The following is a 56,516-nucleotide window of genomic DNA, read 5'->3' on the forward strand; positions in this document are numbered from 1 at the left end:
CCGTCATTTTCCACCGCCAGGATGCACAAGAGATGGCACGTAAAGCCTTTGAAACCTTTGAAGCTGTTTCCGCCGTTGTTCCCAAGGAGGGCGGCGGTTACCTCGCCGCCATTGCCACCAAGGCCATCGGCGGCTCAGGTGCGCCACGTTTCAACAAGGTGCTTGAAGACCAGAGCTTCAAGACCGCGACCGAAGCCGATGATGCCGCTGCCGTGCTGCTCACCCATCTTCAGGGTGTCAGTGAGGATGGCGGGCTGGTTTGGTAAAACCGCGTCACACTTGTTGGATGACCTACACCTGTGGCGAGGGGATTTATCCCCGCTGGGCTGCGCAGCAGCCCCCAATGTCTTCCTGACACTGAGTTGACTGGACTGTTTTAGGGCCGCTTCGCGCCCCAGCGGGGATAAATCCCCTCGCCACAGAGTGTGATGGGCAAGCTTCTATTTGGGGCGATGCATCTTGAACAACGCCTCAGGCCCCAGCTGGAAATAATCCGCCGGCCCACCCCCGCGCAAGATCGGCTCGGCGGCGGCGGTGTTGTACACCCCGTCTTTCAACAGCCACTGGGCGATATGCACGGCGACCACTTCGCCGAGGATCAACCAGCTTGGCACCAGCCCTTTGTCCGCCCGCTGCAATTGAATGATCTGCGTGACCTTGCATTCGAAGGACACCGGGCTTTCGGCGACGCGCGGCACCTGGATCACCCGTGACGGGGCGGCCGTGAGGCCCGCCAGTTCGAACTCATTGACCTCTGGGCCGACCATCGCGCAGCTCTGGTTCATCTGCTCGGCGAGCGGGCGGGTGGCCAGGTTCCAGGCAAATTCACCGGTCTGTTCGATGTTGTTCAGGCTGTCTTTGCGCCCGACACTGGAGAACCCAATGATCGGTGGAATGTAATTGAAGGCGTTGAAGAAACTGTAGGGCGCCAGGTTCAGGCGGCCTTCGCCATCCTGGGACGAAATCCAGCCGATGGGGCGCGGGCCGACGATGGCGTTGAATGGATCGTGTGGCAGGCCGTGACCGTTGGCGGGTTCGTAGTAATGGATGTCATCGGGCATTGGGTGCAGATCCTGGGGTGGATTTTGAAGAGTTCGACGATAGTGCAGGGGGCAGCTGTTTTTGTCAGCACCGAGAACCTTGTGGGAGTGGGCTTGCTCGCGAAGGCGCCGGAACATTCAATATTGCTGCAAGCTGGGCCATCGCTTTCGCAAAACCTGCGTCCGCTGTTCTTCTGCAAATCCCAAAAACAACTAAGCCCGGCCGAAGCCGGGCTGTGGGAGGGGCTCCGTGGCAATTAGCTGATGGCGGCAGCGTTAGTGCGATCGAAACCATCTTCTGCGACGGTGGCGCCGTTAGTGCGCTCGAAGCCATCTTCAGCAACGGTGGCGCCGTTAGTGCGGTCGAAGCCATCTTCAGCAACGGTGGCGCCGTTAGTGCGGTCGAAGCCATCTTCAGCAACGGTGGCGCCGTTAGTGCGGTCGAAGCCATCTTCAGCAACGGTAGCGCCGTTAGTGCGGTCGAAGCCGTCTTCAGCGACGGTGGCGCCGTTAGTGCGGTCGAAGCCATCTTCAGCAACGGTGGCGCCGTTAGTGCGGTCGAAACCATCTTCAGCGACGGTAGCGCCGTTAGTGCGGTCGAAGCCGTCTTCAGCGACGGTGGCGCCGTTAGTGCGGTCGAAGCCGTCAGCAGCAAGGGTGGCAGCGCCAGTGCGGTCGTAGCCATCAGCGGCGATGGCCGAGCTGGTGCGGTCGAAACCATCGGCAGCAAAAGTATTGGCGGCCAGTACGGAAAGGGTCAGGGCGATGATCAGTTTGGTTTTCATGGTTGTGCTCCAGAATATTTGGCGTTAGGCGCCTTGGGTGTGGAGTTCATATTACGCTCGCTAATTAGATTAAAAAGCGCAAATAAATGCTAAAAACAATCGATTAAATCGATTTGTTGGGGATTGCCGCAGAACGGTCAATGAGGCCCATTACCGGCGTATCGAACGGCGTTCTGTTGAGGATGAGGATGGAGGTCAGGCATTAACCAGAGATTAATGTCGGATAAATCTTTAGACATGGAACAAAAAAAAAGGGGCGACCCCGTCAGGTTCGCCCCTTTTTTGATCCAGTCCTGAAACAGGTGTAAACCTTAGCCAGGACTAGACATGCGACTCGGAGATCAGTCGGTCACGATCCGCGAATGCTTGCGGGTGTCTTTCATGGTGATGTACACCAGCAGCGACACGGCGATGCAGGCCGTCACGTACCAGTAGTAGCCGGTTTCCATACCGATGCTCTTGAACCACAAGGCGATGTATTCGGCGGTGCCGCCGAAGATCGACACGGTCAGTGCGTAGGGCAGGCCGACGCCCAGGGCGCGGATTTCGGTGGGGAACAGCTCGGCCTTCACCACGGCGTTGATCGAGGTGTAGCCGCTGACGATGATCAGCGCGGCCATGATCAGGAAGAATGCGCCCCACCAGGTCTGGATGGTGTGCAGGGTGGTGAGGATCGGCACAGTGAACAGGGTGCCGAGGATGCCGAAGGCGATCAGGATCGGCCGGCGACCGATCTTGTCCGACAGCCCGCCGATCACCGGTTGCAGGCACATGAACAGGAACAGTGTGGCGGCGGAAATGGTGGTGGAGTCGGAGATGCTCATGCCGACGGTGTTCACCAGGTATTTCTGCATGTAGGTGGTGTAGGTGTAGAACGCCAGGGTACCGCCCATGGTCAGGCCGACCACGGTCATCAGTTCCTTGGGGTGGCGCAGCAAGGTGCGCATCGCGCTTTCCTTGGACTTCTCTTTCTTGGTGAACGACTCGGTTTCTTCCATGCCGCGCCGCAGGTATAGCGCCACGACCGCACACAGTGCGCCGATGGCGAACGGGATGCGCCAGCCCCAGGCGTACAGCTGTTCGGTGGTGAGGAACTGTTGCAGCACGATTAATACGCCCAAGGCGATGAGCTGGCCGGAAATCAGGGTCACGTACTGGAAGCTGGAGAAGAAGCCGCGACGTTCCTTGGTCGCCATCTCGCTCAGGTAGGTTGCCGAGGTGCCGTACTCGCCACCCACCGACAGGCCTTGGAGCAGGCGGGCGAACACCAGCAGGATCGGCGCGCCGACGCCGATGGTTTCGTAGCTTGGGCTCAAGGCGATGATCAGCGAGCCGAAGCACATCAGGTACACCGAGGCCATCAACGCACGTTTGCGCCCGGCGCGGTCAGCGTACAGGCCCATCAACCAGCCGCCGATCGGGCGCATCAGGAAGCCCACGGCGAAGATCGCGGCGGTGTTGAGCAATTGGGCGGTGGTGTCGCCCTTGGGGAAGAAGACTTTGGCGAAGTACAACGAGAACGCGGCGTAGACGTACCAGTCATACCACTCGACCATGTTGCCGACCGAGCCGCTGAAGATCGATTTGATCCGACTGGCGGTGGTTCTTTCACGGGCGGGCACGGCAGCCGACCCAATGGGCAGGGCGTTGGAGTTGTCCATTGAAGGATCCTTCATTTAATTGTTTTTGTGGAGCGCGCGGGAACGCAGCCTGACAGGGCTATAGCAGGAGCTGTGCCAGGCGCTGGAGGGCCGGTCTAGAGGGGTTTGCGGTGTTGGGTGAGCGGAAATCCGCTTGTTTTTGATGGGTGGTGAGCGGAAATCCGCTTATCCGAGGGGGAGATGTTCTGTCTGGGCTGGCCTCATCGCGAGCAAGCTCAGCTCCCACATTTTGACCTGCATACACATGATCCTGTGGGAGCACACATATGACCTGTGGGAGCCGAGCTTGCTCGCGATGAGGCCGGGGCAGACACAGAAAATTCAGTGAATCTACAAAAACATCTCCCGGCTCAACCCATGCCGCTGCATCTTTTCATTGAAGGTGCGGCGTGGCAGTTGCAGTTCTTCGAGCACGGCTTTCACATCACCTTTGTGTCGCGCCAGGGCGGCGCGCAGGCATTGGGCTTCGAAGGCTTCCTGCTGGGCCGCGAGGGACTGGCCCGGCTCCGTCTCCAGGGTAGGCAGTTGATCCAGCCCCAACACCTGGCGCTCGGCGACGTTGGCCAGTTCCCGCACATTGCCCGGCCAGTCGTGGCTGAGCAGATGGCTCAACTGCGGGCCGCTCAGGGGCACGGTGGGGCGGCCCAGGCGTTCGGCGGCGTTGTGGGTGAAGTGTTCGAACAGCAGGGGAATGTCCTCGCGCCGTTCTCGCAGCGGCGGCAGGCGCAGCTCGGCGATGTTCAAGCGATAGGCCAGGTCTTCGCGAAAACGCCCGGCCCGGGCTTCGTCCAACAGGTCGGGCTTGGTGGCGGCGATGATGCGCAGGTCCACGGCGATGCTCTGGTTGGAGCCCAGGCGTTCGAGCTTCTGTTCCTGCAACACCCGCAGCAATTTGACCTGCTGGGCCAGGGGCATGCTTTCGATTTCATCGAGAAACAGCGTGCCGCCGTCGGCGTATTCGAGCTTGCCGATGCGCTTGCCCTGGGCGCCGGTGAAGGCGCCGCTTTCATGGCCGAACAACTCCGCCTCGAACAGCGCTTCGGGAATGGCTGCGCAGTTCAACGCGACGAAGGGCTTGCTCGCCCTCGGGCCGAAATCGTGCAGGCAGCGAGCGACCAATTCCTTGCCGCTACCGGTTTCGCCGCGGATCAATACGTTGACCGGCAGTGCCGCCAGGTCCAGCACTTGGCGCCGCAGGTTTTGCAGCGCACGGGAAACCCCTAGCAGCGTGCCATCCAGACGGGCGCGGGCGTCGGCCTGTTCATGCAGGCGGCGGTTTTCCAGGACCAGGGTGCGCTTGTCCAGGGCCCGGCGCAGGCTGCCCAGCAGGGCTTCGGGGCTGAAGGGTTTTTCCAGGAAGTCGTAGGCACCGTCACGCATGGCCTCCACGGCCATGGGCACGTCACCGTGGCCGGTCAACAGAATCACCGGCAGGTCCGGGTCGCGGCGGCGGACTTCGGCCAGTAGCTCCAGGCCGCTGAGGCCGGGCATGCGCACGTCGCTGAGGATCACCCCGGGGAAATGCTCCGGCAACCGCGCCAGGCATTCGTCGGCGCGACTGAACAGCTGCACCTGGAACCCCGACAGGCTCAACCATTGTTCGACGGCACTGCGGATGCTGCCTTCGTCATCCACGACCATGACTGAATCAAGCATGCAGTTGCGCCTCCTGATCGATGGGCAAGGTCACGCAGAATACCGCGCCGTTCTCGTGGTTGTCCGCGCTCAGGCGCCCGCCGGACTCATGGATGATTGCAAACGAAACCGCCAGCCCCAGGCCCAGGCCATCGCCCACGGGCTTGGTGGTGAAGAACGGATCGAACACCTGGCCCAAGTGTTCCTCGGCGATGCCGGTGCCGCTGTCGCTGACGGTCAGGCGCCACAATTGATCATCGGCCTCCAGGCGCACTTCCAGGCGCTTGAGAGGTTGGCCGGCCATGGCGTCGAGCGCGTTGCGCAGCAGGTTGATCAACACTTGTTCGAGGCGGATCGCATCGCCGCGCACCCACGCTGGACGGGTCAAGTGCAACACGGTACTGACCTGCTCGTCCCGCAGGCGCGTGTCCAGCAGTTGCAGCGCCTGGTCCACCACCGCCGCCAGGTCCAGGCGTTCGCGCAGGCCGCTGGGGCTTTTGCGGGCGAACGTCTTCAAGTGGCCGGTGAGGGCGGCCATGCGGGTCAGCATGTCGTCCACCGGCTTGAGGGCCTTGTAGGCGTCATCGACCCGACCGTGATCCAGCAGCAAGCGCAGGGTTGCCAATTGCATGCGCTGGGCGGTCAAGGGCTGGTTGATTTCATGGGCCAGGGCCGCCGACATCTGCCCCAGCGCCGCCAGCTTGGCCGATTGCACCAGCCCGTCCTGGGCGGTGCGCAGGTCCCGGGTCCGCTCCTCCACCAGCCGTTCCAGCTCTTCGCGGCTGCGCTGGCGCAACTTTGCCAGGCGCCAGCGCTGGTTGAGAAACAGCAACAGGAACACCAGCGCCAGCCACAACCCGGCGGCGGCGAGCCCGGCGTTGCGCAGGTCCTCGACGGCGATCTGCGGACGGCGCAGCAAGTGCAGGGTCCAGCCTTCGGCGCTCAACGGCAAGGATTCCCACAGGTAATCCGCCGAGCCATCGGGGGCCTCCACCCGGGCCAGGTGGCTGTTGTCGTCGAAGCGTCGCAGCGGTTCATGGGCCAGGGCTTGCAACGGTTGTTTATCGTATTGGCGGGTGGCCTTGAGCTCGGCGCGGTCGCTGTCGGTCAGCGGCTGCAAGTGGCGATAACGCCAGCCCGGGCGATTGGCGATGAAGATGATGCCCCGGGCATCGCTGACCAGCAGGGTGTCGCTGCCCTGGCGCCATTCGCGCTCCAGCTCCGGAAACTCCAGCTTGACCACCATCGCGCCGAGGAACTCGCCGTTGTCGCCGGTCACGGCGCTGGAGAGGAAGTACCCCGGGATGCCGCTGGTCACGCCCACCGCATAAAACCGTCCGGTGCCCTGGGTGCGGGTCTGGATGAAGTAGGGGCGAAAGCCATAGTTGTGCCCGACATAGCTGCTGGGCAGGCGCCAGTTACTGGCCGCGACGGCCAGGCCGCTGTGGTCGAGCAGTTCCAGGGTGGATGACTGGGCGGCGCCATTGATCTGTTCGAGCTTGCGATTCAACGCAGCCTGCTGCGCCGCGCTGACCGGTCCCTTGAGGGCCGAGCGCAACTCCGGATCCAGCGCCAGCACGGCGGGCAGGGCGCGGTAGCGTTCGATCAGGGTGTGCAACGAATTGGCGTACAGCGCCAACTGCTGGCTGGCGCGGCTGGCATCTTCCTTCAAAGCCTCGCGTTCGGCGTGGCGCACGGCGAGGGTGGCGGCAACCGCCGCGCCGGCGAGGATCAGCAAGGTGTACAACGACAGGCGCAAGGTACGGGTGGTCGGCAGCATGCTGGCGTAAACCAGTGGAAAGTCGGGCGGGCACGATAGCATGGTGGTTGCTCTGTGGGAGCTGAGCTTGCTCGCGATGACGGTGAGTCATCCAGAGATGATATTGGCTGACAGGCCGCTATCGCGAGCAAGCTCGGCTCCCACAGTAGATGGGTGCCGTGCACAAGATTTGTGTCCGATGATAGCCACAGTGGGAGCGAGCCTGCTCGCGATGACGGTGAGTCATCCAGAGATGATGTTGGCTGACAGGCCGCTATCGCGAGCAAGCTCGGCTCCCACAGTAGATGGGTGCCGTGCACAAGATTTGTGTCCGATGATAGCCACAGTGGGAGCGAGCCTGCTCGCGATGGCAGTGAGTCATCCAGAGATGATATTGGCTGACAGGCCGCTATCGCGAGCAAGCTCGGCTCCCACAGTAGATGGGTGCCGTGCACAAGATTTGTGTCCGATGATAGCCACAGTGGGAGCGAGCCTGCTCGCGATGACGGTGGGTCATCCAGAGATGATGTTGGCTGACAGGCCGCTATCGCGAGCAAGCTCGGCTCCCACAGTAGATAGGTGCCATGCACAAGATTTGTGTCCGATGATAGCCACAGTGGGAGCGAGCCTGCTCGCGATGGCAGTGAGTCATCCAGAGATGATATTGGCTGACAGGCCGCTATCGCGAGCAAGCTCGGCTCCCACAGTAGATGGGTGCCGTGCACAAGATTTGTGTCCGATGATAGCCACAGTGGGAGCGAGCCTGCTCGCGATGGCAGTGAGTCATCCAGAGATGATGTTGGCTGACAGGCCGCTATCGCGAGCAAGCTCGGCTCCCACAGTAGATGGGTGCCGTGCACAAGATTTGTGTCCGATGATAGCCACAGTGGGAGCTGAGCTTGCTCGCGATGACGGTGGGTCATCCAGAGATGATGTTGGCTGACATGCCGCTATCGCGAGCAAGCTCGGCTCCCACAGGATTACTACAGGTACCTGTAGTGAGCATCACTGACATGGACACAAAAAAGGCCGGTGGGCTTGTCGCTCACCGGCCTTGTTCATGGCACTGAAGTGTTACTGCACTTCGACCGCCAGGCTGTCGCTGATCTTCTTCTGCCAGATGGCAGGGCCGGTGATGTGCACCGACTCGCCTTGGCTATCGACCGCAACGGTCACCGGCATGTCCTTGACCTCGAACTCGTAGATCGCTTCCATGCCCAGTTCGGCGAACGCCAGGACCTTGGATTTGCGGATCGCCTGGGCCACCAGGTAAGCGGCACCGCCGACGGCCATCAGGTAGACGGCCTTGTTGTCCTTGATCGCTTCGATAGCGGTCGGGCCGCGCTCGGATTTGCCGATCATGCCCAACAAGCCTGTCTGCTCGAGGATCTGGCGGGTGAACTTGTCCATCCGCGTGGCGGTGGTCGGGCCGGCTGGGCCGACGACTTCATCGCCTACCGGGTCGACCGGGCCGACGTAATAGATGAAGCGACCCTTGAGGTCCACCGGCAAGGTTTCACCCTTGTTCAGCATCTCGACCATGCGCTTGTGCGCCGCGTCGCGGCCGGTGAGCATCTTGCCGTTGAGCAGCACGGTTTCGCCCGGCTTCCAGCTTTGCACGTCTTCTGGCGTCAGGGTGTCGAGGTTGACGCGACGAGCCGACGGGCCGGCTTCCCAGACGATTTCCGGGTAGGCGTCCAACGGTGGCGCTTCCAGCGACGCCGGGCCCGTGCCGTCCAGCACGAAGTGGGCGTGGCGGGTGGCGGCGCAGTTGGGGATCATGCACACCGGCAGGGAGGCGGCGTGGGTCGGGTAGTCCATGATCTTCACGTCGAGCACAGTGGTCAGGCCACCCAGGCCCTGGGCGCCGATGCCCAGTTGGTTGACCTTCTCGAACAGCTCCAGGCGCATCTCTTCGATACGGTTCTGCGGGCCGCGGGCCTTGAGCTCGTGGATGTCGATGGACTCCATCAAGACTTCCTTGGCCATGACCGCGGCTTTCTCGGCGGTGCCACCGATGCCGATGCCGAGCATGCCCGGTGGGCACCAGCCGGCGCCCATGGTCGGAACGGTTTTCAGCACCCAGTCGACGATGGAGTCGGACGGGTTGAGCATGGCCATCTTCGACTTGTTCTCGGAGCCGCCGCCCTTGGCCGCCACGTCCACTTCCACGGTGTTGCCCGGGACGATGGAGTAGTGGATGACCGCCGGGGTGTTGTCCTTGGTGTTTTTACGCGCGCCGGCCGGGTCGGCCAGGATGGAAGCGCGCAGGACGTTTTCCGGCAGGTTGTAGGCGCGACGCACGCCCTCGTTGATCATGTCGTCCAGGCTCATGGTCGCGCCATCCCAACGCACGTCCATGCCCACGCGCACGAACACGGTCACGATACCGGTGTCCTGGCAGATCGGCCGATGGCCGGTGGCGCACATGCGCGAGTTGATCAGGATCTGCGCCATGGAGTCACGGGCCGCCGGCGATTCTTCGCGCAGGTAGGCCTCGTGCATCGCCTGGATGAAATCCACGGGGTGGTAGTAGGAAATGAACTGCAGGGCGTCGGCAACGCTCTGTATCAGGTCATCTTGCTTGATCACGGTCATGAGTCGCGCTCCTCTCTAAAGACGGGAACATTCAATAAGGTACCGGCCGCTTGGGTGCATCGGTCGACGGACGGCACCTCTATAAGGCACGCCGGGCATGCTGGCGCGACGCTAAAAAGGCGCGGCAGTATATCGCGCCTGGCTGGAAAGGATCAGCTTTTGTATTTGGCGGGCGCAAAGCGTGTGGGAGCAAAGCTTGCTCGCGATGCAGGCGCCTCGGTTCCCCAAGGACCGCGTCAGCTTTATCGCGGGCAAGCCTTGCTCCCACAGGATCTCCTACAAACTCTCTCCATGTCCGGGCCGTAAACAATGCGTCAATTGGGCCATTGCTTTGACGCCATTTTTCTGCTCCAGAATTGAATGGTCATTTGCCCTACACGCCACTAAAGTGGCGTCTGGCCTGTAGCGTAGGACGCCTCCTGTCAGTTTCCTTTCCCATGGTGAGTCAACGATTGACCCATAACGCCATTCAACGTCTTTTGCTGAAACGCTTCGCTTTGGCGGCCGCGACGTACGCGCTGGCACTGGTTTTGTTGTGGCTGGCATTTTTCAGTGGGCATTACTTGGACTCGTTGCGCGGTGTCATCATCGGCAGCGTGTTGGTCGTGCTGTGCCAGGCCGGACTGTTCGCGCTGTTTATCACCGACCGCAACCTGCGCTTCGCCGACCCCAGCCTCACCGAAGTGCAGGTGTTGATCGGCCTGGGCTGGCAGACCTGGATGATGGCGCACCTGGACCAGGCCCGGGGCGTGTTCCTGGTGTTTTATGTGCTGATCCTGCTGTTCGGGTTGTTCCACCTGTCGCGCCGGGCCTTTGTGCGCTGCGCGTCGCTGGTGTTCATCAGCTTCACCGCGATTACCCTCTGGGACGGTTACTTCTTCAGGCTTCCCGATCCTACCCTGGCCGGGTTGCAGGTGGCCGTGCTGTTTCTCGTGCTGGTGTGGCTGGTGTTTTACGCCCGCTACGTCCAGACCTCACGCCAGCGCATGCGCCAGCGGCGGTTTGCCTTGCAGGCGCACCAGGACACCTTGCGCGGGATGATGCGCCAGCTCGAAGACCTGGTGGCCACCGATGAACTGACCGGGCTGTTCAATCGCCGGCACTTCCTGCGCCTGGCCTCCCGCGAACTCAACACCCTCAGGCCTGGCGTCGCCCATGGCCTGGCCCTGATCGACCTCGACCATTTCAAGCGCATCAACGACCTGCATGGCCATGCCGCGGGCGACCAGGTGCTGCAGGCGTTTGCCGCGGTCGCCACGGCGTGCCTGCGCGAGGGCGATGTACTGGCCCGTTACGGCGGCGAGGAATTCGTCATGCTGCTGCCCGCTTGCGACCCCCATCGCCTGACGGCCTGTTGCGAGCGGCTGCGGCTGGCGTTCACTGAAGTCGAGCTGATCGGCCTGCAGGTCGGCGCCCTCAGCCTGTCGGCGGGCATGACCATGCTGGAAATGGGCGATGACCTGGACAACGCGTTGCAGCGTGCCGACCAGGCCCTGTACCGTGCCAAGCGAGACGGCCGCAATCGTTGCGCCGCCGCCTGGGAGAACGTCGATGCCTGAACTGACAGTCGCCGGCCGGCAATGGACGGTGGCGGCAGGCAGTAACCTGCTGGACGCCTTGAACGGCGCTGGCGTGGCGGTGCCCTACAGTTGCCGCGCCGGGAGCTGCCACGCCTGCCTGGTGCAGTGCGTGGGGGGCGATGTGCGCGACAGTCGCCCCGACGCCTTGAGCCCGACGCAGCGCGACCAGGGTTGGCGGCTGGCCTGCCAATGCCAGGTGGTCGAGGATGTGCGGATCCACACCTTCGACCCGCAACGCGACGGCCAGGCGGCCCAGGTGATGGCGGTGGATTGGCTGGGCGGCGAGGTGCTGCGTCTGCGCGTCACCCCCGAGCGGCCGCTGCGGTATCGGGCCGGGCAGCACCTGGTGCTGTGGGCCGGCGAGGTGGCCCGGCCGTATTCCCTGGCGAGCCTGCCCGAAGAAGACCGCTTCCTGGAGTTCCACCTCGATTGTCGCGAGCCCGGCCTGTTCATCGACGCGGCCCGGCAGATGAAGGCCGGCGACCCGATCCGCCTGGGCGAACTGCGTGGCGGCGCCTTGCACTATGACCCCGACTGGCACGCCAGACCCCTGTGGCTCCTTGCCGCCGGCACGGGTCTGGCACCGTTGTTCGGCCTCCTGCGCGAAGCCTTGCGCCAGCATCACCAAGGCGCGATTCGCCTTATTCACGTGGCCCATGATACGGCCGGGCATTATCTGGCCAAACCCCTGGCGGCGCTGGCGGCCAAGCATGAAAACCTCTCGGTGGAGCTGCTGACCGCGGCCGAGGCGCCGTCCGCCTTGGCGCAACTGCGGCTTGTTTCCCGGCAAACCCAGGCCTTACTCTGCGGCCATCCCGACCGGGTCGAGGCCTTTGCCAAGCGTTTGTACCTGGCTGGCTTGCCGCGCAATCAACTGCTGGCCGACGTCTTCCTGCCCCGTGGTTGAGCGCTGATTTCCAGACGCGAGACCGATCATGACCGAAACCCTGTTGCTCGACCGTCAACGCGGCCTGCTGACCGTGCGCTTGAACCGCCCGGACAAGAAAAATGCCCTGACCCGGGCCATGTACGGTCAATTGGCCCAAGCCCTGGCGATGGCGGACAGCGACCCGCAGATTCGCGCGGTGCTGCTCAGCGGTTCCAGTGACTGCTTCACTGCCGGCAACGACATCGTCGACTTCCTCGAACAGCCACCGAACGACCTCGATAACCCGGTATTCCAGTTCATGCTCAGCCTGCTCGATTGCCGCAAACCGGTGATTGCCGCCGTGGCCGGACCGGCGGTGGGCATCGGCACCACGTTGCTGCTGCATTGCGACCTGGTCTACGTCAGCCGAGACGCGCGGCTGCGCATGCCGTTCGTCAACTTGGGGCTGTGCCCGGAATTCGGTTCCAGCCTGATCCTGCCGCGGCTGCTGGGCCAGGCCAGGGCTGCGCAATTGTTGCTGTTGGGTGAGGGCTTCAGTGGCGAACAAGCGGTTGCGTGGGGCATTGCCACCGAGGCGCTGGACAGCGGTGAAGCGGCATTGGCCAAGGCGCGGGAGGTGGCGCTGCGTTTCGAATCGCTGCCGCCTGACGCGGTACGCATCAGCAAGCAACTGATGAGGGCGCCGGACCGGGAACTGTTGCGCAAGGTGATTGAAGAAGAGGGCAGGCTGTTCACCCAACGCCTGCGCTCGCCCGAGGCGGTTGCGGCGTTGATGGGGTTTATCAACAGGCATTGAATTCTGGAGCGCCTGGGCTGGCCCCATCGCGAGCAAGCTCGCTCCCACAGGGGGGGCATGAACACCCTGTGGGAGCGAGCTTGCTCGCGATGGGGCCAGCCCAGCCAGCACAGGCTTCAAGGCAAAAACCAAAAAGCCCCGCCATTCACATGGCGGGGCTTTTGTTTTTCAGCGCTCGGTCACTCAGACCATCGGGTCGCCAACATGCAGGATTTTCATCCCGTTGGTGCCGCCGATGGTGTGGTAGCTGTCGCCCTTGGTCAGGATGACCCAGTCACCGGTCTGCACGACGCCGCGCTTGACCAGCTCATCCACCGCCGCCTGGCTGACTTCGCCCGGTTGCAGGGCGGCCGGGTCGAACGGCACGGTGTAGACGCCACGGAACATGGCGGCGCGGGCCTGGGTTTCGCGGTGCGGGGAGAACGCGTAGATCGGCACCGAGGAGCGGATGCGCGACATGATCAGCGGCGTGTAGCCACTTTCGGTCAGGGCGATGATCGCCTTCACGCCCGGGAAGTGGTTGGCGGTGTACATCGTCGCCAGGGCGATGCTTTCGTCGCAGCGCTCGAAGGTCTTGCCGATGCGGTGGCTGGAGGTCTTGCTGGTCGGGTGCTTTTCAGCGCCGATGCAGATACGCGCCATGGCTTGCACCGCTTCGAGCGGGTAGAGGCCGGCGGCGCTTTCGGCCGAGAGCATCACGGCGTCGGTGTAGTCGAGCACGGCGTTGGCTACGTCGGACACTTCGGCGCGGGTCGGCATCGGGTTCTGGATCATCGACTCCATCATCTGGGTCGCGACGATCACGGCCTTGTTGTGGCGGCGTGCGTGCAGAATGATTTTTTTCTGGATGCCCACCAGCTCGGCGTCGCCGATTTCCACACCCAGGTCACCACGGGCCACCATCACGGCGTCGGACGCCTTGATCAGGCCATCGAGGGTTTCGTCGTCGGCCACGGCTTCGGCGCGTTCGATCTTGGCCACCAGCCAGGCAGTACCGCCGGCTTCGTCGCGCAGTTGACGGGCGTATTCCATATCCGCCGCGTCACGGGGGAAGGACACGGCGAGGTAGTCGACTTCCATTTCCGCGGCCAGCTTGATGTCGGCCTTGTCTTTTTCGGTCAAGGCCGGCGCCGTCAGGCCACCGCCGCGACGGTTGATGCCTTTGTGGTCCGACAGCGGGCCGCCGATGGTCACGATGCAGTTCAGTTCGGTGGCGGTGGCGGTTTCGACGCGCATCACCACACGGCCGTCGTCGAGCAGCAGCTCGTCGCCCACGCCGCAATCCTTGACCAGGTCCGGATAGTCGATGCCGACCACCTGCTGGTTGCCTTCGGTCAGCGGATGGCTGGTGGAGAAGGTGAATTTGTCACCAATCTTCAGCTCGATGCGCTTGTTGGCGAATTTGGCGATACGGATCTTCGGGCCTTGCAGGTCACCCAGCAGGGCGACGAAGCGGCCGTGCTTGGCGGCGAGGTCGCGCACCAGCTTGGCACGCGCCTTGTGTTCTTCGGGGGTGCCGTGGGAGAAATTCAGACGGGCAACGTCCAGGCCAGCCAGAATCAGCTGTTCGAGAACTTCCGGCGAATTACTGGCCGGGCCAAGGGTAGCGACGATTTTGGTGCGACGGACGGACATGCAAGACTCCTCAAGTTCAAGCGCCAGCGAAGGCTACTATGCTCTTTGGGTGTAGTCATTGTTCATATGCACTACTTTTTCGTTTGTTTTTCGAAATGAACATTCCTGAAAATTTTCACACCTTACTCCATTGCAATGCGAACCCATTCCGTAGGAGCTGCCGAGTGCAACGAGGCTGCGATCTTTCCCCAGACAATTGAATCTTGAGCGAAAACTCAGCACATCGGATCAAGATCAAAAGATCGCAGCCTTCGGCAGCTCCTACAGATTTTCCCAGCCAGGTCGATACAGGGCTCAAGACAGGAGAACCTCCCATGCGATTCGTGCTTTTTGTTGCCCTGGCCCTGAGCGTCACGGGCTGCACCCGTTGGTCGATGAACCACCACATGAACCTGGCCTACAAGGCCTATGACCGTGGCAATTGCGAGCAGGTCATGCTCGAGTTGTCCCAGGTCGACCGCGCCAGCCGTGCCCGCCGCTACATGCAGCCGGAAGTGTCGATGCTGCGCGGCCAGTGCCTGGAGCGGCAGAAGCTGTTTATCGATGCGGCGCAGACCTACCAGTTCATCATCACCCAATACCCTAACAGCGAATACGCGTTCCGCGCCCGCGCGCGTCTGGAAACCCTGCAGAGCCTGGGCCACTACCCGACCCGCAGCGCCTCGGCCATCCGTCCAGCTTCTTGACCCTTCCTCCTGTGGCCAGGCGCAATCCTGGCCACCCTCCCTCTGCCCGCCGTGTTTATTAAAATTAATACATGGGGCTGGTTGTCACCCCACCTTGGGCTATATTTGTACAAGTCGTAGTTAGAGCTAGATCTCTACTTTTAGAAGCACCTGAGACCGGCAGAAGTAGGCCCAAGGCGATTGGTAGCGTCTGGCACCGGGATTGGGGAGAGCGGGCTCGCTTGGGTTCGTTCCGAAGTGATCGGTAGGCCCGGTATGTGGCCGCTAAGAAAGCGATACAAAACATGTACAAGGAACGCCGAATCGAACGGCATCAGTTGCCGTATTTCCTCAAAGTGTTTAACGGTATCAACGACAGGCCTATCGGTTTTTTGGGCAATGTTTCTGAAAATGGGCTGATGCTGATCAGCCAGCTTCCGCTGATGGTCGGTGCGGATTTTGACCTGCACCTGAAAATCCCCGCGGATGAAGGGCCACAGCAAAACATCAAGTTGAAAGCCAGGTGCCTGTGGTGCCAGGAAGACGTGACGCCGATGCATTTCGACGCCGGCTTCAGCCTGACGTGGGCGCCGCCGGAGTACGGGCAACTGGTCAATGCGTTGCGGCAATATTTCAGTTTCTATCCGTTGCCGGAATCGGCTTGAGCGTTACGGGCTACCGACTTTGTAGGAGCGAGCTTGCTCGCGATGACGGCGGTACATCCAACATGGCTGCAAGCTGATCCACCGCTATCGCGAGCAAGCTCGCTCCCACAGGGCTTCCTGTTTCCTACAGATCATTCGGCCTTCAGCGCTGAACCTTCGCTTCGTTATCCAGCAGCGTCTACAGCAACATCCCCGCCCCCGCCGCTTGTCGACACTGTCAGGTCCTACAGGTGTGAACCGAGAGCCCTGCCGCTTACTGTAATCAAGAAATCTGTCAACCGGAACGCTCCTTTAAGCGTGGAGGTAATCAATCATGGGTAACACCGTCGTAATACGCGCAACCCACCCAGAATATGGTTGCTGGGCGGATCTCGAAGTGCAGTACAGCTGGTCTGCTAATGGCGATCGATTGTCTGTGGATACAAAACGGTACCGCGCATACAAGAATAATCGAAACTCCGGCAACCTTAAGGTGGGGCTCGCTTCGCTTCCACAAGGAAATACCGGATGGGACGAATTAACGGGTAGTGGCATACAAGATGGTGAGTGGCACGCCTTCGCAGAGACCCGTTCTGTGGCGGCGAATGGACGCTCCGGCACGATATATTTCAATTGGATATACGACAGGCCTAAGGAACATGATGTCAATATGACCGGTGAGGTCAATGTGAACTTCGTTCGCCCTACGTGAGAAAGGTCTGAGATAGTCGACAGCGCCTGTGGGGCGGGGTTGCTTCAATCAGCCTTGTGCCCGCTGATCCATCGCCTTCGCGAGCAAGCCCGCTCCCACAGGTCCGTTATCATTCTCTGGTTCTGTCAGTCAGCGCTGAACCTTCGCTTCGTTATCCAGCATCCGCTCTAGCAACAACACCCCCATCTCGCCCATCTGGTGAATCGCCAGGGCCAGGTTGCGCGGGGCGCCTTCCAGGTCTTCGGATAAATCCAGGATCAGCGTGCTCACCGAGCAGAAGGTTTCGTAGGTGTGGGCGAGCATGCCTTCGGGGTCGGCGTCGGGGGCGACGATGAAGTAGTCCAGGTGTTTGGCGGTTTTCTGGTCGGGCTGGCCGTTGTTGGGCTTGAGGTAGTAGTCCAGGGCTCTTTGAGCCGCTTCGTCGAGCTTTCCGGGGTCGAGGGTTTCGTGGGGGGGCTGCGAGCCGGTATGAGGTGGATTCGGAGTTGGTTTAATCATGATTCGTTATCCATTAATTGGGCTGCCACCTACTCGCGACTAAACGAGGGTGGCGGCTGGACGCAGGTTAGTCGACCGGGAGGATAACGAAAGAACCGGCGCGCCCGAGGGCGCCCTGCGCACAGCCACCATTAAGTACGGGGATAGGGGAACCCGATTGGATGACACTGATGCACTTCGTTATACCTCCCGGGCGACTAAACCCGATCGCTGGATATCAGCGACGCGAATCAAGTTACGGGGCAAGGCCAAGGTGCACAAGCCGGCGGATTCTGGCGGATCTGTAGTCCGTTGCGCAAGGCGCTGTAGTCAGCTGGAGCTTCGCAGGCTCGCTGTAGGACCTAGGCGGTCCCGGCCTTTTTCCAGGCCAGGTATTGGGTCACCAGCTCCGCCCCCAACTCACTAGGGCGTGAATCCAGGGTGGGTACGCCATGGGCGGCCAGCTGCTTATGCAGCTCGGCCCGGGCGTTCAAATAATCCACCGTCCCGCAATAAGCCAAGGCTTCAGGCAGGCTTTGCACCGGCGCCTGGCGCAAGCGGTCGAGGGCTTCTTCCCGCAGGCTGGCCACCAGCACCCGATGTTGTTGCCCCAGCCGTTTCACGGCGGCGAGCAGTTGCGCATCGTCTTCATCCCGCAGGTTGGTCACCAGCACCACCAGGGCCCGGCGTTTTTGCCGGGCCAGCAGTTCGGTGACGGCGGCCTGGTAGTCGGCGGGGCGTTGGCTGCTGTCGAGGTCGTACACGGTGTTGAGCAGGACGTTGAGCTGGCCGGTGCCTTTGACCGGGGCCAGGTAGCGGCTTTGTTCGCTGGCGAACGTGCTCAGGCCCACGGCATCGCCCTGGCGCAGGGCGGTGTAGCTGAGCAACAGGCACGCGTTGAGGGCGTGGTCGAAGTGCGCCAGCTCGCCGTCCTGGCTGCGCATGCGCCGGCCGCAGTCGAGCATGAAGATGATCTGCTGGTCGCGCTCGTCTTCGTATTCCCGGGCAATCGGTGTGCGGTGGCGGGCAGTGGCTTTCCAGTCGATCTGGCGCAGGCTGTCGCCTTCGCGAAACTCCCGCAGTTGATGGAATTCCTGCCCTTGGCCACGGCGTTGACGCTGGCGGATGCCGAGTTGGCTGAGCCAATTGTCCACCGCCAGCAGTTGACCGTCGTAGAGCCTGGCGAAGTCTGGGTAGACACGGGTGTGGTCGACGGCCTCCAGCAGGCGTTTGTCGGTCCACAGGCCCAGCGGGCTTGGCAGGTTGGTTTCGCACTGGACGAAGGTGAAGTGACCGCGTTTGAGCGGGCGCAGGCGGTAGCCGACCTGGCTGCGTTGGCCGGGTTGCAGCTCGACGGACAGGGGCAGGTTTTCGAAGTCCAGGCCGTCGGGTACATGATCGAAAAGCTGCACGTGCAGTGGTTGGACAAAGTCATGGCTGATGTCCAACCGCACGTCACCCCAGCGACCCAGGGCCAGGCTCCCGGGCATTTGCCGTTGCAGCCGGGGCGAGGGCAGGCGCCGGACGCGCACTGCGTCGAACAGTGCAAGGGCCAGCACGGCCAGCAGCAAACCCCAGTTGATCGACAGCAGCGTCGCTGGCACCGTCACGCCGAGTGCCCGCAGCGCACCCAGCACAATGCCGAGGGCCAGCAGCACCGCGAGCCAGATCAAGAGCAGGCGCGAGGGTTTCATGGGTGCATTCCCATTGGAGACATGCAGAGCGCGCTTTTGTGGCGAGGGGATTTATCCCCGCTGGGGCGCGCAGCGGCCCCTTGCAGTGTGTCAGACAAAACCAGGGGGCCGCTTCGCAGCCCAGCGGGGATAAATCCCCTCGCCACAATGAGTCTCTCCATCACGAAATGCGCATTCACAACCGCGGCGCCGGCACTTGATCGAGCAGTTGCCCCAGCACCTGGTCCACCGACAGCCCTTCGATGTCCAGTTCCGGCGCCAGCCGTACCCGATGGCGCAGTACGGCCAGGGCGCAGCCCTTGATGTCGTCCGGCACCACGAACTCGCCGCCGCGCAACAATGCCCGGGCCCGGGCGCAACGGACCAGCGCAATTGAAGCACGGGGCCCGGCGCCGAGGGTCAGGCCCGGCCAACTGCGGGTGGTGCGGGCCAGGCGCACGGCGTAGTCGAGCACCTGGTCGTCCATCGGCAGGTCGCTGGCGATGCGTTGCAACGCTTGCACGTCCTTGGCCTGCAGCACCATGCGCAGCGGTTGCACGTCAAGCATGTCGGCACGGGTCGAGCGGCTGACCTGGCGCACCATGTCCAGCTCCTGGTCGGCGTCCGGGTAGTCCATGCGCACCTTGAGCATGAAGCGGTCGAGCTCGGCTTCCGGCAGCGGGTAGGTGCCTTCCTGTTCGATGGGGTTCTGGGTGGCCAGCACCATGAACGGCTGGCTGATGGGCAGGGCGCGGCCTTCGAGGGTGACCTGGCGTTCCTGCATGGCTTCGAGCAGCGCGGCCTGGGTCTTGGCCGGTGCGCGGTTGATCTCGTCGGCCAGCAACAGGTTGGTGAACACCGGGCCCTTGCGCAGCTTGAACTGCTCGGTCTGCAAGTCATACACCGCGTGCCCGGTGACGTCGCTGGGCATCAGGTCGGGGGTGAACTGGATGCGCGCGAACTCGCCGTTGAAACAGCGAGCCAAGGCGCGCACCAGCAACGTCTTGCCCAGCCCGGGAACGCCTTCGAGCAGCACGTGGCCGCCGGCGATCAGCGCCGTGAGCACATCGTCGATCACGCTGGCCTGGCCGACCACCGCCTTGCGCAGCTCGGTGCGGATCGCCTGGGCCAACTGAATGGCGCGCTGGCGCTGTTGGGCGGCGTGGGCCTGGCTGTCGGTAGGTTCGTTCTGTTCAGTCGTCAATTCTTACGTTCTCCTAACGGTTAAATCCTGTTTCTCGTGATCTAACTCTTCCATCCTTCAGTGCTCGGGCAGTGACAACTGAGTCGCTGGCACACCTTAGCCCATTTGGAAATGCAGGTTTGGAAAGATCAACCCGGCGAAGCGTGCAGGCAAACCCGCTTCCACCGTTCGGGATCTGGGGGTGCTGCTGATCACGATCCCCACTTCGATCAAACGGCCCAGCTCTTCCGTTGCAAGCCGATCCTTCAAGCCTGTGAACACCTTGAACTCAGCTCGCGGCATCGCCCCTTGAGTGAGAAGCGCCAGCACGGCAGCAGCACTGGTGGGCCGGATGCCGGCACGGCGAAGGTCAGGATCCGTTGAGAACACATGTACGACCTGCTCGCGCAGCTTGGCCGGGTTCAGGGAGTTCGTCATGTACTCAATCTGGTCGTGGCAAACATCGAGCATGAACTCGATGAAGTTGAAGTAGTGACGCTGTGAAAGTTGGCCGCGCCCGTCATAGTCACCTTCACGAGGACGATCAGCCAAGGCCAGGAAGCGATAGTACTCATCTTGCCTGCGAGCCAGGCCGCGAGACAGTGACCAGAGGAAAGGTTTTAGCCCGAGGTGAACCAGTTGCAGGTGAGTGAGCATCCGAATCACTCGACCATTGCCGTCAAGGAAAGGGTGGACAAGCGCCACTCGATGATGGCCTGCCAGGGCAGCGATCAATTGCCGCCGCGGATCCTTGATTCGTCCGTAGTGCACTTGCAGATGCTCAAGCATGGGCAATACAGCAGCCGCCGCTGGGGCGACATGTGCGCCGACCTGAACTTGTTCATCCTCTTCGGCCCGCAGCCTGCCGGGTTCCATCATGCGCCCATCGCTCAGGGTCAGTTCCTGCGTGGAAGCATCCTTGAACAGTCGACGATGAATGGCCGCGATCAACTTGGGATCGAACATGGCAGAGAAATTATCCGTTGGCCGCATGCGAAGCAGCCGCTCCATCACCTCTTGCTGCGTCATGTGTTGCACGGCCAGCTCTTTGAGCTCTTTTCTTTCCCGTTTTGGTGTCGTGCGAGCAATCTGGAGGTCGGCGATCTCGGTTCGATGCCCTTCGATCAGGTTCGAGTAATAGGTATTGGTGATGCGCAACAGGCCCGCCAGTTGCCTGGATGTCTCATCGGCTAACCGTCCGGCAAGAAAGGCTGCGTTACGCGGTAACTGATCCGCGGCCTGAATGATCGAGTCGGGCAGATTTTCTGGCAGTACGGGGTCAAGGTACGTTTTCGAGGTGATCATCGTTTTGCTTCCGGCGAACACAAACGGCTATTTTTTGGGCAATTCCTGCGGAAATTTATGCGGAACATTAAACGGTCTATAACACCCGTTATTACTAGGTTTGGCGATACCGTACGATAGATGATCTGCGGTATTTTTGCGGATTTTCATGCGGAAAAATCTATAAGGCATTCCTGAGGGTTTGCAAATGGGCGACCTGGCGGCAGAACTCCGCGCGGGACATGCGCTGTTTCGGTCGTGGGCTCAAGGCCTGGCTGATGGCCCGCGTGGGTTGCCGGGTCAGGCGGGCGAGGACCTGCCATTGTTCGGCGACGGCCAGTTGTTCGAAGCCTGGGTGAAGATGGCGGGCCCGGCGCAGCACGTCTTGTTGCAAGGTGTGCAACAGGTGCTGCTGGCCGTTGTGGCGCAGGTGGAAACCGGCGCTGGCCTGTACGTGTTCTTCCAGCTGGCGCCGGGCCTGGGAGGTCGGTGGTTGCAGCGGGCCGTGGCGCACCGCCGAACGCCAGAACCACAGGGCAACCAAGGCCAGCAGTGCCACCAGCGCCTGGGGGAAGTAGCGCAGCAACAGGGTCAGCAAGGTGTCGTGGTCGGTGTTGAACAGCAGGGTGACGTCCGTGTCGGCGCTCAAATACCAGAGCAGCCAGGCGTTGTCGTACTGGTCGATGGCGTCGTTCTTCCACAGCTCGGCGTCGGTGATCACGGTGATCGAGCCGAGGCCGAGGTTCAATTGCATCATGTGGGTCGACAACGCGCTGTTGGCCCAGGCCTGGGCCAGGTTGTACGGGTCTTCGAGGTGGAAGTCGGTGTCGAAACCGGCATACGCTGGCGCTTCTTCGTCTTCAAGGTAGAGCTTGGTCAGTTCCGGGTAACGGTCCTTGATCAGTTCGGGCGCGGGCTCCTTGAGGTCTTCGCTCAGGAGTTGGCGCAGGCGCACGCGGTCGAGCAGCAGGTCGCCGCTGCTGCCGGTGCTCTTGTCCCACAAGGCTTCGGCCACAAAGACCAGGCGTCCGCCGGCCCGGGTCCAGTTCATCAACTGTTCGACTTCCCGTGGCGTCATGTGGGTGCGCTCGCCCAGCAACAGTAGGCTGTGCTGGCGTGGCTCCAGGGTGGGCAGCACCTCCAGGCTGTTGGCGTGCTCGACGTTGATCCCCCGCTGGCGCAGGAACAGTTCGGCGGCCAGGTAAGGGTTGGCCTGTACTTCTGGAGAGGGGCCGTGCTCGACGACCTCTTCATAGGGCACGGCCTGGGTGTAGAGATAGAAACCGAATGCGCACACCACGGCGGCCAGCACGGCGCCGATCAGCCACCCCGCGTGCCGGCTCATCGAGACGCTCCCGGCCCGAACAACCCGCGCCAGCCGTCACACAGTTCCTGTTGCAGGTGGAGCGGCGGCGGGCGATGCCCATAGGCAATGTTCTGCCAATGCAGGGTCAGGCTTTTGCTGAAGCCCAGCAGGTTGTCCTGCTCGAGCTGTTCGACGCGTTGCAGCACCTGGCCTTCGGTGTCGGACGGTTTCAAGGGGATCTTGAAGTCATGGTGCAATCGGCTGAGCAATGCCCGGTACAGCAGGCCCAAGGCTTCACGGGGTTGCGTGGCCCACAGCTGTTCGACGCTGGCGGCGACGTCGGTCGGCAGGCTTTCTTCACGAATATCCAGGCCGAACATGTGTGCCGGTGCCGCTCGTTCCACGGGCAGGCGTTGCGTCGGTCGCCGATTGACCAGGGCTTTGAGGCGTTCCCGGTAGTGCCAGGCCAGCCAGACGATCGCACCCACCAGGCAGGCCCACAGCGCGACCTGGATCAGCGCGGCGGCGATGTCGAAGCGTTGGCCGCCGAGCCATTTGAACAGGGCCTTGAGCCAGCTCGGTTTGGCCTCGGTCTCGTCGCTGGGTTCGGCGGTTTCTTCGCCGAAACGATAACGGGTGACGGTCTGCGGGTTCTTGAACGGCGGGGCGTCGAGGATCGCCTTGATGCCGTCCCGGGAGGCTTCGCTGGTGAGGGGCTGGTTGAGCAGCCGCGGGCTGTCGGGGGCGTTGGGCTCCTCGTCGGCCCACGCTGGGGGGGCCAGCGGCAGCATCACCAGGGCCAGCAGCAACAATGCCGGGGCCACGCCGCTCAGGCGCTGGCGCAGGCGCCGGAACACCAGTTCGATGTCCCACGCTTCGAGGATCGTGCGCCGGTTCAGGTAGAGGCTGAAGCCGCAGGCGACGTACACCGGCTCCCACAAGATCAGCAGCAGCGGGTAGAGGAAGTTGACCAGGTGTTCGAACCACAACCAGTTTTGGTCGGCCGCTGATACCAGCATTTCCCAGTCCCATTGCAGTTCGACTTGTTGCGGCACGAACAGATAGAACAGGGCCATCAGGCCGAACCACAGGGCGGTTTCCAGGTGCATGCCGATGATGGTCAACCATTGCGCCGCGCCGCGGTTGCGTTGCAGCAATACCCGTTTGCGTTGCTCCCGTGCTTCACCGGTTAGCCCTTCGAGTTGCACCACCGGCAGCAGGAAGCTGCGGCTCAGGCTCAGTCGGCGCCAGGTCAGGCTGGCCAGCAACTGGGGCTTGAGCAGCGCCGGCCATTGGCGCAAGGCCTGTTTCAAGGTGGGGGTTTCGCCAAACAGCGCCTTGGACAGGATGTACAGCGGCAGACGGTCAAAGGCCGGTTTCAACCACCAGAACAGCATCACCACCAGGGACGGTGAGTCCCACAGCAGCAAGGTCAGCAACAGGTACACCGGCAGCGTGATGATCGCCCAACTGGTCATCAGCAAGCGTCGATGCTGCTGGCTCATCAATACGCCAAGGTCCATGGCTTCCCAGGTGGTGCGCGGGCGGATGACGACGGTGGCATCACTCAGGCGCATGGCGGGCCCGTCCGGCAAGCGACAGATAGCTGATGACCAACAGCCACAACAAGGCGCCCACGGTGTATTTGGTGGCGGGCGTTACCGCGCTGGAAGACCAGTAGGCCTCGATGAACGCGGCGATGAGCAGGAATAGCATCACGCCGCCGATCATCAGCACGCTTTTACCCGCCGCAAGCCGCAAGGCCTCGCCACGGGTCAGGCGTCCCGGGGCGATCAACGCCCAGCCCAGTTGCAGGCCCGCGGCTCCGGCCAGGGCGATGGCGGTGAGTTCGAAAGCGCCGTGGCCGATCACGAACGACCAGAACGTGGTGCCCGAGCCGATCTGCGTCAGGTGCCCGGCCACCGCGCCTATGGTCAGGCCATTGAAAAACAGGAAGAACGCACTCCCCAGCCCAAACATCAAGCCACTGGCGAACGTCTGAAAGGCAATGCCGATGTTGTGCATGATGTAGTAACCGAACATGACCCAGTCTTCGCTGGCGGCCCGTTCGACCGAGCGCCCCAGGTGCCCGGAGGCCGGGTCATACATGCTGCGGATCTGGCTGATTTCGTCGGCGCCCAGCACGCTGTAGACCAGTTCCGGGAACAGATAGACCAGCAGCCCGATGCCGACCAGACTGCCCAGGAACATCAGGCTGGCGGCCAGCACGAAACGCCATTGTTCACGCACCAGTCGAGGGAAACCGACCAGGATAAAGGCCGAAAGGCTGGCCGATGGTCGGCTGCGATCCCGGTAGAGTTGCTGGTGACCGCGCAGCGCCAGTTGTTGCAGGGTGTCGACCAGCAAGCTGCTGTAGCCCCGGGCCTGGGCCAATGCCAGGTGATGGCAAAGCCGTCGGTAGGCGGCAGGGAAGTCACCGCTCTGGGGCACGTTGCGGCTGCGCTCCAATTGATCGAGTTGCTGGGCCAGGTGCTCCCATTCTCCTTGGTGGCGGCTTTCGAACAGGCTTTGCTTCATGTCGGCCCCAGCAGGCCGCGGGCGATGCCATTGAGCTCGGCGGTGGCGTTCGGCACCTGGACGTTCAGTGGCGTGGCCAGGATCGCGGCCAGTTCGTTGACCCGCGCCTGGGACAGTTCTGCCTGGCGTTCGGCGAAGCCCAGCACCGCGCGTTGCTCATGCAGGTTCAGGGTGAAAGGCGCGCGTATCGGCGGGGCCATGGGCAATGCGGGGCGTTTGACCGGTTGTTCGCGATAGACCACCAGCGTACCGGCCGCGAGATCGCCCAGGCGCTTGAACGCCGGATGCTGCAGGCAGCAGATGGCCCCGAAGGTGTAGCCGAAGGGCAGCATGTCGACGAAGCGCAGCAGGTTACGGATCAACGACGCCGACCAGCCGATGGGCCGGCCATCGTCCTGCACCACGCGCAGCCCCATGATCTGTTTGCCGGGAGAACGCCCCTGGTTGAGTACCTCGAACAGCACCATGTACCACCAACTGACGACAAACAGCAGGATGGACCCCAGGCCGAGCCCCAGCTCGCCGAAAAACGCCAGGACCAGGAAAAAAATACCCAGGACCAGGCCGCGTATGCCCAAGTCGATGGCGAAGGCGATTGCACGGGGCATCAGCCCCGCCGGGCGCAGTGGCAGGTCGATGCCCTCCGGCGTTTCCACCTGATAACGCGTGTCCAGGGGCGCGGGCAGCGTCGCGTTCCTTTGCAGTGCTGGTGTCTCGAGCATGGGCAACCTGAGTGGTGGGGCCGGTTCGAAGGGTCTATGGGCTGCGATGCTAGCAGCCTTTGTGTAGGCAAACGATATGGCCGTGCAGGTCATTTGATGGATCAGCCATGTTCATGGATTTGTGTGCTCACCCAAATCCCTGTGGGAGCCGAGCTTGCTCGCGATTACGGTGGGTCTGGTTGCATCGATGTTGAATGTGCCGCCGTCATCGCGAGCAAGCTCGGCTCCCACATAAGGTCTGTGGTGTACATGGATTTTGTGAAGAAATTCAAAAGTTACACCACCGCTGGCCCAGGGCAGGTTCGAGCGCCTAGACTTCGCCAGTCTTCAGTTCAGGAACAGCCCGTGACTTCCATCTTCTGGTACGACTACGAAACCACCGGCATCAACCCGCGTTGCGACCGGCCCTTGCAGGTGGCGGGTATCCGTACCGATTTCGAGCTCAATGAAATCGACGAACCGGTGAATCTGTATTGCCAGCCCAGCGATGACATCCTGCCGCATCCGGCGGCCTGTGCGATTACCGGCATCACCCCGACATGCCTGGCCGAGAAAGGCTTGAGCGAAGCCGATTTCATGACCCGTGTCCACGGGCACCTGGCCGCGCCCGGTACCTGTGGCGCCGGCTACAACACCCTGCGTTTCGACGATGAAATGACCCGCTACAGCCTCTATCGGAATTTCTTCGACCCGTACGCACGGGAGTGGCAGGGCGGCAACAGCCGCTGGGACTTGATCGACCTGGTGCGCGCGGCCTATGCGCTACGCCCGCAAGGCATTGTCTGGCCGCAGGAGGACGGTCGCGTCAGCCTCAAGCTCGAACGCCTGACCGCCGCCAATGGCATCGATCATGGCCAGGCCCACGATGCGTTGTCGGACGTACGCGCGACCATCGCCCTGGCCCGCCTGGTCCGTCAGCAGCAGCCGCGGCTCTACGACTGGCTGTTCCAGTTGCGCAGCAAGCAGAAAGTGATGGACCAGATCCGCCTGCTGCAGCCGATGGTGCATATTTCCGGTCGCTTCTCGGCGGCGCGCAACTACATCGGCGTGGTATTGCCGTTGGCCTGGCACCCGAAAAACCGCAACGCCCTGATTGTCTGCGACCTGCACCTGGACCCCCAGGGCCTGTTGGACCATGACGCCGAAACCCTGCGCCAGCGTTTGTATACCCGCCGTGAAGAACTGCTCGAAGGTGAGTTGCCGGTGCCGCTCAAGCTTATCCATATCAACAAATGCCCGGTGGTCGCGCCGTTGTCGGTGCTGCGCGTCGAGGACCAGCAGCGGCTGGAACTGGACATGGAGAGCTATCAACAGCGCGCATTGCGGCTAACTGACGCACAGAAAGTTTGGCAGGATAAACTTCAGGCTATTTATGGCCGCGAGGATTTCACCGCCAGCGAGGATCCCGAGCAACAGTTATACGCGGGCTTCTTGGGCGATCGCGATCGGCGTTTATGTGAACAAGTGCGCATGGCGGACCCGGCGCAATTGGCGCAAGCGCAATGGCCTTTCGATGATGAGCGTCTGCCGGAACTATTGTTCCGATATCGTGCACGCAACTTTCCAGACACCTTGAATCCCGAAGAGCAAGGGCGCTGGAGAGTTTTCTGTCAACAACGTCTGTCCGCCCCGGAATGGGGCGCGCCTAATACCTTGCAAAGTTTTGACGAGGCGATGGGAGAGTGGCTGGCCCAGTCTACGCCGATGCAGCGAGAAGTACTCGTGGAGTGGCAGGGCTACAGCCAGCAATTGCGCAAACGTTTAAGCCTTGAATCGCAATGAAATGAAAAGATAACAGGCATAAAAAAACGCCAGTAATCACTGGCGTTTTTTGTTCGCAAAGAAGCTTGCGCCGCGGTGAGGCTTAGCCCAGCAGGGTTGCCCAGCCTTCTACCACGTCACCGCCCCACTTGGCTTTCCACTCTTTCAGAGTCTTGTGGTTGCCACCTTTGGTTTCGATGACTTCGCCGTTGTGCGGGTTCTTGTATTGCTTAACTTTGCGAGCGCGCTTGGTGCCGGTAGTTTTCACGGCGCCACGTGGCGCTTTGCTCGACTTGGCTTCTGGATCCAGCAGGGCAATGATGTCGCGCAGCGACTTGGAGTACTCGCCCATCAGCGTGCGCAGTTTGCCTTCGAATTCAAGCTCGGTTTGCAGTTTGTCGTCTTGCGACAGGTTTTTCAGGCGAGCTTGCAGTTCTTTGATGGCTTCTTCTGTGGCGCGGTATTCATTGATCAAGGACATGTGGACTACCTTATGTAGGACGCGGGTGACAAGGAGACAGTGCGACAATAGTAATCAGACAGTTTCATCAAGTAAACATTTAACCGGTGTTTTATTTAATTAATTAGTGCTGCGCCACAAAAACGCCTGTTGCAGTTAAATGCCGCGACAGTGTCTTCACATCTGTTCACATATAATCTGCTTTCCCGAGCCGTGCCGGCCATGGCTTGGGGCTGTCGTCCAGGATGCGGCGTGTCATCGATACTGCAGTTTTGCTGCGCAATGGCTAGAATGGCCGCCTTTGCGAAGTTCTGGAGTTCCCCTAATGCGCACTTTTCGTCTGGTGATTGCTTGCCCGGACCGCGTCGGCATCGTTGCTAAAGTCAGTAACTTTCTGGCGTCCCATAACGGCTGGATCACCGAAGCGAGCCATCACTCGGACAATCAAAGCGGTTGGTTTTTCATGCGTCACGAGATTCGTGCCGACTCTCTGCCCTTCGGCATTGAAGCCTTTCGTGAAGCGTTCGCCCCCATTGCCGAAGAGTTCTCGATGGACTGGCGTATCACCGACACCGCGCAGAAAAAACGCGTGGTGCTGATGGCCAGCCGCGAGTCTCATTGCCTGGCTGACCTGCTGCACCGCTGGCACAGCGATGAGCTCGATTGCGACATAGCCTGTGTGATTTCCAACCATGATGACTTGCGCAGCATGGTGGAATGGCACGGCATCCCGTACTACCACGTGCCGGTCGACCCGCAGGACAAGCATCCGGCGTTCGCCGAGGTCTCGCGACTGGTCAAGCAGCACGACGCCGAGGTGGTGGTATTGGCCCGCTACATGCAGATCCTGCCGCCGGCCTTGTGCAGCGAGTACGCCCACAAGGTCATCAACATCCACCACAGTTTCCTGCCGTCGTTCGTCGGGGCCAAGCCGTACCACCAGGCGTCGATGCGTGGGGTGAAGCTGATTGGCGCCACCTGTCACTACGTGACCGAAGAGCTGGATGCCGGCCCGATCATCGAGCAGGACGTGGTGCGCGTCAGCCACAGCGACAGCATCGAAGACATGGTGCGTTTCGGCCGTGACGTAGAGAAGATGGTATTGGCCCGGGGCCTGCGTTATCACCTGGAAGACCGGGTGCTGGTGCACGGCAACAAGACCGTGGTCTTCTGACTACACTGCCAAGGGCCTGGACGAGCGATCGGCAGGCCTTTTTTCATGAGGTTCGCCATGACCGATCCATTGGACAAAGCCACCTCCAAGGCGCCAGCCACCCTGGGCGAGGGCTGCCTCAGCCGCTATGACCCCGACGCGTTGAGCCCGGAGGATGGCACCGAGTTTCCCGATGCCGCGCAACTGTGGGAGCAATTGCATCCCCAGGACGAGCCCGAACAGACGCCGTGACCGGTCAGGCTTGCCTGAGCCTGATCAGCTTCTTGATCAACGGCCGCCCGACCATCAGGAAGAACACCGGCCCACCGGCCACCAAATAAAAGTAGTAGGTCACCGCCCGCCAGATCAGGATCGCCGCCGCTGCGGTGGACTTGCCCACCATGGGGGCCAACAGCGCCGCCGAAGTCAGCTCGGCCGCCCCGGCACCGCCCGGCAGCAGGCTGAACTGTCCCGCGCTCAAGGACAGCATCTGGATCAGGAAACTCCAGGCCCACTGCAGGTCCGCACCCAGCCCCTTCAATGCCAGGTACAACACGCTGTAGCGCAGCGCCCAATGCAGGCAGGTCAGGCCGAAGACCTGGAACAGCGTCTGTCGTGGCAATTTCAAGGTGTCGGTGAAGGCCGCGAGGAAGTTCAGGATCTTGCGGCCCCAGCGTCGGCGGGTGGCGGTCTTTACCCGCAAGTGCCGCAGCACACGAGCGCCCAGCAGAATCAGCCGACGGTGATATCGGGCCACCAGCACGCAGCCGAACAGCCCGCCAAACAATGAAATCGCGCTCAACGCCAGCATCCATTCCAGGCGCTGGCTGAGGTTCTGGAACAGCGCGTAGAACAGAATGCCCACCAAGGCGCAGAGGAAGAACAGCAAGTCGCTCAGTTGATCCATGGCGAACACCGCGCTGCCATGGGCCGGGCGTACACCGTTGCGCGCCAGCAGGGCCATCAGCGTCAGCGGGCCGCCACTGCCTCCGGGCGTCGCACACATGGCGAACTCGGTGGACATCACCACGCCCATGCTTTTCCACCCGCCGATGCGCCCACGGTATTCACCCAGCAGCAGGCGCAGGCGCACGGAATTCAAGCCCCAGCACAGCACGATCATGCCGAGCATGGTCAGCAGCAGGGACAGGGGAAAGCGCTGCAGCCGCGACCACATTTCCCCGCCGCCGACCAGCAGCGGCACCAACAGCGCCGTGAGCAGGGCGGCACCCAGCCAGATCAACCGTTTCATGCGGCGCTGCGGGCCCGCAGCCCCTGGGTTGCCAGCCAGCCGACCTTGGTCATCGGCACGCGACCGTCGTTGAGCAGGCGTTCGAGGGTGCGCAGCCAATAGTCCCGGGAAAACCCGTGGCGCATGTCCACCGGGTGCAGGCCCAGGCGAATCACCGGGGCCTGGCGCCAGCGCTGTTCACGCTGGTCGCTGATGACTTTCGACAGGCCACGACGCCAGGCACTGCGGGCACTCCAGACCAGGCCCGGAGCGTCGATGGTACTGAAGTCGGGCAGGCGATAAAGGTGTTGGGTGTCACTGGTGTAGCTCAGCGGTAACTGGCGCAAGGCCTGGCGCGTGCCTTCGCTCATCAGCCAGGCCGGGGCGACGAAACCTTCCAGGGGCCAATGGTAGCGCTCAAAGGTGTCGATCCCGGCGCGCAGGCGGGCGAGGGCGGCGGCCTCGGACAGATTGTAGAACTCCCCCTCATGGGTGTAGACCCGGCGCATGAACCACTCCTTGGGGTGGCGGGCGACAGGGCCGTCGTCGCAATGGTAGTAGCCATGCAGCACCAACTCGTCGCCGCGCTCGACCCGGCGGTCGAGCAGGCGGCGAAAGTCCGGGTGAGCCTCCAAGGCATTGGTACGGTGAAAGTCCGGCACCACCAGCCAGGTCATCGGCACCTGGCCGAGGGCATCCACGGCTTCGACGAAGGGCTGGTAGTCAGGCCAGGTTTGCGGTGCCACGTCGTGCAACACCAAGAGCACGCTGGGCGAAGAACTCATCGACACGGTCCTCGCCTCAACCATTGGCCAGCAACGGCATTTGTCCGCCGAGCACGGCGTAATAGTGCCCCAGCAAACTGTTGACCACGGTGTCCCAGGCGTAATGACGCTCCACATGCCGGCGCGCCAGCAGGCCACGGCGTTGGCAGCCTTCGCTGAACAGTTGCCGCACGGCATTGGCCATGGCCTGCGGATTGTTGGGCGTGCACAGCAGGCCGCAGTCCTCGTGGACAATTTCGGTGAAAGCCCCGGCCGCCACCGCCACCACGGGAATGCCGCTGGCCATGGCTTCGAGGATCACCAGGCCGAAGGTCTCCTGGTCGCCGGCGTGCACCAGGGCATCGGCGCTGGCCATGAGACGGGCGACTTGCGGCGCCGGGCAGAATTCGTCGACCACCGTGACGTTGTCCGGCACCACGGCGGGCATCGACGAACCCACCAACAGCAGGTGATAGCGCTCGCCCAGGCGTTTCATGCACTTGAGCAGCACCGGCAGGTTTTTTTCCTTGGAACCGCGACCGGCGAAAATCAGCAGGCGCGTGTCTTCGGCGATACCCAGCTCGGCCCGCAGTCCTGGGTCGCGGGCGGCGGGGGTGAAGGTTTGCAGGTCAACGCCCAAGGGTTGCACATAGACGTTCTTGACCCCCAGGCCGGTCAGCTTGTCGGCCATGACCTGGCTTGGCGCCAGGACCCGGTCGAAATTGCCGTACAACTTGCTGACATAGGCTTCGATATTGGGGGTGAACCAGTTGCCCATGCGGTTGCTCACCAGCAGCGGCAGGTCGGAGTGATAGAAACCGATGACGGGCACGTCGAGCTGACGGCGGGCATCCAATGCGGCCCAGGCGGTGAGGTACGGATCGCCGACCTCGATCAGATCCGGTTGCAGATCGCGCAGGACATTGCGCCAGGGCGCCAGGCGAAGGGGGAAGCGATAGCCCTTGCCGAACGGCAGCGCAGGGGCTGGCACCTTGTAGATTCCGTCGTGCTCGCTCAAATGCGCGCCGGGGATCAACAGGCTGTGGCGAATACCGGGCCGATCGCCCAGGCGCCGGTGCTTGGCATCCAGATAAGTGCGCACGCCTCCGCTGGCGGGGGCGTAGAACATGGTTATGTCCGCTATATGCACGATGAACGTCCCTCCGGTCTGTGTTCTCCTGTGTTGACCTTTATGAAGAATAGATGTTCGGTTGGGGTTGTGGGGCGGGTGCGCTGCCAGTGGAGTATTGCGGGGTTTGACAGGGCCTCATCGCGAGCAAGCTCGCTCCCACAGAGATTTGGGGCGGGGCACAGATCCCATGTGGGAGCGAGCTTGCTCGCGATAGGGCCTGCCCAGGTTCGCAGCTATTATTCCTGCTGCCAGGGCCTCAATGCGCCAGGCATGCTTTTATATAAGCGTGCAAAATGGCGTCATATCGCAAACACACGGGTGACCACATGCCTGACTCATCGCAACTCGTTATCGGTGCCGACCTCAGCGGCCAGCCCATCGCCCAGGCCATGCGCCTGGCGAACCGTCATGGCCTGGTGGCGGGCGCCACCGGGACCGGCAAGACCGTCACCTTGCAGCGCCTGGCCGAAATGTTCAGCGATGCCGGCGTGGCGGTGTTCGCGGCGGATATCAAGGGTGACCTGTGCGGCCTGGGTGCTGCCGGCAACCCCCAGGGCAAGATCGCCGAGCGCATCGCCGGCATGCCCTGGCTCAACCACAAGCCCCAGGCTTATCCGGTGACCTTGTGGGATATCCACGGCCAGTCCGGGCATCCACTGCGCACCACCCTGAGTGAAATGGGCCCGTTGTTGATCGGCAGCCTGCTGGAACTCACGGACAGCCAGCAGTCGGCGCTCTACGCCGCGTTCAAGGTGGCCGACCGTGAAGGCCTGTTGCTGCTGGACCTCAAGGACCTGAAGGCGCTGCTCAATCATCTCAAGGACAACCCCGAGCTGCTGGGGGACGACGCGGCGCTGATGACCACTGGCTCCAGTCAGGCGCTGCTGCGGCGCCTGTCCACTTTGGAGCAGCAGGGCGCGGACGCGTTGTTCGGCGAGCCGGCGTTGCAGCTCGAAGACATCCTGCAACCGGCCAGCGATGGCCGTGGCCGCATCCACTTGCTCGACGCCAGCCGCCTGGTCCACGAAGCGCCGAAGGTCTACGCGACGTTCCTGCTGTGGCTGCTGGCCGAGCTGTTCGAACAGTTGCCCGAGCGCGGCGATGCGGACAAGCCGCTGCTGGCGCTGTTCTTCGATGAGGCGCACTTGCTCTTTGCCGGTACGCCCAAGGCTTTGCAGGAGCGCCTGGAGCAAGTGGTGCGGCTGATCCGTTCCAAGGGCGTGGGGGTGTATTTCGTGACCCAGTCGCCGGGTGACTTGCCGGACGATGTGCTCGCTCAGTTAGGGTTGCGTATCCAGCACGGCTTGCGGGCCTTCACGGCCAAGGAACAGAAATCCCTGCGGGCGGTGGCCGACGGTTTCCGGCCCAACCCGCAGTTCGATGCCCTGGCGGTGCTGACCGAGCTGGGCATCGGTGAAGCCCTGGTGGGCACCTTGCAGGAAAAAGGCACGCCGGAAATGGTCCAGCGCGTGCTGGTGGCGCCCCCGCAATCGCGCATCGGGCCGCTGAGCGAGGCCGAGCGTGCCGGGTTGATCGCCAGTTCGTCGCTGCAGGGGCGCTACGACAAGCCCATTGATCGCGAATCGGCCTACGAAGTGCTGATGGGACGCAAGGGGCTGGAGCCCCAGGCCGACGCGGTGCCGGGCAAGTCCGCGGACGAAGAACCCAGCTTCACCGAAAAGGCCGGCGAGTTCCTCGGCACGGCAGCCGGCCAGGCGCTCAAATCGGCGATGCGCCAGGCGGCCAATCAACTGGGCCGGCAATTGGTGCGCGGATTGATGGGGTCGTTGCTGGGGGGCAGCAAGCGGCGCCGGTAGTCGAGACCGAGTTGCCCCTTCGCGAGCAAGCTCGCTCCCACAAGGGATTGGTGTCGTACGCGAAATAGGTGGCCGCTGCAGATCCACTGTGGGAGCGAGCTTGCTCGCGAAGGCGGTTTGGCAGGCGAAAAGTGTACCGGCTGACCTGCCGCAATCGCGAGCAAGCTCGCTCCCACAAGGGATGGTGTCGTACACGAAAGAGGTGGGCGCTGCAGGTCCACTGTGGGAGCGAGCTTGCTCGCGATTGCTATCTAGCCGGCGCCGAAAATCTCAATCCTTGGGCCGCGCATGCGCCGCCAAGCGCTCCAGCGCCGCCCGCAGGTTGGGATCGGTGATGCCGTCGGCGGTGGCCTGGATGGTTGCCGCGGCGTCGGTGGACAGATCCAGCGTGTGGCCCTTGGCGCCGACCTGGACGGTGGGTGGCTGCACCTTGAACAGGATCCGCGTCAGGTTGGCGAATTCTTCGAACGCCTGGAGTTGGCGCAGCAGGCGTTTTTGCTGGTAGCGCAGGCGCGTGGCCCAGTGGCCGTCGGTGACGATCAACAGCAGGCTGCCTTCGCGCCAGGACGCCACGTGGCAATGCTCGCGCGCGGCCGGTTGCAACTGGCTGTCCAGCAGGCGCTGCAAGTGGCCCAGGCGTTTGGCGTGGCCGAAGATGGCTTTCAGCGGCTTGGCTTCGCGCAGCAGAACGGCGGGCGCCTTGGCTGGAAGAGGGCGGAAGGCCATGAATGAATACCGCAAGTGACAGAGGCGCCATGGTAGCAGAAAGCGCCGGACGCGCTTCGACCCTCTCGCCCAGCGGCTTTTGGCCACACAATCAGTGAGTAACTTCTGCGCTTTGTGGGTTGAAGTTCGCGCAAAAGCCCTTATTTTAGGGTGGCCCCGTCACAGCGCTGTGCCAGCATCGTGGAATAACGCCACTTTCCTCTCCATCGTTTCCGGGTAGAATGCTCGTTCGCATGCGGCCATGAGGGCTGCACGGGCGACTCATGGGGCCGCCCTCCATCCCTTTAGTGTGGAAGATCCTGCCGATATGTTTGCGCCTTTGTTAAAGAAACTTTTTGGAAGCAAGAACGAGCGTGAAGTCAAGCGCATGCTCAAGACGGTACAGACTGTCAATGCCTTCGAAGAGCAAATGGTGGCCCTTTCGGACGATCAGTTACGCGCCAAGACTGCCGAATTCAAGGACCGCATCGCCAAGGGGGAAACCCTTGACCAGCTCCTGCCCGAAGCCTTTGCGGTCGCCCGTGAAGCCGGCAAGCGGATCATGGGCATGCGCCACTTCGACGTTCAGTTGATCGGCGGCATGACCTTGCACGAAGGCAAGATCGCCGAAATGCGTACCGGTGAGGGCAAGACCCTCGTGGCGACCCTGGGCGTTTACCTCAACGCACTGTCCGGCAAGGGCGTGCACGTGGTGACGGTCAACGACTACCTGGCCCGCCGCGACGCCAACTGGATGCGCCCGCTCTACGAATTCCTCGGCCTGACCGTCGGCGTCGTCACGCCGTTCCAGCCGCCGGAAGAGAAGCGCGCCGCCTATGCCGCCGACATCACCTACGGCACCAACAACGAATTCGGGTTCGACTACCTGCGCGACAACATGGCGTTCAGCATGGAAGAAAAATTCCAGCGTGAACTCAACTTTGCCGTGATCGACGAAGTCGACTCCATCCTCATCGACGAAGCCCGTACCCCGCTGATCATTTCCGGTCAGGCCGAGGACAGCTCCAAGCTGTATATCGAGATCAACAAGCTGATCCCGCAGCTCAAGCTGCACGTCGAGGAAGTCGAAGGCGAAGTGACCCAGCCCGGGCACTACACCATCGACGAGAAGACCCGCCAGGTCGAACTCAACGAAGCCGGTCACCAGTTCATCGAGGAAATGCTCACCCGCGTCGGCTTGCTGGCCGAAGGCGAGAGCCTCTACTCGGCCCATAACCTGGGCCTGCTGACCCACGTCTATGCCGGCCTGCGTGCCCACAAGCTGTTCCATCGCAACGTCGAGTACATCGTCCAGGATGGCCAGGTCGTGCTGGTGGACGAGCACACCGGCCGTACCATGCCGGGTCGTCGCCTGTCCGAAGGCCTGCACCAGGCCATCGAAGCCAAGGAAGGCCTGAACATCCAGGCCGAGAGCCAGACCCTGGCCTCGACCACCTTCCAGAACTACTTCCGCCTGTACAACAAGCTGTCCGGCATGACCGGTACCGCCGATACCGAGGCGTTCGAATTCCACCAGATCTACGGCCTGCAAGTGGTGGTGATCCCGCCGAACAAGCCACTGGCCCGCAAGGACTACAACGACCTGGTGTTCCTGACCGCCGAAGAGAAGTACGCGGCGATCATCAACGACATCAAGGAAGGCATGGCCCAGGGCCGTCCGATCCTGGTCGGTACCGCCACCATCGAGACCTCCGAGCACATGTCCGCCTTGCTCAACAAGGAAGGCATCGAGCACAAGGTCCTCAACGCCAAGTTCCACGAGAAGGAAGCCGAGATCATCGCCCAGGCCGGTCGCCCGGGTGCGCTGACCATCGCCACCAACATGGCCGGTCGTGGTACCGACATCCTGCTGGGCGGCAACTGGGAAGTGGAAGTCGCCAGCCTGGAAGGCCCGACCCCCGAGCAGATCGCGCAGATCAAGGCCGACTGGCAGAAGCGTCACCAGCAGGTGCTCGAGTCCGGCGGTTTGCAGGTGATCGCTTCCGAGCGTCACGAATCCCGTCGTATCGACAACCAGCTGCGTGGCCGTGCCGGTCGCCAGGGCGATGCCGGCTCCAGCCGTTTCTACCTGTCCCTGGAAGACAGCCTGATGCGCATCTTCGCCTCTGACCGGGTGAAGAACTTCATGAAGGCCCTGGGCATGCAGCCCGGCGAGGCGATCGAGCACCGTATGGTGACCAACGCCATCGAGAAGGCCCAGCGCAAGGTCGAAGGCCGCAACTTCGATATCCGCAAGCAATTGCTCGAGTTCGACGACGTCAACAACGAACAGCGTAAAGTGATCTATCACATGCGTAACAGTTTGTTGGCCGCCGACAACATTGGCGAAACCATCGCCGATTTCCGCCAGGACGTGCTCAACGCCACCGTCAGCGCCCACATCCCGCCGCAGTCGCTGCCGGAACAGTGGGACGTCGCCGGCCTGGAAGCCGCCTTGCAGAGCGATTTCGGCGTGGCATTGCCGATCCAGCAATGGCTCGACGAAGACGATCACCTGTACGAAGAAACCCTGCGTGAAAAACTGCTGGCCGAACTGATCGCTGCCTACAACGAGAAGGAAGACCAGGCGGGCGCCGAGGCACTGCGCTCCTTCGAGAAGCAGATTGTGCTGCGGGTACTGGACGATTTGTGGAAAGACCACCTGTCGACCATGGATCACCTGCGCCACGGTATCCATTTGCGTGGTTACGCCCAGAAGAACCCGAAGCAGGAGTACAAGCGCGAGTCCTACACGCTGTTCTCCGAGCTGCTCGATTCGATCAAGCGCGACTCGATCCGTGTGTTGTCCCACGTACAGGTTCGCCGCGAAGACCCGGCCGAGGAAGAAGCCCGCCTGCGTCAGGAGGCCGAAGCCCTGGCTGCGCGCATGCAGTTCGAACACGCCGAAGCCCCTGGCCTGGAAGTGGTCGCCGAAGAGGGCGTCGATGTGGATGTCGCCCTGGCGACCGCACCGGTGCGCAACGAGCAGAAGCTGGGCCGCAACGAACTGTGTTATTGCGGTTCGGGCAAGAAATACAAGCATTGCCACGGGCAGATCCAATAAACCCGTCTCAACGCTGAACCACCCGCGCCGCGACCGGATGCTATCCGTCGCGGCGTTTTGCCATTTTGATTCGCCGTCCCAATGAGGACGGCGTCGATATACATCTGAATTAGGAGCGCATTCATGGCTGTTGGTCTTGGTCCGTTGCCCACGTTGCACCCGGTTGCCGGTTTTGAACTCGGTATTGCCTCGGCGGGCATCAAGCGCCCCGGGCGCAAGGACGTCGTGGTCATGCGTTGCGCCGAAGGCTCGACGGTGGCGGGTGTATTCACCCTCAACGCCTTTTGCGCCGCGCCGGTCATCCTGGCCAAGCAACGCGTGCAGGGGCCGGTGCGTTACCTGTTGACCAACACCGGTAACGCCAACGCCGGCACCGGCGCGCCAGGCCTGGCCGCCGCCGAGCGCACCTGCGCCAAGCTGGCGGAATTGACCGGCGTCGACGCCAGCCAGGTGCTGCCGTATTCCACCGGCGTGATCGGCGAACCGCTGCCGGTCGAGAAGATCGAAGGCGCACTGCAAGCCGCCCTCGACGACCTGTCGGAAAACAACTGGGCCGCCGCCGCCACCGGCATCATGACCACCGACACCCTGCCCAAGGGCGCGAGCCGCCAGTTCCAGCATGACGGCGTGACCATCACCGTCACCGGCATCAGCAAAGGCGCTGGCATGATCCGGCCGAACATGGCGACCATGCTCGGCTACATCGCCACCGACGCCAAGGTCTCGCGCCAGGTGCTGCAAGACCTGATGCTCGACGGGGCCAACAAGTCGTTCAACCGCATCACCATCGACGGCGACACTTCCACCAACGACTGCTGCATGCTGATCGCCACCGGCCAGGCCAACCTGCCGCAGATCACCGAGGCCAGCGGCCCGCTGTTCGAGGCCCTGAAGCAGGCCGTGTTCGACGTGTGCATGGAAGTGGCCCAGGCCATCGTCCGGGACGGCGAAGGCGCGACCAAGTTCGTGACCGTGCAGGTCAATGGCGGGGGCAATCACCAGGAATGCCTGGATGTGGGCTATACCGTGGCTCACTCGCCGCTGATCAAGACCGCACTGTTCGCCTCCGACCCGAACTGGGGCCGCATCCTCGCCGCCGTGGGCCGGGCCGGCGTGCCTGAGCTGGACGTGAGCAAGATCGACGTGTTCCTCGGCGAAGTCTGCATCGCCAGCCAAGGCGCTCGTGCTGCCACTTACACTGAAGCCCAGGGCGCGGCGGTGATGCAGCAGGAAGAAATCACCATCCGTATCGAGTTGGGACGGGGTGACTGCAGCGAAACCATCTGGACCACCGACCTGTCCCACGAGTACGTCAAGATCAACGCTGAGTACCGGACTTAACCGGTTCGGGACCGAGTTGCTGCCATCGCGAGCAAGCTCGCTCCCACAGGGATTTGCGGGCAATACCCTGTGGGAGCGAGCTTGCTCGCGATGGCGCCAGTACAGCCCCTACAAAATCACAAGAAAGGAATCCAGACATGAGCCTGCACCTGATCATTGGCGACCAACGCATTTCTTCCTGGTCCCTGCGCGGCGCGCTGGCCCTGGCGCTGACCGGCGCGAAGTACACCGAAGAGCTGGTCAGGCTCGACCAGCCCGACACCCGCGAAAAGCTGCTCAAGTACTCGGCCACGGCCAAGGTCCCGTTGCTCAAGACCGAATTCGGCGTGATCGCTGATTCCCTGGCGATTGCCGAGTACCTGGCCGAACAGTTCCCGCAGGCCGGTCTCTGGCCCAAGGATGTGGCCGCCCGGGCCCAGGCACGCTCGGTCTGTGCGCAAATGCACAGCGGGTTTTTCGCCATCCGCAGCCACATGCCGTTCGACCTGCTGCGCGATGCACCGCTGTCGCCCATGCCGGCCGATGTCCAAGTGGAAATCGAGCGGATGCTGGCGCTGTGGGCCGAATGCCGTGCCGCGGCGACCGAGGCCGGTCCCTACCTGTTTGGCCGTGTCAGCCTGGCCGACGCGTTTTTTGCCCCTGTTGCCGTGCGCTTGCGCACTTATCAGGTGAAACTGTCCGAGGTCGATGAGGCCTACGTCGAAACCCTATATCAATGGCCAGCGTTCAAGGCGTGGCAACAGGCTGGCCTGGAGGACACTGCGCGGTGAAACGAGTCCATGTGGCGGCAGCGGTCATCCGCGATGCCGCCGGCAAAATCCTGATCGCCCGACGGGCCGACACCCAGCACCAGGGCGGTCTGTGGGAGTTTCCTGGCGGCAAGGTCGAGGCCGGCGAGTCCGTCGAAACCGCCCTGGCCCGTGAACTTCACGAAGAGCTGGGCATTGTCGTCGACGGCGCCCGGCCGTTGATCAAGGTGCGTCACGATTACCCGGACAAGCAGGTGTTGCTGGATGTCTGGGAAGTCTCGGCGTTCAACGGCGAGCCCCATGGCGCCGAAGGGCAGCCGTTGGCCTGGGTGACGGCCCGCGACCTGACGAACCATGAGTTCCCGGCGGCCAATCAGCCCATCGTCGCGGCGGCCCGTTTGCCGGGTGAATACCTGATCACCCCGGAAGGCCTTGAGACGCCGGCCTTGCTGCGCGGCATGCAGAAGGCGATTGCCGGCGGGATCAAGTTGGTCCAGCTACGCGCCCCCAACGGCTACGATCCGCAATACCGCGACCTGGCGGTGGATGCGGCGGGGTTGTGTGCCGGCAAGGCCCAACTGATGCTCAAGGGGCCGTTCGAATGGCTGGGGGATTTTCCTTCCGCTGGCTGGCACATTACCGCCGCGCAACTGCGCAAGCATGCCGCGGCCGGTCGACCGTTCGGCAAGGACCGCTGGCTGGCGGCTTCCTGCCATAACGCCGAGGAGCTGTCCCTGGCACAGCGAATGGACGTGGACTTCGTCACGCTTTCGCCGGTGCAGCCGACCCAGACCCATCCCGATGCACAGCCGTTGGGCTGGGAAGAGGCGGCGCGGTTGATCGAAGGCTTCAACCGGCCGGTCTATCTGTTGGGCGGGGTCGGGCCTGGCGAGCGGCAAAAAGCCTGGGAAGCTGGGGCCCAGGGTGTGGCGGGGATTCGGGCGTTTTGGCCTGAGGCATGATTCTGCCGTGTGGCTGCTGATGCTATCGCGAGCAAGCTCGCTCCCACAGGGAGATCCCGTGTGGGAGCGAGCTTGCTCGCGATGGCGGCCTCAAGAACGATTCAGCCCCCAGGCTTGGCCGCCGCTTCCCAAAGCACCTCCGCCACTCCTTGCCGCCGGGCAATGACCCGCGCCGCCACGAACAACAGATCCGACAACCGATTGATGTAGGCCAACCCCGGCCCTGCCAGCGGCTCCACCGCGTTCAATTGCTGGCAACGCCGCTCGGCGCTGCGGGCCAGGCTGCGACAGACGTGGGCCTGGGCGATCAGTGTCGAGCCACCGGGCAGGATGAAGTTTTCCAGTGGCCCCAATTCCTCGTTCCACACATCGATCGCCGCTTCCAGCCGCTCGATTTCCGCCACGTTCAAGGCTTGGTAGGCCGGCATCGCCAGCTCACCGCCCAGGTCGAACAATCGATGCTGACAAGGCTCCAGCACGTCGCTGACTTCCTTCAGCGCCGGGTACCGGGCCGTTTCGGCGGCGAGCCCGGCCAGCAACAAGCCCAACTGGCTGTTCAGCGTGTCCACTTCGCCGATGGCCTCGACCCGTGGGTGGTCCTTTGCCACGCGGCGGCCATCGCCCAACCCGGTTTCACCTTTGTCGCCGGTGCGGGTGTAAATCTTCGACAGGCGAAAGCCCATGTTCAACGCTCCAGTGGTTTGTTTTCCTGCGCCACCATCGAGGGGCCCGTCAGGGGCAGGCGCAAGGTGAAGCAGGTGCCTTGGCCTGGCGCCGACTGCACTTCCATCTGGCCCTTGTGGTTGTTGGTGATGATGAAATACGAGACCGACAGCCCAAGGCCTGTGCCCTGGCCGATCTCCTTGGTGGTGAAGAAGGGTTCGAAGGTGCGCTTGCGCACGTTCTCGCTCATGCCGATGCCATTGTCCTCGACCTGGATTTCCGCCCACGGCGGATTCAACCGCGTACGCAGGATAATGCGCCCGGGTTCGCTGTCGTCCTGGCGTTGGTGGATCGCCTGGGCGGCGTTTTTCAGCAGGTTGAGCAGCACCTGTTCCAGTTCGTTGGCCGTGCCGGGCACCGGGCCCAGGTTCGGGTCGAACTGACGGATGATCGCCTGGCCCTTGAAGTCGAAGCCGATCGCCAGGTCGAAGTCATTACCGGCGATTTCCACCGCCTGGTCGATCAGCGCCGGCAGGTCGCAGGGCGCCATCTGCCGCGTGCTGCGTCGGCTGAAGCTGAGCATGTGGGTGACGATTTTCGCCGCCCGGGCGCCGGCTTGCTGGATGCCGTCGAGCAATTGTGGGATTTCCCGGCTTTCCAGGTAGCGGTTGACCACCGGCAATTCGATGCCCAGTTGCTCGGCCTGTTCGAGGTTCTTCGGCAATTCCGGCGACAAGCGTCGGCGGATGTTCTGCACGTTGTGCAGGATCGCCCCAAGCGGGTTGTTGATCTCATGGGCCATGCCCGCCGCGAGGCCGCCGACCGAGAGCATTTTTTCCGATTGCACCATCATTTCCTCCAGCGACAGGCGCTGGGTGATGTCGTCGATGCGGATCACCACGCCCCGCCCGGCGCCGCCCATCAGCGGATAGAACGTCAGGGCGTAATGCCGGGCCTCGTCGTCCTTGGTCCAGGTGACGCGTTCGATCTTGGCCACCGTATGTTGCTCGACGGTCTGCTTGAGTTGGGGCAGGTACGGCTTGAGCGGTTCGAAGGCGAGGAAGATCGGTTGGTTCAGGGCCTCGTCCAGTCGTGTGCCGGAGAGGGCGCTGGCTTCCTGGTTCCATTGGGTGACGTAGAGTTGCTCGTCGAGGGCGATCAGGGCCGACGGCATGGAGTCGATGATGCTGTTGAGGTAATTCTGGAAGCCCGTGAGTTTTTTCTCGATCTTGCTGCGCACCTGGACTTCCAGCTCCAGCTTGCGATTGGTATGCCGGGTTTCTTCCGCCAGGCCCTGGGCCTGGTCATAGGCGGCCTGGGAGTCGTCCCGCGCGCGCTTGAGTTGCTGCTCCCGGGCTTCGATTCGCGAGAGCATGGTATTGAATGCTTCGGCCAGGCTGCCGATCTCATCGTGGTTGCCCCGTGCGGCTCGCAGGGCATAGTTCTCCTCGCGGGTGACCTGGCGCGACAGTTCTTCGAGTTGATGAATCGGCTGGGTGATCAGGCGTTTGATCTGTTGGGCAATGATCAGCCACAGCAACACGCTGAAAATCAGGATGCCGAGGCTGGCGGTCAGGGTGCCGGTGTAGAACGCGGTCGGCAATTCGCTGCTGGCCACCAGCAACAGATGGCCAGGCGTCGTGCCGGGGCGGGGCAGGGTAATGACCTGGTTGCTGCGGAACTCGCTCGCTTGCCAGGCCTGTATGTTGCGGAAATGGTCCGGCAGCTTGAGCTTTTCGCCCTGTTGCAGCTGTGCCAGGCGATCGCCCTGGCCGTCGTACAGCGCCGCCGCCCGCAGCGGTGCATAGCTGTTGAGCTCGTCGAGCAGGCGCTGGGCACTTTGTGGCGATTGCAGGGCGTCAGAGATCAGGCTCGGGTTGGCGATCAGTCGGCCAATGGTCTGCAGGGCCTGGGGCGCCATGCTTTCCTGGGAGATGTAGTAGGCGGCGCTGATAAAGGTCAGGTTGGCCACCAGCAGGACAGTGGTCAACAACACCAGCAGGGCGGCCAACAGTTTCTGGCCGACCGGGAGGTTTTCAAGGCGCTGGCGCAATGGCATCAGACTCGTCGCTAAGAAGGAACACGAGGGCCAGCGTAGCCGCTGCTCAGTCGCTGGGCAATCCGAGGTTGTCCAAGTGGGCAATCAGTCGCTGGCGCAGTTGTTCCAGGTGCGGCACGGTCAGCTCATGGCGCTGGGCAACCTTGCAGGCGTAACCGAGCAAATAGCTGATTTCGGTACGACGCCGATTGGCCACATCCTGGTACATCGAGGAGTAATTGGCGGCCGTGGCCTGGATCACCCGTTCGACCTCCGGCTGCAGATCCTCGGCCGCCGCGGGCTGGCCGCACCGTTCGAGCACATCCGTGAGCTCCGCGCACAGGGTCGCCACTTCGCAGTGGTGTTCCAGCAGGCCGCCGTTCTTGCAGTGATGCAGCACGGTCAGTGGATTGATTGCACAGTTGAGTGCCAGCTTGCGCCAGAGGCGGGTGAGGATGTCGGCGCTCCATTCGTGGGGGATGCCGGCGGCGGCCAGGTCGTCCAACCAGAACGGTGCCACCGGGTGAGCCGGGTCGCCCAACCAGGTGTAGCCGTGGCCGGCGTACACGACGCGCCAGTCACCGTCGCGGAACGCGCCTTCGGTGCTGGAGGCGCTGATGCAACGAGCCTGGGGCACACAATTGGCCACTGCGTCCTGGCTGCCGAGGCCGTTCTGCAACAGGATCAGTTCCGATTCTGCGTCCAGGCGGTGGGCCACCGAGGTCACCGCCGCTTGCGCGTCGTAGGCCTTGCAAGCCAGCAGCAGGCGCCTGATCGGCTCCGGGCTGTCCGCCGTTTCGCCCGGCACCGGGTAGCATTGCGCCTGGCCTTGTTCCACCAGTGTCAGGCCTGCGACGCTGCGGTAGGCCTGCAAGCGCGCTTCGTTGCGCAGCACCAGCCGCACCGGTAACCCGGCCCGGGCCAGGCGCGTGGCCCACAACGTGCCGAGACTGCCGGCCCCGAGGACATGCCAGGTGGTCGACATCAGTTTTTTACTCGGATTGGCGCAGGCATCTGAGGGCTCGCAGTGTCGGCAGGAAAAGAGCCGTTATAATGAGCCCGATTTTAACCACAAGCCAAGCGCGCGCCGTTGATACTGGCGCGCCTTTTTATTTGGAGAACACTACATGCCGTCATTCGACGTGGTATCCGAACTGGACAAACACGAAGTCACCAACGCGGTTGAAAACGCCGTCAAGGAACTCGACCGTCGTTATGACCTCAAGGGCAAGGGCAGTTTCGAGTTCAAGGAAAAAGACCTGACCGTGAACCTGACCGCCGAGGCCGAGTTCCAGCTCGAGGCGATGATCGAGATCCTCAAGCTGGCACTGGTCAAGCGCAAGATCGATGTGCAGTGCCTCGAGGTCAAGGACGCCTATGCCTCGGGCAAGCTGATGAAGCAGGAGGCGGTGCTCAAGGAAGGCATCGACAAGGAGCTGGCGAAGAAGATCGTCGCTCATATCAAGGACGCCAAGCTCAAGGTGCAAGCCGCCATCCAGGGCGAGCAGGTGCGGGTCACCGGCAAGAAACGTGACGACTTGCAGGAAGCCATTGCGGCCTTGCGCGGCAAAGAATTCGGCATGCCCCTGCAATTCAATAACTTCCGCGACTGATACTTCAGTTGTATTAAGACCCTGTGGCGAGGGAGCTTGCTCCCGCTTGGGTGCGAAGCGCCCACCTATAAGGGGCTGCTGCGCAGCCAGCGGGAGCAAGCGCCCTCGCCACAATGCCGCGTGCAACAGGAATAAGGAGAGAGAGATGGACTTGAATGCTGAAGTGGACAACCTGGTCAAGGCTTCCCAGACCTGGATCCCCATGATCATGGAGTACGGCAGCCGCGTGCTGCTGGCGGTTATCACCCTGGCCATCGGCTGGTGGTTGATCAACAAAGTGACGCAGAAACTGGGTGCGCTGCTGGCCCTGCGTAATGCCGACCTGGCGCTGCAAGGGTTCATCAGTACCCTGGCCAACATCATTCTGAAGATATTGTTGATCGTCAGCGTCGCTTCGATGATCGGCGTGGAAACCACTTCGTTCGTCGCCGCCATTGGTGCCGCCGGCCTGGCGATTGGCCTGGCCCTGCAAGGCAGCCTGGCGAACTTCGCCGGTGGCGTGTTGATCCTGCTGTTCCGCCCGTTCCGCATCGGTGACTGGATCGAAGCCCAAGGTGTGGCCGGTACGGTCGATAGCATCCAGATCTTCCACACCGTGTTGCGCACCGGTGACAACAAGACCGTCATTGTGCCCAACGGCAATCTCTCGAACGGCATCATCACCAACACCAACCGCCAGCCGACCCGCAAGGTCGTGTTTGATGTCGGCGTGGATTACCAGGCTGACCTGCAAAAGGCCCGGGAGGTGTTGCTGGAGCTGGCCAAGGATGAGCGTGTGCTGGCGGATCCGGCACCTGAAGCGGTGATTTCCACCTTGGGCGACAGTTCCATCACGGTGTCGCTGCGTATCTGGGTGAAGACTGCGGATTATTGGAGCGTGATGTTCATGCTCAATGAACAAGCCCGGGATCGCTTGAAAGAGGCGGGTATTGATATTCCGTTTCCACAACGAGTGATTCGGGTCGTTCAGGAAGGGCCAGCGCAATAACGAGTCGACTATATAACTTGGCGCTGAAGTCAGATTATGTTTAGTTAGCTTGCTATTTAATAAGTTGCATTAAAGCTGACAGTCAGTCAATGGACATAAAAAAACCGCTCACCTGATCCAGGTGAGCGGTTTTTTGTTTGTTGCGGGTACGGCTATCGAACTAGCACTGAATTACAAGATGCTCAGTGGGTATTCGATGATCAGACGGGTGTCATTGTTGTCGTTGCCGTTGATGGCGTTATAGTCGCTGTTGGCGCGGTAGAACGCAGCACGTACGCGGAAAGACAGGTCCTTGGCTGGACCGCTTTGCATAACGTACTTGGTTTCGAAGTCCCACTCGTGCTCTTTACCTTCGGAGCCGCCAGTCTCGATGTTGTCACCGGTAACGTAGCGAGTCATGAAGCTCAGGCCAGGTACGCCATAAGTCTTCATGTTCAGGTCGTAGCGAGCCTGCCAGGAGCGCTCGTCCTGACCGTTGAAGTCGGAGTATTGGATGGAGTTGGCGAGGAAGATAGTGCCGCCGCCGTCAACGCCATACACATAGCCGGTGTCACCGGAGGAGCGCTGGTGAGCCAGGGTGAACTTGTGGGCACCGATGGCATAGGCTGCTGCGAGGGACCAGATACGGTTGTCAACGTCGCCGCTGAGTTTCTGGCCCTGATCCTGGCTGTCATAACCGTTGAAGTCGAAGTTCAGGGACTGATCTTCGTTGATCGGCAGGGTGTAGTTCAGGTTGATGTATTTCTTTTTGTAGTGATCTTCAACGTCGGAAGCCGCTACGCCTGCTACGAAATTGTCGGTGAACTGGTAGGTTGCGCCAACGATGTCAGCAGATTTCAGGCCAAGACCGTCATCTCCCATGCCAGTTTGCGAGCTGATGGCGTTGAAATGACCTGCGCTCAACTCCAAGCCTTTGATTTCTTTGCTGGTGATCAGCGTACCGGTGGCAACTTCTGGCAGCAGACGGCTGTCGTCAGTCGAGAAAACCGGGCTGGTGGTGAACTGGTTACCGTATTTCAGAACGGTGTCGGACAGACGGAATTTAACCGCGCCGCCAACCTTCGATTGTGTGTCTTCCAGGTTGCCGTCGCTGTCACGAGCGAACAGACCGTTACCGGCACGACCGCTACCGCCATCGATGCGAACGGTGCCGAATGCGAAGCCGTCAACGCCTACACCAACGGTACCTTGAGTGAAGCCCGACTCGTAAATGGCACGAGCGGCAACACCAGACTCTTCACGATAACTTTGTGAAGTGCTTGGGTTGTTCTTGAAATCACGGTTCATGTACAGCGCACGGGTCAGAACAGTCAAGCTCTGATCTTCAATAAAACCCTTGGATTCCTCTTGGGAGGACGCCACTGCGAACTGCGAAACGCTGGCCGATACAGCCAGTGCGATCATGCTCCACTTCATCACGCGCATCGTGATTTGCTCCTTTGGTTTTTAGAAGAGTACTGCCGTCCCACCTGTTTTTTTATCTGGGCGGCTCTTTCTTTTTGTGTCGGCGCAAACTTATATCACGTCGACATTCTTTGGCGATACTTGCCCATTCAACCTTTCAGCTTCTTTACGACCATGTCGCCAATGGCTCGATCCATGTCGCATTTCAGCTGTTCCGACGCAACCGTATTCACAACTTTGATGTTGTTTTTTCTTTCCGGCATCGGTGTAAAGAGTCCGTCATTACCGCGCTTGAAGCTCCTGTGGGCAGCCTTGCCACTTTAATTTGTATGTCGGCAGGTCCCCGCTTCCGGCGAGCCCTTTGGACAGTGCGGGTATGAATGCAACAAGCATGCTCAAACCCGAATTTCGTTTACATTTTTTTCACATTTCAGCGGTTGACGCGGTGAAACCTCATGAAACCGGGCTCCAAAGGCCTTGTTTTAAATAGGGTTGACTCGTGTGGGCTCCCGTGTTTGGTGTCGATGAAATCGGCGAGACAACCAAAAACGTTACCGGTTCACCCTACCCAGTGAGTAAATCACGGATGCTTTGTGCACTGAGCGTAGACGTACTGTGCTGTTTTGGTGCAAAAAATTTTCAGGTTGTACGAAAATCTTACAGCGTCGAGGCTTTGCCTGGGCCCTGGCACGGATCTCTCGGGACTGTGCCGTGCCGCTGCGCTGTGTTGGTGCGTCAGCTTGCACAGGTTGATACTCCGGTGTTGAAAAAAAACATTCGAAGGAACGGACAGCAGGACGGTACGCCGTGATCGATCCGGCGTTCGCGGGTATGCTGCGCATCTGTGCCCGATGCAGGCCCGCGGGTCGCTGAGCCGGGCAAAATCGATAACGAGGAGTACGCGCGGTGTTTGCCTTAGATCCACGACTGCAACAAGACACATTGCCCATCGGCGATTTCCCGTTGTGCCGTTTGCTCTTGTCCAACGACGCCCATTACCCGTGGTTCATCCTCGTGCCGCGGCGAGAAAATATCAGTGAATTGTTTCAGTTGGATGACATCGATCAATTACAGCTGTGGAAAGAAACCACGGCGCTGGCCGAAACCCTCAAGGATTCGTTCGATGCCGACAAGATGAACGTTGCAACCTTAGGTAACGTCGTCAGTCAATTGCACATGCATGTCATCGTGCGCAAGCGTGATGATGCCGCCTGGCCTGCGCCGGTCTGGGGCAAGCACCCGGCCCAGCCTTATAATGCAGGGCAGGTCGAGGCCATTCGCGAACGGTTGCGAGTGGCCCTGGCCGATGATTTCAAGTTTCTGGAGGGCTGAACCATGAACCTTGAAGAGCGCGTAACCGATCTGGAAAGCCGCCTGGCGTTTCAGGATGACACCATCCAGGCATTGAATGATGTGCTGGTGGCGCAGCAGCGGGTTGTCGAGCGTCTGCAGCTGCAGATGGCGGCGTTGCTCAAGCGCCAGGAAGAAATGGCGGGTCAATTCGAATCGTTCGAAGAAGAGGCGCCGCCCCCTCACTACTGATAGGGCCCGATTGCCGTTTGACGGGCAATAAAAAACCGCGAGCAGCCAGGCTGCATCGCGGTTTTTTTACGCTTGGATCAGCGGCGCGGCAGCGCAGCGATCACGTCTTCGGCCTGCAGGCCCTTGTCGCGGTTCATCACGGAGAACTCCACGCGCTGGCCTTCCACCAGGACGCGATGACCTTCGCCACGAATGGCCCGGAAATGCACGAAAATGTCATCGCCGGAGTCGCGGGAAATGAAGCCGAACCCTTTGGACGTGTTGAACCACTTCACCGTGCCGGTATCGCGGTTGGACATGTCGTAGTTCTGCGCAGCGGCGGCCGGCGACGACTTCTTGTAGAAGCTGACGGCCAGGTGCAGTGCCACGGCGAGCAGTGCCGCGCCCAGGCTGAACAGAATGGCCGGTTGACCGCCAATTTCCGGCATGGGCGCCAGCAGGGCCAGGGTTTGCAGGGCAACGGCCAGCACCAGCAAGGCGCTGACAAGGTTTTGCAGTTGGTGGCGTGGACCTTTGTTCCAGTAAGGGATGACGGGGGCAAGGGTCAGGTTGAGTAGGCCGAAAAAGGCCAGGTACAGTGCATCGGGGTGTTGCAGGTAAGGTGTGGCTTCGGAACCCAGGCTAGGGATGAAGGACAGCAGCAGGGCAGCTGCGCCCATTAGCAAGTGGACGATTTTCAACATTTTGATTGGCTCACGGTTAAGACAGATCACAAGGAAGAGCGGGTCGGGCACGGTTCGCTTCGAAACAATGAGAGGCGTTGGACACGTACCCGAATCAGCCTATGCGCTACGCCCGGGAAAATTAAGCGTAGCGACACACTGCCTATTTAACAGCAAAGCTCGGGCCTTCTCAAACCCGTTACGGGCGCGCACCGCGCTGTTCGTCGGCCAGAAAAGCCCCGCGGCTGCTTGAATGCGCCAGGCAAGCGGCGTTGAATTTCCCAGGTGTCGGAACCGTCGGCTACCTTGGCTTGTCGGTTCTGCAGGGCTGGCAATCTGTCGCAGGCCGTAGGCGGCCAGAACCACTAGAGTGGGTAGGGCCGTTGTCGAATTCATCACCCTAAGGAGATCAACCCCCATGGCAATTGATATCGGTATCAGTGAAGAAGACCGCAAGTCCATCGTCGACGGGCTTTCGCGCCTGCTGTCGGATACCTACGTGCTGTATCTCAAGACCCACAATTTCCACTGGAACGTCACCGGGCCGATGTTTCGGACCCTGCACCTGATGTTCGAGGAGCAATACAACGAACTGGCCCTGGCGGTGGACCTGATTGCCGAGCGAATCCGCGCCCTTGGCTTCCCGGCCCCGGGTGCCTACTCGGTGTATGCACGCCTGTCCTCTATTAAGGAAGAGGAAGGCGTGCCGGCTGCCGAAGACATGATCCGGCAACTGGTCGAGGGCCAGGAAGCGGTGACGCGTACGGCCCGTGGCATCTTTCCTTTATTGGACAAGGTCAGCGACGAGCCCACGGCCGACCTGCTGACCCAGCGCATGCAGGTTCACGAAAAGACCGCGTGGATGCTGCGGGCGCTGTTGGAAAACTAATAGCGCGCGCGTTGTATGTTGTGGCGAGGGAGCAAGCGCCCTCGCCACAAGGGCGATATCGCCTGCGCACCGGGTGTAGGACGGCGTAATTCGTCGCCGGCCTGCTGTTGGCTTGTCCTACGTCCATGGTCATAAAGTCGTCTGGAACTGGCGATGCCGTTGAGCTTCCATAGAGCCACAGATGGGTTGTTCCAACCCAGAGGCTCGTATGGCAAAGGAGTGTCAACGGTATGATTCAAGGAAAAGAACCCGGGGAAGGGCGGCTGGGGCGTTTTCAGCCCATCAGCGTCGACCCGTTCATCCGGGGGTTCGATATGCAACTGGCCCGGCCCTTGGCCCGATCCATTCGCCTGAACGGGTTCGCCACCTGTCTGCGGCTGGAACAGGTCTATTGGGATATCCTCGGTGACATGGCCGAGCTCAACCGCTGCTCCATCAGCACGTTGCTGTCCCATGTGGACAGGGAAGTGCACCTGCGCCATGGCGGGGTGCGCAATTTCAGCGGGCTGGTGCGCGTGGTCTGCGTGGTGCACAGTTTGAAGGAAACCGGGATGGATCATGGTGCGGCGTAGGCGCTGCCGAAGGCTGGGATCTTTTGATCTTGCGCTTGAGACTCAAGTGTCTGGGGCAAGATCGCAGCCTCGTTGCACTCGTCAGCTCCTACATGGCGTTCACTCGGCAATGACTGTGCGGTCTTACGGCTGCACAGGCCGCATTTAATGGATATAATCCCGCTCTTTGCCGCAAAGCCCCGCCTTTGCGCGTGTAACCTGATCGCCGAGACAACCCCATGCCGATGTACGACTATCAATGTGCTTCCTGTGGTCATCAGATGGAAGCCATTCAAAAGATCAGCGCGGCACCGCTGGTCGACTGCCCTGCCTGCCAGGCGCCGGAACTGAAAAAGATGCTCTCCATGCCTGGTTTCCGCCTCGGCGGCACGGGCTGGTATGAAACCGACTTCAAGACCGGCGCCAAGAAGAACCTGGCCGGTGGCGACAAAGCTGATTGAGTTGAATACGCGCGAGTTCTTGCACGGGCAGGGCCTCCAACCGAATGTCGAATTACGAGAAGTGAAACCACTACCATGATGCGCAGCCATTATTGCGGCCAACTGAACGAAAGCCTGGAAGGTCAGGAAGTTACTCTTTGCGGATGGGTCCATCGTCGCCGTGACCATGGCGGGGTGATTTTCCTCGATATCCGTGATCGTGAAGGCCTGGCCCAGGTGGTGTTCGATCCGGACCGCGCTGAAACCTTCGCCACCGCCGACCGCGTGCGCAGCGAATACGTCGTCAAGATCACCGGCAAGGTGCGCCTGCGCCCGGCCGGCGCCGGCAACGCCAACATGGCGTCGGGCATGATCGAAGTGCTGGGCTACGAGCTGGAAGTGCTCAACGAGTCGGAAACCCCGCCGTTCCCACTCAACGAATACTCCGACGTGGGCGAGGAAACCCGCCTGCGCTACCGCTTCATCGACCTGCGTCGCCCGGAAATGGCCGAGAAGCTGCGCCTGCGTTCGCGCATGACCACCAGCATCCGTCGTTACCTGGACGAAAACGGCTTCCTCGACGTCGAGACGCCGATCCTGACCCGCGCCACGCCGGAAGGCGCCCGCGACTACCTGGTGCCGAGCCGTACCCACCCCGGCAGCTTCTTTGCCCTGCCGCAGTCGCCACAGCTGTTCAAGCAACTGCTGATGGTGGCCGGGTTCGATCGCTACTACCAGATCGCCAAGTGCTTCCGCGACGAAGACCTGCGTGCCGACCGTCAGCCTGAGTTCACTCAGATCGACATCGAGACCAGCTTCCTCGACGAAAAAGACATCATGGGCCTGACCGAGGGCATGATCCGCAACCTGTTCAAGGAAGTGTTGGGTCTGGAATTCGGCGAGTTCCCGCACATGACCTTCGAAGAGGCCATGCGCCGCTACGGTTCCGACAAGCCGGACCTGCGCAACCCGCTGGAACTGGTGGATGTGGCCGATCAGCTCAAGGACGTCGAGTTCAAGGTGTTCAGCGGCCCGGCCAACGATCCGAAATGCCGTATCGCGGCCCTGCGTGTTCCAGGCGGCGCCAGCATGCCGCGCAAGCAGATCGACGATTACACCAAGTTCGTCGGTATCTACGGTGCCAAGGGCCTGGCGTACATCAAGGTCAATGAGCGCGCCGCCGGTGTCGACGGCCTGCAATCGCCCATCGTGAAAAACATTCCGGAAGCCAACCTCAATGTGATCCTCGATCGCGTGGGTGCGGTTGACGGCGACATCGTGTTCTTCGGCGCCGACAAGGCCAAGATCGTCAGCGAAGCCCTGGGCGCGCTGCGCATCAAGCTGGGCCACGACCTGAATCTGCTGACTTGCGAGTGGGCACCGATGTGGGTCGTTGACTTCCCGATGTTCGAAGAAAACGACGACGGCAGCTTCTCCGCGCTGCACCACCCGTTCACCGCGCCGAAGTGCTCGCCGCAAGAGCTGGAGGCCAACCCGGCCACCGCCCTGTCGCGCGCCTACGACATGGTCCTGAACGGTACCGAACTGGGTGGCGGTTCGATCCGTATCCATCGCAAGGAAATGCAACAGGCGGTGTTCCGCCTGCTGGGCATCAACGAAGCCGAGCAGGAAGAGAAGTTCGGCTTCCTGCTGGATGCGCTGAAATACGGTGCACCGCCCCATGGTGGCCTGGCCTTCGGCCTGGACCGCCTGGTGATGCTGATGACCGGCGCCCAGTCGATCCGTGAAGTGATCGCGTTCCCGAAAACCCAGAGCGCGGCCGATGTCATGACCCAGGCCCCGGGCGTGGTGGACGCCAAGGCGTTGCGCGAGTTGCACATCCGTCTGCGTGAACAGCCAAAGGCTGAGTAAGGCTGGCACCTGAGAGGGCGCATCTTCGGATGCGCCTTTTCATTGGGGTCGATATTTCTGATTGCCGGCCACTGCCCACGCGCAGGGCGGGCAATGTTCCAAAGAGAAACGGAGCGAGTTATGGCAGGTCATTCCAAGTGGGCGAACATCAAGCACCGCAAAGAACGTCAGGATGCCAAGAGAGGCAAGATCTTCACCAAGTGGATCCGTGAGCTGACGGTCGCGGCCCGCCAGGGTGGCGGCGATCCGGGTTCCAACCCGCGTCTGCGCCTGGCCCTGGACAAGGCCTTGGGTGCCAACATGAGCCGCGACATCATCGACCGGGCCATCGCCCGTGGCGCGGGTGCGACCGAGGCTGACAACGTTGAAGAACTGACCTACGAAGGGTATGGCCCGGGCGGCGTGGCGGTGATGGTCGAATGCATGACCGACAACCGCAACCGTACCGCTGCCGCCGTGCGTCACGCGTTCAGCAAATGTGGTGGCAACCTGGGCACCGACGGCTCGGTGGCCTATCTGTTCGAGCGCAAGGGACAAATCAGCTTCGCCCCGGGCCTCGATGAAGATGCCCTGACGGAAGCGGCCCTGGAGGCCGACGCCGATGACGTGGTCAGCCATGAAGACGGCTCGTTCGACGTGTTCACGTCGTTCGCCAGCTTCTATGCCGTGCGCAATGCCCTGGAGGCGGCCGGTTTCAAGCCCGCCGACGCGGAAATCGTCATGCAGCCGACCACCAGTGCCGAACTGGACCTGGAAGGCGCCGAGAAGGTGCTCAAGCTGATCGACATGCTGGAAGACCTGGATGACGTGCAGAACGTTTATTCCAACGCCGATATTCCGGAATCGGTGGCTGAACAGCTGGGCTGATGGCGTCCACTTAACTGCACGAATGCCCATGTGGGAGCGAGCTTGCTCGCGATAGCGATACTTCAGTCAACACTGTGCTTGCTGACCCGACGCCATCGCGAGCAAGCTCGCTCCCACAGGTCTGGTCAAATCCTCTTCAAACCGCAGGCGCTATGACTTTAATCCTTGGTATCGACCCAGGTTCGCGCATCACCGGCTACGGTGTGGTTCGCGATACCGGGCGCGGCTGCGTGTACGTCGCCTCTGGTTGCATCCGCACCGGTGCGGGTGAACTGCATGAGCGCTTGCAGATCGTTTATCGCGGCGTGCGCGAAGTCATCCAGACCTATGGCCCGGTGACCATGGGCATCGAACGGGTCTTCATGGCGCGCAACGCCGATTCGGCCCTGAAGCTGGGGCAGGCCCGGGGCGCGGCCATCGTGGCTGGCGCCGAGGAAAACCTGGAGATCGCCGAGTACACCGCGACCCAGGTCAAGCAGGCGGTCGTCGGCACAGGGGCGGCGAACAAGGAGCAGGTGCAAATGATGGTGATGCACCTGTTGAAACTGGTCAGCAAGCCGCAAATCGACGCCTCCGACGCCCTGGCCATCGCCATTTGCCATGCCCATACCCGTTCCAGTCTGTTGCCCCATGGCCTGGGGACTGCACGCAGTCGTGGCGGGCGCCTGCGTCTCTGATAGCATCAGCGCAATCTTCGTGAGCCCGAGCATCTTGCGCCTGTGTCGTCGGCCTTCCTGCCCGGGCTGTTACTCGCCAGCCCGCGGGCTGGCCAACACCCAAGGATCTGAAACGTGATTGGACGCTTGCGCGGCACCCTGGCTGAAAAACAGCCGCCGCACCTGATTCTGGATGTAAATGGCCTGGGTTATGAGCTGGAAGTGCCCATGACCACGCTGTATCGCTTGCCGTCGGTCGGCGAGCCGCTGACCCTGCACACCCATTTGGTCGTGCGCGAGGATGCGCAGTTACTCTATGGCTTCGTCGGCAAGCGCGAGCGGGATTTCTTCCGCGAGTTGATCCGTCTCAATGGCGTCGGCCCGAAACTGGCACTGGCCTTGATGTCGAGCCTGGAAGTCGACGAGCTGGTGCGCTGCGTGCAGTCCCAGGACACCTCGGCGCTGACCAAGGTGCCGGGGGTGGGCAAGAAAACCGCCGAGCGCCTGCTGGTCGAACTCAAGGACCGCTTCAAGGCCTGGGAGGCGGTGCCGGCGATGTTCGCCTTGGTGCCGAACCAGCCGGACGCGCCGGTGCCGGCGGTCAGCGCCGAAAACGATGCGGTCACCGCGCTGATCTCCCTGGGCTACAAGCCGCAGGAGGCCAGCAAGGCGATTTCCGCCATCAAGGAAAAAGGCCTGAGCACCGAAGACATGATTCGCCGTGCCCTGAAGGGAATGATTTAAGTGATTGAAGCTGACCGTCTGATCGCCGCCACGGGTGCCCCCCGTGACCGCGAGGAAATCCAGGACCGCGCGATTCGTCCTGTCAGCCTGGCCGACTACATCGGCCAACCGACCGTGCGCGAGCAGATGGAGCTGTTCATCCAGGCGGCCCGTGGGCGCAGCGAGTCGCTGGACCACACCTTGATCTTCGGCCCGCCGGGCCTGGGCAAGACCACCCTGGCCAACATCATTGCCCAGGAAATGGGTGTCTCGATCAAGAGCACGTCGGGGCCGGTGCTTGAACGGCCGGGCGACCTGGCGGCGTTGCTGACCAACCTTGAGCCCCATGACGTACTCTTCATCGACGAAATCCATCGGTTGTCGCCGATCGTCGAGGAAGTGCTGTACCCGGCCATGGAAGATTTCCAGCTCGACATCATGATTGGCGAAGGGCCGGCGGCGCGTTCCATCAAGCTGGACCTGCCGCCCTTCACCCTGGTGGGTGCCACCACTCGTGCCGGTATGCTGACCAACCCGCTGCGGGACCGTTTCGGTATCGTCCAGCGCCTGGAGTTCTACAACAACGCCGACCTGGCGACGATTGTCAGCCGTTCGGCGGGCATCCTCGGGTTACCGCTGGACCCGGACGGTGCTTATGAGATCGCCCGGCGTGCCCGGGGGACGCCGCGGATCGCCAACCGCTTGCTGCGCCGGGTCCGGGATTTTGCCGAAGTCCGGGCCAAGGGCCACATCACCAAGCCGATTGCCGACCTGGCGCTGAACCTGCTGGACATCGACGAGCGTGGTTTCGACCACCAGGACCGGCGCCTGCTGCTGACCATGATCGAGAAGTTCGACGGTGGCCCGGTGGGCGTGGACAGCCTGGC

General features: G+C 61.8%; 53 protein-coding genes (1 of these 53 only partly in view). 28 read left to right on the top strand and 25 right to left on the bottom strand.

Annotation, left to right across the window (positions count from 1 at the left end; translation table 11 throughout):
- The first annotated feature begins 32 nt into the window (after positions 1-32).
- Positions 33-266: a hypothetical protein gene (locus tag AO356_RS17795; protein WP_060743140.1), complete on the top strand. Its 234-nt coding sequence runs from the start codon at positions 33-35 to the stop codon at positions 264-266.
- A gap of 174 nt (positions 267-440) precedes the next feature.
- On the opposite strand, the gene AO356_RS17800 is transcribed toward AO356_RS17795, so the two are convergent.
- On the bottom strand, positions 441-1,061 hold the full coding sequence (locus AO356_RS17800; RefSeq protein WP_060740860.1) for a flavin reductase family protein: 621 nt from the start codon (positions 1,059-1,061) through the stop codon (positions 441-443).
- Between AO356_RS17800 and AO356_RS17805 the strand changes: the two genes are divergently transcribed.
- Complete coding sequence (locus tag AO356_RS17805; protein ID WP_152032429.1) at positions 1,044-1,301, top strand: hypothetical protein; 258 nt, start codon at positions 1,044-1,046, stop codon at positions 1,299-1,301. The genes AO356_RS17800 and AO356_RS17805 overlap by 18 nt on opposite strands.
- Here the strand turns inward: AO356_RS17805 and AO356_RS17810 are convergent.
- The 5 genes from AO356_RS17810 to AO356_RS17835 all read right to left on the bottom strand — a co-directional run bounded on the left by AO356_RS17810 (position 1,298) and on the right by AO356_RS17835 (position 9,478).
- Complete coding sequence (locus AO356_RS17810) at positions 1,298-1,825, bottom strand: hypothetical protein (protein WP_060740862.1); 528 nt, start codon at positions 1,823-1,825, stop codon at positions 1,298-1,300. The genes AO356_RS17805 and AO356_RS17810 overlap by 4 nt on opposite strands.
- Positions 1,826-2,166: 341 nt before the next feature.
- Positions 2,167-3,486: an MFS transporter gene (locus AO356_RS17815; protein WP_060740863.1), complete on the bottom strand. Its 1,320-nt coding sequence runs from the start codon at positions 3,484-3,486 to the stop codon at positions 2,167-2,169.
- Between the two features lie 330 nt (positions 3,487-3,816).
- Positions 3,817-5,142 carry a sigma-54-dependent transcriptional regulator gene (locus AO356_RS17825; RefSeq protein WP_060740865.1) on the bottom strand — a complete coding sequence of 442 codons (1,326 nt, stop codon included), beginning with the start codon at positions 5,140-5,142 and terminating at the stop codon, positions 3,817-3,819.
- Positions 5,135-6,901, bottom strand: a complete 1,767-nt coding sequence (locus AO356_RS17830) for a sensor histidine kinase (RefSeq protein WP_060743141.1) — start codon at positions 6,899-6,901, stop codon at positions 5,135-5,137. The genes AO356_RS17825 and AO356_RS17830 overlap by 8 nt, the downstream gene beginning before the upstream one ends.
- Before the next feature lie 1,053 nt (positions 6,902-7,954).
- A complete protein-coding gene (locus AO356_RS17835) occupies positions 7,955-9,478 on the bottom strand; it encodes a fumarate hydratase (RefSeq protein ID WP_060740866.1) in 1,524 nt (507 codons plus the stop codon).
- Positions 9,479-9,930: 452 nt separating this feature from the next.
- On the opposite strand from AO356_RS17835, the gene AO356_RS17840 reads away from it, so the two are divergent.
- From AO356_RS17840 to AO356_RS17850, 3 genes are read left to right on the top strand one after another with little or no spacing between them, the layout of a single operon-like run.
- Entirely contained in the window at positions 9,931-11,037 is a 1,107-nt protein-coding gene (locus AO356_RS17840; RefSeq protein WP_060743142.1) for a sensor domain-containing diguanylate cyclase, read from the top strand.
- Entirely contained in the window at positions 11,030-11,965 is a 936-nt protein-coding gene (locus AO356_RS17845; RefSeq protein ID WP_060740867.1) for an iron-sulfur-binding ferredoxin reductase, read from the top strand. Before AO356_RS17840 ends, AO356_RS17845 begins: the two co-directional genes overlap by 8 nt.
- A gap of 28 nt (positions 11,966-11,993) precedes the next feature.
- Positions 11,994-12,743, top strand: a complete 750-nt coding sequence (locus AO356_RS17850; RefSeq protein ID WP_060740868.1) for an enoyl-CoA hydratase — start codon at positions 11,994-11,996, stop codon at positions 12,741-12,743.
- Positions 12,744-12,926: 183 nt separating this feature from the next.
- On the opposite strand, the gene pyk is transcribed toward AO356_RS17850, so the two are convergent.
- Positions 12,927-14,378 carry a pyruvate kinase gene (gene pyk, locus AO356_RS17855; RefSeq protein ID WP_060740869.1) on the bottom strand — a complete coding sequence of 484 codons (1,452 nt, stop codon included), beginning with the start codon at positions 14,376-14,378 and terminating at the stop codon, positions 12,927-12,929.
- Positions 14,379-14,692: 314 nt separating this feature from the next.
- On the opposite strand from pyk, the gene AO356_RS17860 reads away from it, so the two are divergent.
- The 3 genes from AO356_RS17860 (at position 14,693) to AO356_RS32605 (ending at position 16,399) form a co-directional block, all read left to right on the top strand.
- A complete protein-coding gene (locus AO356_RS17860; RefSeq protein ID WP_060740870.1) occupies positions 14,693-15,064 on the top strand; it encodes a tetratricopeptide repeat protein in 372 nt (123 codons plus the stop codon).
- A 284-nt stretch (positions 15,065-15,348) separates the two neighbouring features.
- Positions 15,349-15,708 carry a PilZ domain-containing protein gene (locus AO356_RS17865; RefSeq protein ID WP_060740871.1) on the top strand — a complete coding sequence of 120 codons (360 nt, stop codon included), beginning with the start codon at positions 15,349-15,351 and terminating at the stop codon, positions 15,706-15,708.
- 313 nt (positions 15,709-16,021) lie between these two features.
- Complete coding sequence (locus tag AO356_RS32605; protein ID WP_146042680.1) at positions 16,022-16,399, top strand: hypothetical protein; 378 nt, start codon at positions 16,022-16,024, stop codon at positions 16,397-16,399.
- Between the two features lie 129 nt (positions 16,400-16,528).
- Here AO356_RS32605 and AO356_RS17870 read toward each other — a convergent pair whose 3' ends face one another.
- The 8 genes from AO356_RS17870 to AO356_RS17905 all read right to left on the bottom strand — a co-directional run bounded on the left by AO356_RS17870 (position 16,529) and on the right by AO356_RS17905 (position 25,582).
- Positions 16,529-16,897: a DUF6124 family protein gene (locus AO356_RS17870; RefSeq protein ID WP_060740872.1), complete on the bottom strand. Its 369-nt coding sequence runs from the start codon at positions 16,895-16,897 to the stop codon at positions 16,529-16,531.
- A gap of 341 nt (positions 16,898-17,238) precedes the next feature.
- Positions 17,239-18,570 (bottom strand): DUF58 domain-containing protein, encoded by a 1,332-nt coding sequence (locus tag AO356_RS17875; protein ID WP_060740873.1) that lies wholly within the window; start codon positions 18,568-18,570, stop codon positions 17,239-17,241.
- A 175-nt stretch (positions 18,571-18,745) separates the two neighbouring features.
- Positions 18,746-19,753 carry an AAA family ATPase gene (locus AO356_RS17880; RefSeq protein WP_060740874.1) on the bottom strand — a complete coding sequence of 336 codons (1,008 nt, stop codon included), beginning with the start codon at positions 19,751-19,753 and terminating at the stop codon, positions 18,746-18,748.
- 96 nt (positions 19,754-19,849) lie between these two features.
- Positions 19,850-21,037 (bottom strand): Fic family protein, encoded by a 1,188-nt coding sequence (locus tag AO356_RS17885; protein WP_081015377.1) that lies wholly within the window; start codon positions 21,035-21,037, stop codon positions 19,850-19,852.
- 160 nt (positions 21,038-21,197) lie between these two features.
- The gene (locus tag AO356_RS17890; protein ID WP_060740875.1) at positions 21,198-22,361 is read right to left on the bottom strand and encodes a DUF4350 domain-containing protein; all 1,164 of its coding nucleotides are present in this window, start codon (positions 22,359-22,361) and stop codon (positions 21,198-21,200) included.
- The gene (locus AO356_RS17895; RefSeq protein WP_060740876.1) at positions 22,358-23,899 is read right to left on the bottom strand and encodes a DUF4129 domain-containing protein; all 1,542 of its coding nucleotides are present in this window, start codon (positions 23,897-23,899) and stop codon (positions 22,358-22,360) included. The genes AO356_RS17890 and AO356_RS17895 overlap by 4 nt, the downstream gene beginning before the upstream one ends.
- Positions 23,886-24,860 (bottom strand): stage II sporulation protein M, encoded by a 975-nt coding sequence (locus tag AO356_RS17900; RefSeq protein ID WP_060740877.1) that lies wholly within the window; start codon positions 24,858-24,860, stop codon positions 23,886-23,888. The genes AO356_RS17895 and AO356_RS17900 overlap by 14 nt, the downstream gene beginning before the upstream one ends.
- A complete protein-coding gene (locus tag AO356_RS17905) occupies positions 24,857-25,582 on the bottom strand; it encodes an RDD family protein (RefSeq protein ID WP_060740878.1) in 726 nt (241 codons plus the stop codon). The genes AO356_RS17900 and AO356_RS17905 overlap by 4 nt, the downstream gene beginning before the upstream one ends.
- Before the next feature lie 345 nt (positions 25,583-25,927).
- On the opposite strand from AO356_RS17905, the gene sbcB reads away from it, so the two are divergent.
- The gene (sbcB, locus tag AO356_RS17910; RefSeq protein ID WP_060740879.1) at positions 25,928-27,364 is read left to right on the top strand and encodes an exodeoxyribonuclease I; all 1,437 of its coding nucleotides are present in this window, start codon (positions 25,928-25,930) and stop codon (positions 27,362-27,364) included.
- 82 nt (positions 27,365-27,446) lie between these two features.
- On the opposite strand, the gene mvaT is transcribed toward sbcB, so the two are convergent.
- On the bottom strand, positions 27,447-27,824 hold the full coding sequence (gene mvaT, locus AO356_RS17915; protein WP_003205091.1) for a histone-like nucleoid-structuring protein MvaT: 378 nt from the start codon (positions 27,822-27,824) through the stop codon (positions 27,447-27,449).
- Between the two features lie 304 nt (positions 27,825-28,128).
- Between mvaT and purU the strand changes: the two genes are divergently transcribed.
- Both purU and AO356_RS32845 read left to right on the top strand, forming a co-directional pair.
- Positions 28,129-28,977 (top strand): formyltetrahydrofolate deformylase, encoded by an 849-nt coding sequence (gene purU / locus AO356_RS17920; RefSeq protein ID WP_060740880.1) that lies wholly within the window; start codon positions 28,129-28,131, stop codon positions 28,975-28,977.
- A 57-nt stretch (positions 28,978-29,034) separates the two neighbouring features.
- Complete coding sequence (locus tag AO356_RS32845) at positions 29,035-29,208, top strand: hypothetical protein (protein ID WP_170842278.1); 174 nt, start codon at positions 29,035-29,037, stop codon at positions 29,206-29,208.
- 4 nt (positions 29,209-29,212) lie between these two features.
- Here the strand turns inward: AO356_RS32845 and AO356_RS17925 are convergent, their stop codons facing one another.
- Genes AO356_RS17925 through AO356_RS17935 form a run of 3 tightly spaced genes read right to left on the bottom strand, consistent with a single transcriptional unit; the run spans position 29,213 to position 32,080 of the window.
- A complete protein-coding gene (locus tag AO356_RS17925) occupies positions 29,213-30,208 on the bottom strand; it encodes a lysylphosphatidylglycerol synthase transmembrane domain-containing protein (protein WP_060740881.1) in 996 nt (331 codons plus the stop codon).
- On the bottom strand, positions 30,205-30,972 hold the full coding sequence (locus AO356_RS17930; RefSeq protein WP_060740882.1) for a DUF2334 domain-containing protein: 768 nt from the start codon (positions 30,970-30,972) through the stop codon (positions 30,205-30,207). Before AO356_RS17930 ends, AO356_RS17925 begins: the two co-directional genes overlap by 4 nt.
- Before the next feature lie 16 nt (positions 30,973-30,988).
- Positions 30,989-32,080 (bottom strand): glycosyltransferase family 4 protein, encoded by a 1,092-nt coding sequence (locus tag AO356_RS17935; RefSeq protein WP_081015378.1) that lies wholly within the window; start codon positions 32,078-32,080, stop codon positions 30,989-30,991.
- Between the two features lie 329 nt (positions 32,081-32,409).
- On the opposite strand from AO356_RS17935, the gene AO356_RS17940 reads away from it, so the two are divergent.
- Positions 32,410-33,900 (top strand): helicase HerA-like domain-containing protein, encoded by a 1,491-nt coding sequence (locus AO356_RS17940; protein ID WP_060740884.1) that lies wholly within the window; start codon positions 32,410-32,412, stop codon positions 33,898-33,900.
- A 270-nt stretch (positions 33,901-34,170) separates the two neighbouring features.
- On the opposite strand, the gene AO356_RS17945 is transcribed toward AO356_RS17940, so the two are convergent.
- Positions 34,171-34,626 carry a DUF721 domain-containing protein gene (locus tag AO356_RS17945; RefSeq protein ID WP_003205074.1) on the bottom strand — a complete coding sequence of 152 codons (456 nt, stop codon included), beginning with the start codon at positions 34,624-34,626 and terminating at the stop codon, positions 34,171-34,173.
- Positions 34,627-34,933: 307 nt separating this feature from the next.
- Between AO356_RS17945 and secA the strand changes: the two genes are divergently transcribed.
- The 4 genes from secA (at position 34,934) to AO356_RS17965 (ending at position 40,721) form a co-directional block, all read left to right on the top strand.
- A complete protein-coding gene (secA, locus tag AO356_RS17950) occupies positions 34,934-37,669 on the top strand; it encodes a preprotein translocase subunit SecA (protein WP_060740885.1) in 2,736 nt (911 codons plus the stop codon).
- Between the two features lie 123 nt (positions 37,670-37,792).
- Positions 37,793-39,010: a bifunctional glutamate N-acetyltransferase/amino-acid acetyltransferase ArgJ gene (argJ, locus tag AO356_RS17955; RefSeq protein WP_060740886.1), complete on the top strand. Its 1,218-nt coding sequence runs from the start codon at positions 37,793-37,795 to the stop codon at positions 39,008-39,010.
- Positions 39,011-39,147: 137 nt separating this feature from the next.
- A complete protein-coding gene (locus tag AO356_RS17960) occupies positions 39,148-39,780 on the top strand; it encodes a glutathione S-transferase family protein (RefSeq protein ID WP_060740887.1) in 633 nt (210 codons plus the stop codon).
- Positions 39,777-40,721: a Nudix family hydrolase gene (locus AO356_RS17965; protein ID WP_060740888.1), complete on the top strand. Its 945-nt coding sequence runs from the start codon at positions 39,777-39,779 to the stop codon at positions 40,719-40,721. Before AO356_RS17960 ends, AO356_RS17965 begins: the two co-directional genes overlap by 4 nt.
- A gap of 101 nt (positions 40,722-40,822) precedes the next feature.
- Here AO356_RS17965 and AO356_RS17970 read toward each other — a convergent pair whose 3' ends face one another.
- From AO356_RS17970 to AO356_RS17980, 3 genes are read right to left on the bottom strand one after another with little or no spacing between them, the layout of a single operon-like run.
- Complete coding sequence (locus AO356_RS17970; RefSeq protein ID WP_060740889.1) at positions 40,823-41,404, bottom strand: cob(I)yrinic acid a,c-diamide adenosyltransferase; 582 nt, start codon at positions 41,402-41,404, stop codon at positions 40,823-40,825.
- Between the two features lie 2 nt (positions 41,405-41,406).
- Positions 41,407-43,443 (bottom strand): sensor histidine kinase, encoded by a 2,037-nt coding sequence (locus tag AO356_RS17975; RefSeq protein WP_060740890.1) that lies wholly within the window; start codon positions 43,441-43,443, stop codon positions 41,407-41,409.
- A 46-nt stretch (positions 43,444-43,489) separates the two neighbouring features.
- Positions 43,490-44,407 carry a putative 2-dehydropantoate 2-reductase gene (locus tag AO356_RS17980; protein ID WP_060740891.1) on the bottom strand — a complete coding sequence of 306 codons (918 nt, stop codon included), beginning with the start codon at positions 44,405-44,407 and terminating at the stop codon, positions 43,490-43,492.
- Between the two features lie 142 nt (positions 44,408-44,549).
- On the opposite strand from AO356_RS17980, the gene AO356_RS17985 reads away from it, so the two are divergent.
- Complete coding sequence (locus tag AO356_RS17985) at positions 44,550-45,035, top strand: YajQ family cyclic di-GMP-binding protein (RefSeq protein WP_060740892.1); 486 nt, start codon at positions 44,550-44,552, stop codon at positions 45,033-45,035.
- 145 nt (positions 45,036-45,180) lie between these two features.
- Entirely contained in the window at positions 45,181-46,023 is an 843-nt protein-coding gene (locus AO356_RS17990; protein ID WP_060740893.1) for a mechanosensitive ion channel family protein, read from the top strand.
- Positions 46,024-46,194: 171 nt separating this feature from the next.
- On the opposite strand, the gene AO356_RS17995 is transcribed toward AO356_RS17990, so the two are convergent.
- Positions 46,195-47,448, bottom strand: coding sequence for an OprD family porin (locus tag AO356_RS17995; protein WP_060740894.1), 1,254 nt, complete (start codon positions 47,446-47,448; stop codon positions 46,195-46,197).
- Between the two features lie 885 nt (positions 47,449-48,333).
- On the opposite strand from AO356_RS17995, the gene AO356_RS18000 reads away from it, so the two are divergent.
- Positions 48,334-48,759 (top strand): HIT domain-containing protein, encoded by a 426-nt coding sequence (locus tag AO356_RS18000; protein ID WP_060740895.1) that lies wholly within the window; start codon positions 48,334-48,336, stop codon positions 48,757-48,759.
- Between the two features lie 3 nt (positions 48,760-48,762).
- On the top strand, positions 48,763-48,969 hold the full coding sequence (locus tag AO356_RS18005) for a SlyX family protein (protein WP_060740896.1): 207 nt from the start codon (positions 48,763-48,765) through the stop codon (positions 48,967-48,969).
- A 77-nt stretch (positions 48,970-49,046) separates the two neighbouring features.
- Here the strand turns inward: AO356_RS18005 and AO356_RS33240 are convergent, their stop codons facing one another.
- Entirely contained in the window at positions 49,047-49,652 is a 606-nt protein-coding gene (locus tag AO356_RS33240) for a cold-shock protein (RefSeq protein WP_003205048.1), read from the bottom strand.
- Between the two features lie 397 nt (positions 49,653-50,049).
- On the opposite strand from AO356_RS33240, the gene AO356_RS18015 reads away from it, so the two are divergent.
- The 8 genes from AO356_RS18015 to ruvB form a co-directional block, all read left to right on the top strand.
- Positions 50,050-50,520 (top strand): Dps family protein, encoded by a 471-nt coding sequence (locus tag AO356_RS18015; protein WP_060740897.1) that lies wholly within the window; start codon positions 50,050-50,052, stop codon positions 50,518-50,520.
- A 230-nt stretch (positions 50,521-50,750) separates the two neighbouring features.
- Positions 50,751-51,092: a ribbon-helix-helix domain-containing protein gene (locus AO356_RS18020; RefSeq protein ID WP_060740898.1), complete on the top strand. Its 342-nt coding sequence runs from the start codon at positions 50,751-50,753 to the stop codon at positions 51,090-51,092.
- Between the two features lie 218 nt (positions 51,093-51,310).
- Positions 51,311-51,532, top strand: a complete 222-nt coding sequence (locus tag AO356_RS18025) for an FmdB family zinc ribbon protein (RefSeq protein ID WP_003178589.1) — start codon at positions 51,311-51,313, stop codon at positions 51,530-51,532.
- Positions 51,533-51,607: 75 nt separating this feature from the next.
- Positions 51,608-53,383 carry an aspartate--tRNA ligase gene (gene aspS, locus AO356_RS18030; protein ID WP_060740899.1) on the top strand — a complete coding sequence of 592 codons (1,776 nt, stop codon included), beginning with the start codon at positions 51,608-51,610 and terminating at the stop codon, positions 53,381-53,383.
- Between the two features lie 120 nt (positions 53,384-53,503).
- A complete protein-coding gene (locus tag AO356_RS18035) occupies positions 53,504-54,250 on the top strand; it encodes a YebC/PmpR family DNA-binding transcriptional regulator (protein ID WP_018614256.1) in 747 nt (248 codons plus the stop codon).
- 152 nt (positions 54,251-54,402) lie between these two features.
- A complete protein-coding gene (gene ruvC / locus AO356_RS18040; RefSeq protein WP_014339919.1) occupies positions 54,403-54,927 on the top strand; it encodes a crossover junction endodeoxyribonuclease RuvC in 525 nt (174 codons plus the stop codon).
- 114 nt (positions 54,928-55,041) lie between these two features.
- Positions 55,042-55,650: a Holliday junction branch migration protein RuvA gene (ruvA, locus tag AO356_RS18045; RefSeq protein WP_053124616.1), complete on the top strand. Its 609-nt coding sequence runs from the start codon at positions 55,042-55,044 to the stop codon at positions 55,648-55,650.
- Positions 55,651-56,516: the 5' portion of a Holliday junction branch migration DNA helicase RuvB gene (gene ruvB, locus AO356_RS18050; protein ID WP_003178599.1), read on the top strand. Its footprint extends 196 nt past the window's final position; only the first 866 of its 1,062 coding nucleotides appear in the window; its start codon is at positions 55,651-55,653; its stop codon lies off the right edge, out of view.

Origin of the sequence: Pseudomonas fluorescens (assembly GCF_001307275.1) — a bacterium.
In the GTDB taxonomy this organism is placed as follows: domain Bacteria; phylum Pseudomonadota; class Gammaproteobacteria; order Pseudomonadales; family Pseudomonadaceae; genus Aquipseudomonas; species Aquipseudomonas fluorescens_AA.

Excerpts from the sequence above, each read along its gene's own strand:
- AO356_RS17795 (WP_060743140.1), top strand. The coding sequence starts at position 33 with ATGGCACGTAAAGCCTTTGAAACCTTTGAAGCTGTTTCCGCCGTTGTT.
- AO356_RS17830 (WP_060743141.1), bottom strand. The coding sequence starts at position 6,901 with ATGCTGCCGACCACCCGTACCTTGCGCCTGTCGTTGTACACCTTGCTG.
- AO356_RS17825 (WP_060740865.1), bottom strand. The coding sequence starts at position 5,142 with ATGCTTGATTCAGTCATGGTCGTGGATGACGAAGGCAGCATCCGCAGT.
- AO356_RS17890 (WP_060740875.1), bottom strand. The coding sequence starts at position 22,361 with ATGAGCCGGCACGCGGGGTGGCTGATCGGCGCCGTGCTGGCCGCCGTG.
- AO356_RS18015 (WP_060740897.1), top strand. The coding sequence starts at position 50,050 with ATGGCAATTGATATCGGTATCAGTGAAGAAGACCGCAAGTCCATCGTC.
- AO356_RS17815 (WP_060740863.1), bottom strand. The coding sequence starts at position 3,486 with ATGGACAACTCCAACGCCCTGCCCATTGGGTCGGCTGCCGTGCCCGCC.
- AO356_RS18005 (WP_060740896.1), top strand. The coding sequence starts at position 48,763 with ATGAACCTTGAAGAGCGCGTAACCGATCTGGAAAGCCGCCTGGCGTTT.
- pyk (WP_060740869.1), bottom strand. The coding sequence starts at position 14,378 with ATGTCCGTCCGTCGCACCAAAATCGTCGCTACCCTTGGCCCGGCCAGT.
- AO356_RS18035 (WP_018614256.1), top strand. The coding sequence starts at position 53,504 with ATGGCAGGTCATTCCAAGTGGGCGAACATCAAGCACCGCAAAGAACGT.
- AO356_RS17800 (WP_060740860.1), bottom strand. The coding sequence starts at position 1,061 with ATGCCCGATGACATCCATTACTACGAACCCGCCAACGGTCACGGCCTG.
- AO356_RS17835 (WP_060740866.1), bottom strand. The coding sequence starts at position 9,478 with ATGACCGTGATCAAGCAAGATGACCTGATACAGAGCGTTGCCGACGCC.
- AO356_RS17970 (WP_060740889.1), bottom strand. The coding sequence starts at position 41,404 with ATGGGCTTTCGCCTGTCGAAGATTTACACCCGCACCGGCGACAAAGGT.
- mvaT (WP_003205091.1), bottom strand. The coding sequence starts at position 27,824 with ATGTCCTTGATCAATGAATACCGCGCCACAGAAGAAGCCATCAAAGAA.
- ruvC (WP_014339919.1), top strand. The coding sequence starts at position 54,403 with ATGACTTTAATCCTTGGTATCGACCCAGGTTCGCGCATCACCGGCTAC.
- AO356_RS33240 (WP_003205048.1), bottom strand. The coding sequence starts at position 49,652 with ATGTTGAAAATCGTCCACTTGCTAATGGGCGCAGCTGCCCTGCTGCTG.
- AO356_RS17995 (WP_060740894.1), bottom strand. The coding sequence starts at position 47,448 with ATGCGCGTGATGAAGTGGAGCATGATCGCACTGGCTGTATCGGCCAGC.
- AO356_RS17875 (WP_060740873.1), bottom strand. The coding sequence starts at position 18,570 with ATGAAACCCTCGCGCCTGCTCTTGATCTGGCTCGCGGTGCTGCTGGCC.
- AO356_RS17865 (WP_060740871.1), top strand. The coding sequence starts at position 15,349 with ATGTACAAGGAACGCCGAATCGAACGGCATCAGTTGCCGTATTTCCTC.
- AO356_RS17990 (WP_060740893.1), top strand. The coding sequence starts at position 45,181 with ATGGACTTGAATGCTGAAGTGGACAACCTGGTCAAGGCTTCCCAGACC.
- AO356_RS32845 (WP_170842278.1), top strand. The coding sequence starts at position 29,035 with ATGACCGATCCATTGGACAAAGCCACCTCCAAGGCGCCAGCCACCCTG.
- AO356_RS17935 (WP_081015378.1), bottom strand. The coding sequence starts at position 32,080 with ATGTTCTACGCCCCCGCCAGCGGAGGCGTGCGCACTTATCTGGATGCC.
- AO356_RS17805 (WP_152032429.1), top strand. The coding sequence starts at position 1,044 with ATGGATGTCATCGGGCATTGGGTGCAGATCCTGGGGTGGATTTTGAAG.
- purU (WP_060740880.1), top strand. The coding sequence starts at position 28,129 with ATGCGCACTTTTCGTCTGGTGATTGCTTGCCCGGACCGCGTCGGCATC.
- AO356_RS17860 (WP_060740870.1), top strand. The coding sequence starts at position 14,693 with ATGCGATTCGTGCTTTTTGTTGCCCTGGCCCTGAGCGTCACGGGCTGC.
- AO356_RS17900 (WP_060740877.1), bottom strand. The coding sequence starts at position 24,860 with ATGAAGCAAAGCCTGTTCGAAAGCCGCCACCAAGGAGAATGGGAGCAC.
- AO356_RS32605 (WP_146042680.1), top strand. The coding sequence starts at position 16,022 with ATGGGTAACACCGTCGTAATACGCGCAACCCACCCAGAATATGGTTGC.
- AO356_RS18025 (WP_003178589.1), top strand. The coding sequence starts at position 51,311 with ATGCCGATGTACGACTATCAATGTGCTTCCTGTGGTCATCAGATGGAA.
- AO356_RS17845 (WP_060740867.1), top strand. The coding sequence starts at position 11,030 with ATGCCTGAACTGACAGTCGCCGGCCGGCAATGGACGGTGGCGGCAGGC.
- AO356_RS17980 (WP_060740891.1), bottom strand. The coding sequence starts at position 44,407 with ATGTCGACCACCTGGCATGTCCTCGGGGCCGGCAGTCTCGGCACGTTG.
- aspS (WP_060740899.1), top strand. The coding sequence starts at position 51,608 with ATGATGCGCAGCCATTATTGCGGCCAACTGAACGAAAGCCTGGAAGGT.
- secA (WP_060740885.1), top strand. The coding sequence starts at position 34,934 with ATGTTTGCGCCTTTGTTAAAGAAACTTTTTGGAAGCAAGAACGAGCGT.
- AO356_RS17985 (WP_060740892.1), top strand. The coding sequence starts at position 44,550 with ATGCCGTCATTCGACGTGGTATCCGAACTGGACAAACACGAAGTCACC.
- AO356_RS17945 (WP_003205074.1), bottom strand. The coding sequence starts at position 34,626 with ATGGCCTTCCGCCCTCTTCCAGCCAAGGCGCCCGCCGTTCTGCTGCGC.
- AO356_RS18020 (WP_060740898.1), top strand. The coding sequence starts at position 50,751 with ATGATTCAAGGAAAAGAACCCGGGGAAGGGCGGCTGGGGCGTTTTCAG.
- AO356_RS17975 (WP_060740890.1), bottom strand. The coding sequence starts at position 43,443 with ATGCCATTGCGCCAGCGCCTTGAAAACCTCCCGGTCGGCCAGAAACTG.
- AO356_RS17895 (WP_060740876.1), bottom strand. The coding sequence starts at position 23,899 with ATGCGCCTGAGTGATGCCACCGTCGTCATCCGCCCGCGCACCACCTGG.
- AO356_RS17870 (WP_060740872.1), bottom strand. The coding sequence starts at position 16,897 with ATGATTAAACCAACTCCGAATCCACCTCATACCGGCTCGCAGCCCCCC.
- AO356_RS17930 (WP_060740882.1), bottom strand. The coding sequence starts at position 30,972 with ATGAGTTCTTCGCCCAGCGTGCTCTTGGTGTTGCACGACGTGGCACCG.
- AO356_RS17925 (WP_060740881.1), bottom strand. The coding sequence starts at position 30,208 with ATGAAACGGTTGATCTGGCTGGGTGCCGCCCTGCTCACGGCGCTGTTG.
- AO356_RS17960 (WP_060740887.1), top strand. The coding sequence starts at position 39,148 with ATGAGCCTGCACCTGATCATTGGCGACCAACGCATTTCTTCCTGGTCC.
- AO356_RS17940 (WP_060740884.1), top strand. The coding sequence starts at position 32,410 with ATGCCTGACTCATCGCAACTCGTTATCGGTGCCGACCTCAGCGGCCAG.
- AO356_RS17905 (WP_060740878.1), bottom strand. The coding sequence starts at position 25,582 with ATGCTCGAGACACCAGCACTGCAAAGGAACGCGACGCTGCCCGCGCCC.
- argJ (WP_060740886.1), top strand. The coding sequence starts at position 37,793 with ATGGCTGTTGGTCTTGGTCCGTTGCCCACGTTGCACCCGGTTGCCGGT.
- AO356_RS17850 (WP_060740868.1), top strand. The coding sequence starts at position 11,994 with ATGACCGAAACCCTGTTGCTCGACCGTCAACGCGGCCTGCTGACCGTG.
- AO356_RS17885 (WP_081015377.1), bottom strand. The coding sequence starts at position 21,037 with ATGATCACCTCGAAAACGTACCTTGACCCCGTACTGCCAGAAAATCTG.
- AO356_RS17810 (WP_060740862.1), bottom strand. The coding sequence starts at position 1,825 with ATGAAAACCAAACTGATCATCGCCCTGACCCTTTCCGTACTGGCCGCC.